Origin of the sequence: Allokutzneria oryzae, assembly GCF_042429765.1 — a bacterium.
Taxonomy (GTDB): Bacteria; Actinomycetota; Actinomycetes; order Mycobacteriales; family Pseudonocardiaceae; genus Allokutzneria; species Allokutzneria oryzae.
Map to the genome: position 1 here is coordinate 1 of NZ_JBHLZU010000030.1, position 56705 is coordinate 56705.

Consider the following 56705-nt stretch of genomic DNA (forward strand, 5'->3'; position numbering starts at 1 on the left):
CAACCAGCGCTTCGAAGCCGCCCGCGCGGGCAAGAACGGCCTGCTGCTCCAACCCTGATCGTCACCAAGACCTGGCAGTGGATGCTCCGACAGGCGAAGCTGCACAGGAAGAACCCCGGTCGCCACGGCGACCGGGGTTCTCTTACTTACACCTGACGTAACTTGCGCCGGACGTAACTTACGTCCGATGCATGTGCGGTGACCTGGGAAAACGAAAAGCCCCTAGCTCCCGGTCGGAAGCTAGGGACTCTTCATGTTCCCGAACTGACTGCCGCTCCCACCACGAAGCGGACAAGAATTAGGTTAGCCTAACTTCACTGACCCGGCAAGCCTCTGCTCACTTCCGGGTGAGAACCCGGAGCCGGACCAGCCGCCGCACCGGCAGCTCGATCCCCCCTCTTCGCATCAGCACAGCCCCGCAGACCAGCGCGAACAGCAGCGAGATCGCGCCGCCCAGCAGCACCGGCGAGCGCGGTCCCCACTGTTCGGCGACCCAGCCGAGCACCGGGCTGCCGATCGGGTTCCCGCCCAGGAACACCAGCATGTACAGGCCCATCACCCGGCCCCGCATCTCCGGCGCCACCGAGAGCTGGACGATCGCGTTGGCCACCGTCGTGAAGGTCAGCGCCGCGGCGCCGGTGAGCACGAGCAGCACGCCCATCGACCACGGGTCGGGCATGAAGCCGGTGACGATCTCCAGAGCGCCGAAGGCCGCCGCGCCGCCGATCAGCAGCCGTTGCCTCGGACGCCCCTTGGCGCTGCGCCGCGCCGCCATGACCGCCCCGGAGAGCGTGCCGAGCGCGAGCAGCGTGGACAGCGTGCCGTAGAGGGAGGCGTCGCCGTGGAACTCGTTGCGCGAGATGACCGCCAGCGTCGAGTGGAAGTTCAGGCCGAAGGTGCTGACCCCGAAGGCCAGCACCATGACCACCATCAGGTCGGCTCGTTCCCGCACGTAGCGAAGGCCCTCACGGAGCTGGCCCCGGCCGCGCGGCACCGGCTTGGAGCGGTGCAGCTCCGCCGCGTTCATCAGCGCGATACCGGTGATCACGCCCGCGAAGCTGGCCCCGTTGACCAGGAACACCCAGCCCGTGCCGATCCAGTTGATCATCACGCCGGCGATGGCGGGGCCGACGATGCGGGCCGTGTTGAAGGTCATCGAGTTCAGCGCGACGGCATTGGTGACCTGCGCCTTGCCGACCATCTCCACCGCGAAGGACTGCCGGACGGGCGTCTCCACCGCGGAGAACGCGCCCAGGACCAGGCAGAGCAGGTAGACGTGCCACAGCTGCACGACCCCGGTGACGTCGAGCAGGCCGAGGGTGATCCCGCACAGTCCGAGCGCGCCCTGGAGCACCATGAGGAACTTGCGCTTGTCGAGCCGGTCCGCGAGCACACCCGCCCACAGCGAGAGCAGCAGCGTCGGCAGGAACTGGAGCGCGACCGCGACACCGAGCGCGACCGGGCTGCCGTCGGAGAGCTGGAGCACCAGCCAGTCCTGGGCGACGCGCTGCATCCACACGCCGATCAGCGAGACGACCTGGCCGGAGGCGTAGAGGCGGTAGTTCCGGATCCTCAGCGAGGAGAACATGCCCCGGACGCGCGGTTTCTCCTCCGGCTGCCCCGAGGGCAATCGTTTGTCCACTGTGGATGAACAACGTCTGGCACCGGAGCTGGTGGGTGTGCCGACCGGCGGGGAGTGGTTGTTGTCGAGCGACTTCTGAGCTCTGGTGTTCCCCGCGTATGTCGGCACTTCGTTACTGCCCCGCCATTCTGTCTATGATCTCCGCCGCGCGGGAGAGGACCTCCCGCTCCGACTCGTCCAGCTCCGCGAGCCGCTTGTCCAGCCACCGTTCCCGCGCGCAGACCTCGGCCTTGATGAAGGTCCTGCCCGCCTCGGTCAGGTCGACGATCGCCTGTCTGCCGTCGGTGGGGTGCGGCGTGCGCGTCGCGTACCCGTGTTCCTCCAGCGCCGCGATGACCCTCGTCATGGACGGGGGCTGGACCCCCTCCTTGGCCGCGAGCTCACCCGGTGTCAACGGCCCGCCCTTGTGCAGGCTGGACAGCGCGGAGAGCTGGGTCAGCGACACCGAGGAGTCGCTGCGCTGGGCGCGGAGCCTGCGGTTGAGCCGGACTACGGACAGCCGCAAGCGGCTGGCCAGGTTGGGCTCACCCGGTTCAGACTCCGACATGTCCTTAGCATACCTCACTATTTCGCGACCACGGTCGCGACAGGCCGTCTACCCGATCACACGGGGCAGGTCCCGCCCACGTAGCAGCGCAGCGGCGGCTCCGTCTCGGTCGCCGGGGCGCCGACGACCCCGAAGAGCTCGCTCGGCCGGGCCAGCGGCAGGCTGGTGGCCATCGCGACGAGATCGGCGCCGGGCAGCGCGCGCTCCGCGCAGAGGAACGGCGACACCCGGCGCGGGTCGGCGGGACCCATGTGTTCGAGTGCGTCCACGGTGAGCGCGTACCCGACCGCGTCGGCCAGCAGCGTGAGGTGGCCGGTGTGGCGGAGCGGGCAGAAGACCTGGGTCGCGATGTTGCTGGACTCCGTCAGCAGGCTCGCGGTCGGCTGCGGTGTGACGACCTCGTCGAAGAGCGTGTGGATCGAGGTGTAGGACGGCCCGGGTGGCAACTGGCCGAGGTTCGCCGCGCGGACCAGCTGGGACTCCGGGCTGAGCTGGCGGACCGCCGGCTGGCACAGCGGACTGCGGACGCAGTGCTCCGCCGCCGCCCGCGAACCCCGGAACGGCACGCCCAGCCCGACCACGTCGTCCACTGTGGACCGGATGTCCGGCCAGAAGCGCAACGCCCACAGGGTGAGCACGCCGCCCTGGTCGTATGCGACGACGGAGACCTTGTTGCCGCTGCGCTTGGCGACCGAACGGATCGAGTGCACCACGTACTCCGCGGCGTCCTGCATGTCGTCCATGCCCTTGCCCGGCAGGTCGATCGAGCAGACCGGGCGGTTCAACGAGGCCAGCGCCCGGCGGTAGCCCCAGTCCCAGGTCTCCGCCGCGCTCAGCCCGGTGCCGTGCACGAGCAGGACCGGCTTGGCCGTCCCGGAGTCGTCCACGTCGCTGGTGCACGACAGCGCGCTGTCCATGGCCGAGACCGGGGCGTGCAGCACTGGGCCGGTGGGCGGCGGCTGCGGCACGGCCTCCGCGGGCAGGGAGAACGTCGCGATCACCGCGGCACAGGGCAGGAGCCGCCAGAGCTTGTTGATCCCCACGGCTTCCGAGGCTAAGCGAGTCACCGGGAGGCGGCTCTGCACGAACCGGTGGTTCTCCCCGCCCGGTGACTGCGCTACGTGGTCAGATCCCCAGCGCCTCGCGCAGCGGGCCCACCGCGAAGTACGCGATGAAGGCGACCGAGACCACCCACATCAGCGGGTGCACCTTGCGCGCCTTGCCGGTCACCGTCTGGAGCAGCACGTAGCTGATGAAGCCCGCGCCGATGCCGTTGGCGATCGAGTACGTGAACGGCATGACCACGATCGTCAGGAACGCGGGAAGCGCGACCGTGAAGTCGGAGAAGTCGATCTCCCTGACCTGGCCGACCATCAACGCCCCGACGATCACCAGCGCGGGCGCTGCGGCCTCGACCGGAACGACCTCGTAGAGCGGGGTGAAGAACATGGCGGCCAGGAACAGCAGGCCGCTGACAACGTTTGCCAGGCCGGTGCGCGCGCCCTCCGCGATGCCCGCGGCCGACTCGATGAAGACGGTGTTCGACGAGGAGGAGGCCACGCCACCGGCGACCGCGCTCACGCCGTCGATGAACAGCGCCTTGCCGGTGTTGGGCAGCTGACCGTCCTTGTCGAGCAGGTCGCCCTCCTTGGCCAGGCCGGTCATCGTGCCGATGGTGTCGAAGAAGTCGGTCAGCACCAGGGTGAAGACCAGCAGTGCCACGGTGATCGCGGGCAGCCGCCACCACGCGCCGAAGGAGAAGTCGCCGACCAGCGACAGGTCCGGCAGGCCGAAGACGTGCTCGGGAAGGCCCGGGTAGCCGAGGCTCCAGCCCTTCGGGTCGGTGCCCTTCGACGGACCGGCTTTGAAGACCGCCTCGACGACCATCGCCACCGCGGTGCTGCCGAGCACGCCGATCAGGATCGCCCCGCGCACCTTGCGCGCCACGAGAACACCGGTGAGCAGCAAGCCGAACACGAAGACGAAGGTCGGCCACGAGGCGATCGAGCCGTTGATGCCGAGTCCGACCGGGACGGTGGTCTTCGCGTCATCCGGGATGCGGCGCACGAACCCGGCGTCGACGAACCCGATCAGGCAGATGAACAGGCCGATGCCCACGGCGATCGCCGCCTTGAGCTCCGGCGGGACCGAGTTGAACACCGCGGTGCGGAAGCCCGTCGCGACCAGGACCAGCACCACGATGCCGTTGACCACGACCAGGCCCATCGCCTCCGGCCAGGTCATCTGCGGCGCGAGGGTGACCGCGACCAGGCTGTTGATGCCCAGCCCGGTGGCGATGGCGAACGGGTAGTTCGCGATCAGTCCGAAGAGGATGGTCATCACACCGGCGACGAGCGCGGTCACCGCGGCGACCTGCGGCACGGGCAGGATGTCGCCGAGCAGGTCGCGCTTGGCGCCCGGGTCGTCCGGGTCGAAGCTGCCCAGGATCAGCGGGTTCAGCACCACGATGTAGGCCATGGTCACGAAGGTGACCAGCCCGCCTCGGACCTCCCTGCCCACGGTCGAGCCACGCTCGGTGATCTTGAAGTAGCGGTCCAGCGCCGAAGGCCGCGTGCTCGTGCTCATCTGTTCTCCCTGCCCTGCCCGGCCACGATGTTTCTGGCCGCGGTGTTTCGGCCGGTAGCCTCCCTGATGTGGCGGAGATGAGCGAACGCGGCCCGGTTACGAGTGCGGAAACTCCCGCACCCGCTCCCCCGCCGCTGCCCCGAGCCCTTGCCGACCCGGTCCCGCTGATCGCGACGGGCACGGCCCTGTGGTTCGTGGCCTTCGCGGTGCTGCTGGTGCTGCGCACGGCCTTCGACACCGGCGACTGGGTGTGGGTCTGGACCACCCTGTGCGGCGGCCTGCTCGGACTGATCGGCTGGTCGATCATCATGTGGCAGCGCCGCGCCGCCCGCCGAGGCGCCCGAGGCGCCCAGCGGGGCGACGGCCTCTGACCCGATCCCGTTCGGGGCGTTCCGCTACGCCAGGTGGGTGGTGGCGGCGGGGGCGGCCAGCAGTGCGGAGAGCTCGTGGCGCCGCGACCAGTGGCCGAGGACGTGGGCCAACGCCCTTGCCAGGCCGGACGGGTCGTGGGTGGTGTGCAGGCGGCCCGCGTCGTCGCGCCACCACGTGGTCTCGTGCTCCTCGCCGCGCACCCGGACCACCAGGGTGTCGTGCACGAGCACCTCGCCGTCCGGGAACGGGACGCCGATCAGGTCGCACGCCTCCACCAGGCCGTCCAGGTCCGCCCACGCCGTCGCTGTGCCCGTGCTGACGACCTCCGCCTGCGCGTACTCCGAGGCCAGCGGGAGGTCGAGCAGGTCCGCGAGCACCTCCGGGGCGCCGCCGCCGACCAGGGTGCCCTCGTCCAGCACCGGCAGCAGCCAGGCTCCGTCGAGCACCACCGCGTCCTCGGTCGAGACCACCTCGCCGGTGAGCGCGCGCACGAAATCCGGAACGTCCACATCGGACGGTTCGAGCAGCCCGTCCGCCACCGCGTCCGCCAGAACCGCGTGCGCGCGCAGCATCGTGCCGTCGCGGACGAAGCGGTCCTCATCGCCCAGGCGGGCCAACAGGTCCTCGGCGTCGAAGGCGTCGTCGACCGAGAGGCCCGAGCGCACGCCGAGCATGACAAGCAGCTCCTCGGACAGCTCCTCGGTGGGCACGACCTCGTACAGCCCCGCGAGGTCGTCGGCGTCCGGGAGCCGCCAGTGCGTCGGCGGCAGACCGTCGAGCAGGGCGTAGCGGGCCAGCCACCAGCCGGTGTAGCCGTCGCGCTGGTTGAGCGCGCGCCAGGTCTCCGGATCGGCCGCGAGCAGCTTCAGCGCCGCGGGCCAGGCGTCGTCGGCGACCAGGTCGAGATCGCGGACCGCGCGCAGCTCGGCGGGCGGGTTGGCGTCGCCGTCGATCTCCTCCCACCACGCCGACTCGTCGGCAAGGCGGTGGTTCGGCCCCGTCGGGGCGGAGTCGACCAGCACGGTGAAGCCGTCGAGCACGCCGACCGCGCTGAGCGTGTCGGCCGACCACGCCCGCGCCAGGTCCTCGGCGAGCACGCCGAGCGGCGCGTCCTCCTCGAAGATGTCCAGCAGCGGGGAGGTCGGCAGCAGCAGCTCGTCGGCGCGGCGGACCTCGCCGTCGGAGTCGCGCAGCGCCAGGGCGCCCAGCCAGTCGCGGGGACCGGCCCGGTCGACCAGCCGCAGCACGGCGTCGGCGAGCTCGGTGACGTCGAGCCCGGCCTCCGCGTCGGCGACGCTGCGTTCCACCGACGCCTGGAGCTCCGGCGCGTCCAGCAGCTCCTCCGCCCCTGCCCTGCCCGCGCCGAGGCGTTCCAGCAGCGGGTGCACGGCGTCGGGGTGCACGAGGCGGAGCCCAAGCGCGTCCACTGTAGACAGATCGGTGTCCAGCACGAGGGTGCCGCGCGGGCCGATCGAGGTGCGGCCGTCGGTCAGCGGGACGGGCAGCGCGCCGAGCTCCTCGCTCGCCCTCGGGTCGGCCTCCAGCAACGCGTGGACCGCGTCGTAGAGCCGACGCCACCAGCCAGGGGCGCGGTCGAGCCCGGTGACCGCCTCGACCAGCTCGGTGAGCCGGACGCGCGGGACACCGAGGGCCTGCAACGCCTTGGCGTGCGCGGACTCCGCGAACTCCGCCGGGAGCAGGTCGGGAAGGACGTCGGCGAGCAGCTCGGCCAGCTCGGCGGAGGGCCGGTCCAGCACTCGTGCCCGCGACGGCGCGATCTCGTCCTCGCCGACCGTGGTCAGCCAGCGCACCGAGCCGAGCGCGTCGAGCACCGCCTCGCGCAGCTTTCCGTCCACATCGGACAGAGGGAACTCCGGGAGCGGCACCAGGGCGGTGCGGTGCTCCAGCGGCAGCGTCAGAACCAGGTCCGGGTAGCACCGCGCGGCGGCGGCGAGCACGGCGTCGGTCGCCGGTCCCGCCATCAGCCTGCGGCGCGAGGGCTCCACCGGCAGCGTCGCCAGCAGCCGGGCGGGCAGCGACAGCCGCTCGTCGGTCGGCGTCGGGGTGTGCAGGACGTCCTGGGCGAGCGGGGCGGGAACGCCGTCCGCGTCGAGCTGGACCGCCCAGCAGACCGTCCACTCAGGACGGAGGCGGGCCTCGGCGCCGAGGCCGTGCAGGTCGTCCTCGCCCAGCCTGCCGTCGGTGCGGTGGACGTGCCAGGCCGTGCTGCCGCTGTCGCCGTGCACGCGGAGGTTGCCGTCCGGCAGGTCCTCGCGGCGCCACGTCCTGCCGTCGATCTCCACCTCGGTCAGCCCTGGCAGCGCGAGCAGCAGGTCCTCGGCCTCGGCGGCGAAGCCCTTGATCAGGTCGTCGGCGTCGATGTCGGCGCGCAGGGGCAGCCGGACCTCGGTGGCGAAGCCGTCGGGGACTCCCGGCTCGTCGGCGGCGACCGGCCAGACCAGGCGCAGCACCGGGACCGCGCCGCCGCGCTCGGCGAGGGCCTCGACCACCGTGGGCAGGTCGGCACTCGCCTCGCGGGTGTGGTCGGCGGAGAACGCGATGCCGCCGGTGGTCGAGACGACCCTGGGCTCGTCGGTCACCGCGAGCACGGCGGAGAAGCCCACGCCGAACCGGCCGACCCGGCTGGCGTCGCGCTTGGGTGAGGCGCGCAGCGAGGCCAGCGCCGCGACACCGGAGGCGCTCAATGGCTCCCCGGTGTTCGCCGCGCGCAGCTCGTTGTCCACGACGGACAGCCGGAGCCTGCCACCGGCGCCCGCGGCGTCCGCCGCGTTCTGCGCCAGCTCGACGAGCAGCCGATCGCGGTAGCCGCCGAAGCGCAGGTCCTCCTCGGCGTTGGCGTCCTCACGGAACCGCGTCGGCGAGGCGCGCCAGGCATCCAGCACCGCCTGCCGCAGCGCGGCGGTGCCGAACGGGTCGGTGCTCACGAGCCCGCTGCGGGCGAGGTCTCGGCCGCGTCCTCGGCGGCCGGAGTCTCGGGAGTCCCAGCGGCTGCCTCAGCGACCGGTTCGGTGTCGGCGTCGGCCGCCGCTCCGGGTGTCTCGGATGCTTCGGCGGTGACCTCGGCAGGGGCGTCGGCGGGTGCCTCGGTCGAGGGCTGGGAACCGCCGCGCGGGGTGTGGTCGATCTCCAGCACGGCGTCGTCGTAGACGACCTCGGAGATCGGCACGATCGAGCTGGTGTCGACCTCGGCCTCGGAGTGCGCGCCGCAGCCGTACTCCACGTGCACGACGCGGCCGTCCGCCGGGGCCAGCTCGTTGGCGCAGACGCCGAACGCCGCGCGCAGCGAACCCGCGATCTGCAGGAAGAAGCCGCAGTTGCCGCAGTTGCCCGGGGCGGCCTTGGCCATGTCGCTGCGCGGGCCGAAGTCGCTGTGGTGCCAGCGCTCGGCGGCGTCGAGCCTGCCCTCGCGGGAGAGCACGCGCGGGCGGCCGAGGCCGATCTCGTAGGCGACCTCCTGCTCCCCGGGGTCGTCGCTGAGCAGGTAGCCGGGGGCCAGGCGCGGGTCCTCGGGGTCCGTCGGCAGCAGGTCGCCGGGGCCGAGGTCGCCAGCGCGGACGCGCTGGCTCCACGGCACCCACTCGGGGGCGACCAGGGAGGACGGGCCGGGCAGCAGCACGACCTCGCTGACGGTGACCGGCTCGCCGGGACCGGCGACCGCGACGGTCACCGCCCAGCGCCAGCCGCCGTAGCCGGGGTGCGCCGCCTCGAACAGGTGGGTCGCGGTGACGTCGTCCTCGGCCTCGACACCGACGTGCTGGCCGATGTCGCCGCCGGCCTCCTCGATGGCCGCGCTCCTGGCCAGTTCGAGCGCTTCGACCAGGACGGCGGCGGGCTGCGTGGCCGCCGCGTCGTCGGTGTCCGCCGAATGCTGGCTGGCAGGAGAGGAGGTGGGCGTCACGGTTGACGATTGTGCCGCATGTCCGCAGAGCCCTCTTCAGGCATGCCAGGCTGACCGGATGGGACGCGGAGCTTGGCGCGCCTGCGCGGCCGTCGCGGTGGTGGTCGTCGCGGTCGGCGCGGTGTGGCTGACCGAGGGTGACGCCCCGGGTGACGGTGTCGAACCGCAACGCATGCGGGTGGAGGTGCTCGGCACGATCCCGCACGACACGGCGGCCTGGACACAGGGCCTTGAGCTGCGGGAAGGCGTGCTCTACGAGGGCACCGGCCTTGCTGGGCAGTCCAGCGTGCGCGAGCTCGACCCGGCGACCGGCGAGGTCCGGCGCCAGGTGCCGGTGGCGGGCGAGCTCTTCGGCGAGGGCGTGACGGTCAGCGGCGAGCGGCTGTGGCAGCTCACCTGGAAGGACGGCGTCGCGATCGAGCGCGACCGCGGCGACCTGCGGGAGCTGCGGCGGGTCGGCTACTCCGGCGAGGGCTGGGGGCTGTGCCTGGACGGCACGCGGCTGGTGATGAGCGACGGCAGCTCCGAGCTGACGCTGCGCGACCCCGCCACCTTCGCCGAGCTGGGCCGGGTCCAGGTCCGGCGGGCGGGGCTGGCCGTCCGGGAGATCAACGAGCTGGAGTGCGCCGGTGGCGCGGTCTGGGCGAACCTGTGGAAACGGGACGAGATCGTGCGGATCGACCTGGCCACCGGTGCGGTCACCGCTACCGTGGACGCGTCCGGCCTGCTCAGCCAGGGTGAGCGGGCGACGGCGGACGTGCTCAACGGCATCGCCGCCGTTCCGGGCACCGACGAGTTCCTGATCACCGGGAAGCTCTGGCCGAAGATCTTCCGAGTGCGCTTCGTGCCGGTGGGATAACACGAGGTCAGGACTGAGACACAATGAACGTGATGTGCGGCAGGATGAAGACGTGACTGGTACCGGTGCAGGCCGTGGCCGCCCGGGATGGGGCGGCGGCAACCGCAAGCGGCGCAAGGAGGCGCAGGAGCTGCACGCCTCCGGCGATGGACGCCCCGAGCGGCCGACGCGGAAGCAGCCGCGCGAGGACGAGCGCCGGGCCTACCCGTGGGACGAGGACCCGGACTACCAGCCCCGCCCGCGCCGCCAGCGCACCGAGCCGGACACGCAGTACGAGTCGATCTACTACCCGCCGGACAGCTACCCGCAGCAGCCGCCACGGGTGCGCGAGCGCTACAACTCCGACGGCTACCCCGAGCCGGTCCGCGACTCCGAGCGGTACCCGGAGCAGCACTCCCGGCTGGCCCCGCCGCCGGAGCACGGTCCAGGCGGGCCGAAGCTGCCGAAGAAGATCACCGTCAGCCGCGTCGCGGTCTACCGCACCCGTCAGCTCGGCCAGCAGGCCGTGCAGGCGTTTCGGCGCGGGGTGCACGCCGACGGCGCCGACAAGTCCGGGCTGGCCGCGCTGACCTACGCGGTGATGATGAACTTCGCGCTGGACGCGGCGATCGCGGTCGCGCTGGCCAACACGCTGTTCTTCTCCGCGGCCAAGGGCGAGAGCCAGGGCAAGGTCGCGCTCTACCTGCTGATCACCGTCGCCCCGTTCGCGCTGGTCGCACCGGTCGTAGGACCGCTGCTGGACAAGCTGCAGCGGGGGCGGCGGCTGGCGCTGGCCACCTCCTTCGCCGGTCGCGCCGTGCTGGTCATGGTGATGGCCACGAACTTCGACACCTGGGGGCTGTACCCGGCGGCGCTCGGCGCGATGGTGCTGTCCCAGTCCTTCGGTGTGCTCAAGGCCGCGGTCACCCCGCGCGTGCTGCCACCGGAGATCTCGCTGGTGAAGTCCAACTCGCGGATGGCCGTGTTCGGCCTGGGCGCGAGCGTGGTCTTCGGCGGCGTCGCCGGCGCGTTGGGCCAGCTCATCCACGAGTCGGCCGCGCTGTGGTTCGCCGCGGTGATCTGCGTGATCGGCGTGTGGCGCTGCCTGCGCATCCCGTCCTGGGTGGAGGTCACCGAGGGCGAGGTGCCCGCGTCGCTGAGCGCCAAGGCGGACAGGCGCGAGGGCAAGCCGAAGCGCGCGCCCATGGGCCGCAACCTGCTCGTCGGCCTGTGGGGCGCGGGCTCCATCCGCGTGCTGACCGGCTTCCTGACCCTGTTCGCGGCGTTCGTGATCAAGGCGCAGACCGAGGGCGAGCCGATGCTCCAGCTGATGCTGCTGGGCGTGATCGGCGCGGCGGCCGGCGTCGGCACCTTCCTCGGCAACGCCATCGGCGCCCGCCTGCAGCTGGACAAGCCGGACATGGTGGTGATCGGCTGCCTGAGCAGCGCGCTCGCCTCCGTGGTGTTCGCGGCGCTGATGGAGGGCCTGGTCACCGCGGCCATCGTCGGCCTGATGGGCTCGACCGCATCCGCGCTGGCCAAGGCGTGCCTGGACGGGGCGATCCAGACCGACATGCCGGACGAGTCCCGGGCGTCGGCGTTCGGCCGCTCGGAGACCATCCTCCAGCTGGCGTGGGTCTTCGGCGGCGTGCTCGGCCTGCTGCTGCCGCCGGTCTACTGGCTCGGCTTCACGGTGGTCGCGGGCGTGCTGGCCCTCGGGCTGGTGCAGACCGTGCTGACCCACCGGGGCACCTCGCTGATCCCCGGCTTCGGCGGCGACCGCCCGCTGCGGGCCAACAGCGAGGACCCGACCAAGCCAACCACCGCCCCGGTGACCAGGCAGGACGGCTGGTCTCCCGGCTGGCCGGGCTCGCAGGCACCTGCCGCGTCGACGCCCATGGATCCACCACCGCCGCGCTCCCCGTAGGTTTGACGCGTGCGTCGAGGACTCGCCCTACTGCTCGCTGCCGCCGGTGCCACGCTCGCCGGTTGCGCCGCGCCCACCCCGCCGAACGTGACCTTCTACGCGGCGGGCAAGACCGCGGTGACCGGTCCCGCCCAGCACTGCGACGTGCTGGTGGAGAACTGCACGGCCGACACCGAGGCGCACGCGGTCCTGCGCGTGCCACCCGGCAAGCCGCTGCAGATCTCGGTGGACAGCCACATCGGCGAGACCCCGTGGCAGGTCGTCTTCCGCTACCGCGACGCGGCGGGCACGCCGATCGAGGGCCGCAGCGCGGTGTTCTTCGGGGAGTCCCAGCGACTGGCGTACACGCTGCGCCTGCCCACCGACACCGCACAGCTGGAGACCGTGGAGATCCAGCAGTTCGGCGGCGTCCTGGCCGCGCGCCAGGACGGCGGCGTCGACTTCGTCACCCGGGGGACCTGGGTGCTCTCCGTCGACGACCGCCGCTGAGGACCGGGGCCTAGTTCGGGTCGAGCTCGCGGGCGACCGCCCGGACGACCTCGGCGACCACCTTGCTGATCTTGCGGTCCGGGTAGCGGTTGCGCTGCAGCTCCGGCTGGACCTTCATCTCCAGCAGCTTGATCATGTCCTCGACCAGGCCGTGCAGCTCCTCGGCCGGGCGGCGCTGCGCCTCGGCCACCGAGGGCGAGGGGTCGACGAGGCGGACCGACAACGCCTGCGGGCCACGGCGGCCGTCGGCGACGCCGAACTCCACCCGCTGGCCCGACTTGAGGGCGTCGATCCCCGCGGGCAGCGCGGAAGCGCGGACGTAGACGTCCTCACCACCGTCCTGGGTGACGAAGCCGAAGCCCTTCTCCGCGTCGTACCACTTGACCCTGCCGGTCGGCACTATGCTCACCGTTCCCTTAGCTTCCGGTTGCGCCCCGCGCGGCTGCCACGACGTGGTCCCTGCGGCGTCCTCGCACGACGAACGCGCCCCAGGCGGGCCCAGGACGCGCGAATCCTCAGCGTACCGAGAACCACGGGCTCAGCGAAGCGCGGAGTCCAGGCTACGGCGCATTCTGACGATCGAGACTGCGCCGTTCGTAGTGAAGATCAAGGCCATGCCGGTTTGTTTCCCACTCGCGCAGCCACGCGGGGAACTCGGTGAGGTCCACGAGCACCGCGTCGGCGCCCGCCTCGGCCAGCTGAGCCGCGTCACAGGCACCGCTGGGCACCGTGACCGCGACCGCGTCGGCCGCCCGGGCCCCGACCACGTCACCGATGTGGTCGCCGACGTAGACCTGCGCGCCGAACTCCCGCAACGCCTCGGCCTTGGCGACCGACCACAGCTCGCCGACCAGGTCGTCGACCTCGATGCCGAGCGCGGACAGGTGCAGCGCGGCGTTGGGCGCGTACTTGCCGGTGACCACGACGACCCTGCCGCCGAGCTCGCGCACGGCCGCGACCGACTCGACGGCTCCTGGCAACGCGACGGTCCGCGGGATCACGATCTCCGGGTAGAGCGCGCGGAACTCGGTGACCAGGTAGGTCACCTGGTCCTCGTCGGTGACGTAGCGGCGGAACTCGTCCTGCAACGGCGGGCCGAGGTTGTTGGCGAAGCTCTCGCCGTCCAGGGGAATGCCGGTCCGCGCACCGAGCACCTCGAACGCCCGCACCATGCCCGGCCTGGGGTCGATCAGCGTCATGTCCAGGTCGAAACCCACGGTCAGCATGGTCACGCCAGCGACACTACGTGTTGACACAAGCCGATTACGAGTCCACCTCTTTTACAAAAGCGGAACTTGTGTAAAGCTGAGCTCGTGGGCCACGTCACACCTTTCTCCGACAGAGTCAAGGCGTCGCTGCGGGAGAACCTGCTCGACGCGGCGGCTCGCCTGCTCTCCGAACGCGGCTTCCAAGGTCTGCGGATGGCCGACGTGGCCGCCGCGACCGGGGTGAGCAGGCAGACCGTCTACAACGAGTTCGGCAACAAGGAGGCACTGGTCCAGGCCGTCGCGCTCCGGGTGACCTCGGAGTTCCTCGACGGCACGGCCTCCGCGCTCGAAGACGCCCCCGACTTCATGGCCGGGGCGCACCGCGCGGTGCGGCACATCCTCGACCTCTCCCGGCGCGACCCGCTGGTCAGCTCGATCCTGACCGGGACGGGCGCCGAGGACATGCTGCCGTTCCTGACCACCAAGGGCGAACCCGTGCTGAGCTCGGCGACCGAGCTGGTCAGCCAGCACCTGCGCGGGCGCCTGCCGGACGTGCCCGCCGACGCCGCCGACCTCTACGCCGAGACCACGGTCCGGCTGACCCTGAGCCACCTGCTGCTGCCCACCGGGACCGACGCGGAGGCGGCCGACGCCGTCACGGCGATCGCGCGGGTGCTGCTCGCCCCGTACCTGTCCACCGCGAAGGAGCGGTCATGACCACTCAGGCCCCGCACCGTCAGGACTTCCACTCACTGCGCCAGGGCGGGCTCAACTGGGACTCGTTCCCGTTGCGCCTGTTCGTCAAGGGCAACGGCAAGCACTGGAACCCCGCGGACATCGACTTCAGCCAGGACGCCGAGGACTGGGCCACGATGACCGACGAGCAGCGGCGCGGCGCGGCCTACCTGTGCGCCATGTTCATCGCGGGCGAGGAGGCGGTGACCGAGGACATCCAGCCGTTCCTGCGCGCGATGTCCGCCGAGGGCCGCTTCGGCGACGAGATGTACCTGACGCAGTTCGCCTACGAGGAGGCCAAGCACACCGAGGTCTTCCGGCGGTGGCTGGACGCGGTGGGGCTGACCGAGGACCTGCACTCCTACGTCGCCGACAACCCCGGCTACCGCACGATCTTCTACGAGGAGCTGCCGTCTGCGCTGCGGCTGCTGGAGACGGATCCCAGTCCCTCCAACCAGATCCGCGCCAGCGTCACCTACAACCACGTCGTGGAGGGCACGCTCGCGCTGACGGGCTACTTCGCGTGGAACCAGGTGTGCGTGACGAACGGGATCATGCCGGGGATGCAGGAGCTGGTGAAGCGCATCGGCGACGACGAGCGCAGGCACATGGCGTGGGGCACCTTCACCTGCCGCAGGCACGTGGCGGCCGACGACCGGAACTGGCAGATCGTGCAGGACCGCATGGGCGAACTGCTCCCGCACGCGCTCAGCGCGATCCAGTGGGTCTACGACCAGTTCGAGGTCCCGCCGTTCGAGCTCGACGTGCAGCAGTTCGTGGAGTACGCGGCCAACCGCGCGCAGCGGCGGCTCGGCGCCATCGAGTCGGCCCGTGGCGTGCCGGTCGAGCAGATCGACCTGGACTACTCGCCGGAGCAGCTGGAGGAGCGCTTCGGCGAGGAGGACGCCGCCGCGCTCGCCAGGTGACCGCGAGCCCCCTGCCCCGGTGGGCAGGGGGCGTTCCGGCTCAGTCCAGACCGAGGATGCCCACGGCGCGCTCCCGCATCTCGACCTTGCGGATCTTGCCGGTGACCGTCATCGGGAACTCGTCGACCACGTGCACGTAACGCGGGATCTTGTAGTGCGCGAGCTTGCCGGTGCAGAACTCGCGCACCAGCTCGGCGGTGAGCGGGTCGGCGCCGGGGCGCATCCGCACCCACGCCATGAGCTCCTCGCCGTACTTCGCGTCGGGAACGCCGATCACCTGCGCGTCGAGGATGTCCGGGTGCCCGTAGAGGAACTCCTCGATCTCGCGCGGGTAGATGTTCTCGCCACCGCGGATGACCATGTCCTTGATGCGGCCGGTGATGCCGACGTAGCCCTGTTCGTCCATGACCGCGAGGTCGCCGGTGTGCATCCAGCGCGCCCGGTCGATCGCCTCGGCGGTCTTGTCCGGCTGTTCCCAGTACCCGAGCATCACCGAGTAGCCACGGGTGCACAGCTCCCCCTGCGACCCGCGCGGCACGGTCAGCCCGGTGACCGGGTCGACGATCTTGACCTCGATGTGCGGGTGCGCCCTGCCCACAGTGGACACCCGGAGGTCGAGCGAGTCGTCCGCCCTGGTCTGGGTGGAGACGGGCGAGGTTTCGGTCATGCCGTAGCAGATGGTCACCTCGTGCATGCCCATCCGCTCGATGACCTGCTTCATCACCTCGACCGGGCAGGGCGAGCCCGCCATGATCCCGGTGCGCAGCGTGGACAGGTCGTAGGAGTCGAAGTCGTCCTCGGCCAGCTCCGCGATGAACATGGTCGGCACGCCGTAGAGCGAGGTGCATCCCTCCGCCTGGACCGCGGCGAGGGTGGCCTTCGGCTCGAACGCGGGCGCGGGGATCACCATGCAGGCGCCGTGGCTCGTCGCCGCGAGGTTGCCCATGACCATGCCGAAGCAGTGGTAGAAGGGCACCGGGATGCAGATCCGGTCCTGTTCGGTGTAGCCGCAGAGCTCGCCGACGAAGAACCCGTTGTTGAGGATGTTGTGGTGCGAGAGGGTCGCGCCCTTGGGGAAGCCGGTCGTGCCCGAGGTGTACTGGATGTTGATCGGGTCGTCGGCGGAGAGCTCGGCCTGTGCCACGGCGAGCCGCTCGGGCGCGACACCCCCTCCGCCGGCCAGCAGATCAGTCCACTGTGGAGTGTCGAGCAGCACGACCCGGCGCAGCGCACCGCAGTTCGGCCGCACCTCCTCGACCATCGCCGCGTAGTCGGAGGTCTTGAACGCCTTGGCGGCGACGAGCAGGCGCACCCCGGCCTGGTTGAGCACGTACTCCAGCTCGTGCACCCGGTAGGCGGGGTTGATGTTGACCAGGATGGCGCCGATCTTCGCGGTCGCGTACTGCACGAACGTCCACTCGGCGCGGTTCGGCGACCAGATGCCCACCCTGTCGCCTTTGCCGATCCCCGCGGCCAGCAGCCCGCGCGCGAGCAGGTCCACCTCGGCGGCCAGCTCGCGGTAAGTCCACCGGCGCCCACTGGCGCGCTCGACCAGGGCGTCGCGGTCGCCGAACGCCGCGACGGTGCGGTCGAGGTTGTCGCCGATGGTGTCGCCGAGCAGCGGGACGTCGGAGGTGCCCGACGCGTAGCTCGGCAGTGCGGTGACGGTGGAGCCGCTGGACTCAGCCACGGTGAACAACCTCCTGCGCGTGGTCGTGACGGCCGCGTGCTGTGACGGCCGCCACTCATCCTCGACGGCAGGTCAAGCCCGGTCGAGGGACCCCGCTCGTCGGTGCCACGCGGGCCCACCCGGTTCGGGCACCATGGACTGCGTGCTCCGCTTCCTCCTCAACGTGATCTGGCTGGTGTTCGGCGGGTTCTGGTTGGCGGTGGGCTACGCCGTCGCCGGGCTGGTCTGCTGCGTCCTCATCGTGACGATCCCGTTCGGGATCGCCGCGTTCCGCAACGCCAACTTCTGCCTGTGGCCCTTCGGCCGGACGCTGGTCAAGCGCGGTGGCGCCGGCATCGGCTCTGCGCTGGGCAACGTGCTGTGGCTGGTGCTCGCGGGCTGGTGGCTGGCGCTGCTGCACGTGGTCACCGGCGTGGTCCAGTGCGTGACGATCGTCGGCATCCCGCTCGGGCTCGCCAACATCAAGATGTTCCGCGTCGCGCTGTGGCCGCTCGGCCGCGAGGTCGCCTGGATTGACGACAGGCTGGGCTTCACCAGGTGAACCGCCCGCGTGTCCCCCGGACGAGGAAGCGCACGGTGAGCTAGAACACAGTCGCGTGTGATCCTCCTCCTCTGCCGGATCTCTGTCGTGACAAGTTCGGACTTCGATCGGGGGTGCCCGATGACCGTGGACCGCGAACTGGGGCAGATCGCCGAAGCGATCGATCGCGCCATGCACCGGATCTCCACCGCACAGACCGACCCGAGCTGGGAGCACGTGGAGTGGCTCCGGCTCAAGGCGGACCTGCTAGACCGGCTGGCCGCCGCCCAGCGCGGCACCGGCCAGATCGCCCGCCGCGCCGAGCTGATCCGGGACCGCGCCGAGCGGATGGCCGACGAGCTGACCAGGATCATCCCGGCCGCCCCGCCCGGTCAGCACCGTGCCGAGGTGGTCCAGCTCTGGGCGGACGGCTCCCGCGCGGCCGCGGAACGCTGACTTCCGCACTCCCCGGCGAGCGTCTTCCCGTACCGTCCGGTATGTGATCGGATCGGCGACGAGGGGGAGCCGTGTCGGAGGACCGTCACTTCAGCGGTGGGGACAACTACGAGTCCAAGTCCCTTGAGGAACTCAGGACTCTGTTGAACTACGACCAGGCCGCGCTCGCGGCCCAGCTCGCCGACGAGATCGGTAAGCGCGGCGCGGCGGCGAAGCGGCTCGCCGACGGCATGAACGAACTGGCGACGAAGCTCGCGGGCCGCTGGCAGTCGACCTCGGTGGACAAGGCCAAGGCCGCGGGTGACCTGCTTCGCGGCTACGGCGACGAACAGGAGCTGATCGCACAGCAGATCGGAACGCCGTTCGCGTCCATGGTTCACGTCCTCAAGCAGGTGTCGGAGCAGGCCAAGGAACTCACGATGTCCGGGCCGGAGATCCCGAAGAAGCTGCCGTCCGGGCTGACGCCGGACCAGATCGTGGTCCTCAACGAACACATCGCTCGTCGTGAACAGGCCAAGGAGGCGCTGCGCCAGGAAGCGATCGAGCTGGGGCGCGCCGTGGACAGCGAGGCACATCGCACTGATCAGGTGGCTCCCCGCTTCAACGACGTCCCTGCCGTTTTCAACGCCGACCCCCCACCGACACCGCGCCCCCCTGGTGGTGGAGGAGGCGGTGGCGGGGGCGGGTGGACTCCTCCCGGGACCTTGCCAGGAGAGCGAGGCAGCACCCCACCGCCCGTGGAACAACCTCACCCCAGGCCGACCCCGCTCCCCACGCCCAACGAGAACCCGGGGTGGCGTCCAGGCGAGATTGAGCAGGTGAGGTGGGAACGCCCAGGTAACGGCCCAGTCGATGGCGGGATGTCCGGGGGCGGCGGGCTCGGCGGACTCGACTCCGGCCGCGGCGCGACCGGTTCTGGCGGCTCACTGGGCGCCTTCGGCGGCGGAGTCCTCGGCGGCGGCCCAGGCGCTGACACCGGACGAGGCTCTTCGCCCGGCCGCGCTCCAGCCGTGCCCGGCCGTGGCCCCAGCGCACCTCCCGGTGGCGGCGTTCCCGGCACAGCCGGGCGCAGTGGCTCCGGCGGCGGCTTCATGCAGCCCGCGGTGCAGGGCACCGGTCAGCGGGCGGAGGACGAGGAGCACCAGCGCCGGTACCCGTACGTGGAGGATCTGATCGGCGAGCTGCCCAAGGTGGCGCCACCAGTGATTGGGGAGTGACGTGTCCCGGGACGACCAGGGCAGAACGGATGGCCTCGCCCAGGTGGGCTACATGGTGTCCAGCGGCGAGATCCGCATGGACGCCGGCACCAAGGACTGGGTCACGAAGCACATGGACGAGCTGATCCTCATCGCCGAATCCGAACTTAGATCAGCACAGCAGTTCGCATTTAGGGCAAAGGCTGCCAACTTCGGAACCACGCAAGCCGGCCAGGCGATGAAGGCCAAGTTCATCCATCGCTGCTCGGACCAGCAGGGAGGACTGGTGTGGTTCTGGCAGCGATACCATGACGCCCTGGTCGAATTCAGAAAACGCATCACCGGAATGGCCGCAGCACTCGAAGCCAACGACAAGAAGGGCGCGGACCTACAGTGGAAGGCCGGCTCGTGAACAGCATTCAACAAAAGCTTGCCTGGCTGCCGGTTGTGGCCCTGAGTGCGTTGATGACCACTACCGGCTGTTCGCAAACCATCTCAGGCGAGGCAGTCGGCAACTCCGCTTCGAAGACTCAGCTCAACCCGGGCAAGACCCCCACCGCAGCCGAATTGTGCCGGCTGATGACCCCCGGCGACTTCCCGGTTCAAGGCCAACTGGCACCAGGATCCCCCAAGCTGGAGGAAAAGTTCTCTCCCTCCTGCATGTATCAGGTGAAGATCGGCAACATCGGCGAAGTTTTCACAGCAAGCCTAACCCTGATTCCGGGCACAAAGCTTGGAGCAGAATACTTCGAAAATCGAATCGAAACGTCAGTAGCGGGGAAGCGAGCAGCTATCGGACAAGGAGAAATCCGAGGCGAATCGGGAGAATGCGGGGTAGTTTTCGAATCCAACGCGGGACTATGGGAGATCGGGGTCATCGACAACTCTGCCCCGAACCGGGACGGGTGCGCGGCGGTGCGGCATGTGGGGGAACGCGTCATTCCCCGGGTGCCGTGATGCGGGGACAGCGGACGCTGCGGGTCCCGGCCGTGGTGTACGAGGTGTGCTGGGAACGCCTCGGGCTCGGCGTGATGCCGTATCCGCTCGTCGTGTTCCAGCACGGGGACGACGTCGAGCAGCGGGCGCACGCGCGGGCGTGGGCGGCCGACTGGTTGGCACGGCATGGGCTTGGCGAGGACCTGGCCGCGGCGCTGCACGTTGTCGCGGACCACGAGATCGAGCTGGCGTTGGTGCACATCGACCGGGATGGCCAGAGCAGGGTCGGGTGCTTCCGGCGGGGCGGGGTTGCGCTCCGCGTCGTTCTCCGCGATGACACCGTCGAGCTGACGTGGCTGGGCGATGTCTCGCTACCCTCTGCGGCGGTCGCGGCGCTTCCCGTGCGCGGCGCGGGGCGAGGGCAGTCGGTGCAGGTTCCCGCCGAGGCCCTGGCCAAGAGCGGCGTGGGGTGGCAGCGCTCCGGGATGATCAGCGACGGTGTGGGGCCGCTGATGGCAGCCGGGGCGGACCGCCTTCAGGCACAACGGTTCCTGACCATCTACTCCGCCGCGGCCGAGATGGGGCAGGCGTCCGCGATCCGCCCAGTGCCCGGCCGGTCCGCTTCGGTGTCGCTCGCCCAGGTCAGTTGGCTGGACACGCCGGAGGGGCGGTATGTGTCCAGCGTTCGGAGCGGGTACCTCACGGTCGCCCCGGTGACGCCTTCGGCACTGGCCACCCGGTTCGCCGAGTTGATGACCGGGTCCTTCGCCTGATCAGTCCAGGCCGGTCCAGCTCACCAACGAGTCCACCACCCCCACTTCTCCGTCGACGGTCAGCTCGTCCACCGGCACTCGTCGCCACAGCAGCAGGTCGAGCTGCTCCGCCGTGCCGCTGACCACCACGGACGCCGGTACTTCGCGGTAGACCGGCACCCGCCGCGGTTGGGGGGCCGCCAACGCGATGTCCCACTCGTCGCCGGTGTCGGTGGCACGCAGCCGCACCAGGCCCTCCGGGCCGGCCCACGGCTTGCCCCACATGCACCGCTGGAGGAACTCGCGCACGCCGTCCGCGGCCAGGGCCGGGGTGAACGGAGTGGTCGCACCGAGCGCGTTCTCGGCGTCCCACCGGTGGATCAGCGCCTCGTGTGCCTGGCGGTCGGCGACCTCGGCCGCCGTGGCCAGCTTGTCCTCGGACCACCAGCACCACGAGAGCGCGTCGGGCGGGGTCTCGCGCAGTGCGGCGAGGAAGGACTCCGACCGTTCCCGCCACCACGCCAGCAGGTCGGGTCCCGGCTTGGCCTGCTCCGCCACCGCGTCCTCGTCCGGAATGGCGCCCGCGCCGCGCACAGCGTGCTCCCACCACGTCTGCACCTCGCCCAGGTGCGCGACGAGGTCGGCGACCGTCCACTCAGGACAAGACGGGACACGGCGCCGCAGCGCGTCCGGTGTGCTGACGGCCGCCGTGAACGCCGCTGTCTGCTCGACCGTGGCGGCGAGATGGTCGATGTGGTCGGTGCCCATGGTCGGAGAAGCTAGACCGGGGCACCGACAATCTCAGCTCTCCTCGCCGAACGGCCGGTCAGCCGTGCCGATGAGCTCGGCGACCGAGCTGATCGTGCGGGTCGGCCGGTAGGGGAAGCGGTCGGCCGTCTCGATGGTGGAGATGCCCGAGAGGACCAGGATCGTGGCCAGCCCCGCTTCGAGTCCGGAGCGCACGTCGGTGTCCATCCGGTCGCCGATCATCAGCGTGCTCTCCGAGTGGGCGCCGAGCGCGCGCAGGGCCGAGCGCATCATCAGCGGGTTGGGCTTGCCCACGAAGTACGGGGCGCGGCCGGTGGCCCGCTCGATCAGCGCGGCGACAGAGCCCGTCGCGGGCAGCACACCCTCGCGGCTGGGCCCCGTCTCGTCCGGGTTGGTGGCGATGAACCGCGCGCCTGCCTCGACCAGGCGGATGGCCTTCGTGATCGCCTCGAAACTGTAGGTCCTGGTCTCGCCGAGCACCACGTAGTCGGGGTCGCGGTCGGTGAGCACGTAGCCGATGGAGTGCAGCGCGGTGGTCAGCCCGGCCTCGCCGATGACGTAGGCGGAGCCGTTGGGGCGCTGCGAGTCGAGGAACTTCGCGGTCGCCAGCGCCGAGGTCCAGATCGCCTCCTCCGGCACGTCCAGGCCCGTCCGCTGGAGCCTGGCGCGCAGGTCACGCGGGGTGTAGATGGAGTTGTTGGTGAGCACCATGAACGGGATGCGCTTGTCGCGCAGCTCCGCGAGCAGCTCGTCCGCGCCGGGGATCAGGTGCTCCTCGTGCACCAGAACCCCGTCCATGTCCATCAGGTAGTTCCAGGTCACCGGCTCAGTCACGCGGCCATGATCCCCCTTGGGAGCGGCCGAGCGCAGCATGGACGCCCACCTCTGTCGCCTTCACCACGAACCAGACATCCTGACCGGGCTCCAGCCCCAGCTCGGCGACGGCTGCGGGGGTGATGTCGGCGGCCGTGCCGTCCGCGGCGCGCAGCCGGACCAGGTCACCGCGCGGCTCCATGCCGGCGAGCCGGACGCGGAGGGCGTTGCGAGGGCTGCCGTGCGGGTTGTCCCGGTGCACCGCGACCGCCGAAGGCGAGAACACCGCGACCCCGTTCTCCCCCGGCGCGGCTGTGCTCCGACCGGCGATGACGACGCCGCTGTCGCTGTGCAGGCCGCCCTCGACCGTCGTGCCCGCTATCAGGTTCAGCCCGGCGATCCGGGCCGCGAACGCGCTGCGCGGGCGGGTCAGCACCTCGCGACTCGGCCCCTGCTCGACGATCCGTCCGGCGTCGAGCACGACCACCCGGTCGGCGAGCACCAAGGCGTCCAACGCGTCGTGGGTGACCACGATCGCCGGGCGGCTCTGCGCACGGAGCACCCGGCGCAGCAGCCCGCGCATGGCCGGGGCGGCGTCGATGTCGAGCGCGTTCAGCGGCTCGTCGAGCAACAGGAGGTCGGGTTCGGCGGCCAGCGCCCTGGCGAGCGCGACGCGTTGTGCCTGGCCTCCGGAGAGCTGGCGTGGTCTGCGGTCGGCGAACTCGGCGGCGTCGACCTCGGCGAGCCACCGGAGCGCGGTCTCACGGGATCCGGCACGGCGTTGTGCTCGCGGCCCGAACTCCACGTTGGCCAGGGCCGTCAGGTGCGGGAACAACAGCGGCTCCTGGGCGAGCAGCCCGATCCCGCGTTGATGCGGTTGTGCGTCGACCAGATCACGACCGCCCAGGGTGAGATGACCGGAATCGGGGCGCAGGAGCCCGGCGAGCAGGTTCATCAGCGTGGACTTGCCGGAACCGTTGGGACCGAGCACCGCGACGACCTCACCGGCCTCAAGGTCGAGCTGGACGTCCAAGGTGAACGCGCCCCTGGTGACCCGGAACCGGGACGAGAGCGCGCTCATCGCAGCCCCTCCACGGCACGGGGGCGAGCCACCGCGATCACCACGACCGCGATCACCACCAGCAGCAGGGAAAGAGCGACGGCCGCGTCCACATCGGACTCACGTTGGAGGTAGATCTCCAGCGGGAGGGTGCGCGTGGTTCCCTCCAGGCTGCCCGCGAACGCGATGGTCGCGCCGAACTCCCCGAGAGCACGCGCGAAGGACAACACGACGCCGGAACCGATTCCCGGCAGCAGCAAGGGAATCGTGACTCGCCGCAGCACGGTCCACCGACCGGCTCCCAGGGTCGCGGCCACCGCTTCGTAGCGCTGACCGGCTGTGCGCAGCGCGCCTTCGAGACTCACCACCAGGAACGGCATCGCAACGAAGGTCTGGGCCAGCACCACCGCCGCAGTCGTGTACGGAAGCCGGACACCGAACGCGATGTCCAGCCATTGGCCAGCAAAGCCGTTGCGCCCCAACAAATACAGCAGCGCCAAGCCACCGACCACCGGTGGCAGCACCAAGGGCAGCAGTACCAACGCCCTCAGCAGCCGCAGACCGCGAAAGTCCGCCCGCGCCAGCACCAACGCGAGCGGACCACCGAGCAGCAGGCACAGCAGGGTCGAGAAAGCCGCCGTCCGCAACGACAAGCCGAGCGCGGACAACGCGGAGCCGCTGGTGACCAGCGCGGGCAACCCGGCCCAGTCGACCCTGCCGAGCAACCCTGCCACCGGCAGCACGATCACGGCGAAGCCGAGGAACGCGGGCGCCAACAACAGCCGGGGCAGCCCGATGCGGGTCACGGCGGCCCGAAGCCCGCACGGGCGAGCACGTCACGACCGGCTTGGCCGCGCACCAGCTCGGCGAACTCGCGGGCGAGCTGCGCCTGCTTGCTCTTCTTCAGCAATGCCAACGGGTACTCGTTCACCGCGTCGGCGGACTCGGGGAAGTCAACGCCCTCCACCTTGCCGGGCGCGGAGAGCACGTCGGTGACGTAGACCAGACCCGCGTCGGCCTCACCCGCACCGACCTTGCCGAGCACCGACCGCACATCGGGCTCCTCGCTGACCGGTGTGAACGTCAGCTTGGCAGCGGCAGCGACCTGCTTGGTGGCGGCGCCGCACGGCACCTGCGGCGCGCATAGCACGAGCGCGGTTCCCGGTTTCGTGAGGTCAGCGAGGGACTTGACGCCCTTGGGGTTTCCCTTCGGCACCACGATCCGCAGGGTGTTGACCGCGAAGATCTCCGAGCGGCCGTCGATCAGGTCGCTCTTCGCCACGGTGTCCATGGTGGAGGTGTTGGCGGCGGCGAACACGTCGGCGGGCGCGCCGTTGACGATCTGCTGGGCGAGGTCCGAGGAGCCGCCGAAGCTGATCCGCACGTCGACGCCGGGGTGCGAGCCCTCGAAGGACTTCTCCAGCTCCGTGAACGACTCCTTCAGCGACGCGGCCGCGAACACGGTGACGGTTCGCTGTTCCGGAGCGCTGGTGCAGGCGGCGAGCGTCAGCCCGGCGCCGAGCAGCGACAGCAGGACGGTGATGCGCTTCATGGGGTCTCCACCACGACTTGGGTCGACTTGATCACGGCGACGGCGAGCACGCCCGGCCGCAGGCCGAGCTCCTCGGCGGCCTCGGAGCTCATCAGCGAGACCACGCGGTGCGGCCCGCACTGGATCTCCACCTTGGCCATGACGCGGTCGGCGACCACGTCGGTGACCAGGCCGACGAACCGGTTGCGCGCGGAGCTGCCGATGCCGGTCGGGTCGGTCGCGGCCTTCGCGCTGTCCCTGGCGTGGGCGGCCAGCTCCGCCCCGTCCACGGCGAGGCGGCCCGCGGGGTCGCGCTGCCCGGTCAGGGTCCCGGAGTCGACGAGGCGCCGAACGGTGTCATCGCTGACGCCGAGCAGCCCGGCAGCCTCACTAATACGAAAATGCGGCACGCACGAGACAGTAGTTCCGCATTTGCGGAAAGTCAGCCGCCTTCTCTTTCCTGCAACCGCTTCGTTTCGGTGTGCAGCGTCTCGGTCATCCGCACGACGTAGCCGATGATCAGCTCGATCTCCTCGGGGGTGTGCTCCTGGACGGCCTTCTCGCAGGCGTCCCGCAGCCCCTGGAACATCCACGAGTACTTGTCGTGGTCCTGCGGCAGCACCTCGACCAGCACCTTGCGCCGGTCGTGCGGGTCGCGCACCCGGCGCACGTAGTTCGCCCGCTCCAGCCGGTCGATCACCCCGGTGACCGCGCCGGTCGACAGCCCGGACAGCTCGGCGATGCGCCCGGCCGTGACCGGCCCGGGGGCGCGTCTGGCAAGGTCAAGGCACTTGTGGTCGGTGACGGAGAGCCCCATCCGGTCGGCGACGGCGGTGTGGAACATCACCGTGGCCGCACCGAGGTCGCGCCCCGACATCGCCAGCCGCATCCCGCCCTCGGTCATGTCCAGACCGAACCCGGGCTCCTGGTGCCTCTTCCCGCTGGCCATGCGTCTCCTGCCTCCACCGGCGAAACTATCTTCAGGACAAGAAGCTTGGCGGCTCAGCCACTCGTCCCCCGAAGGATCGTACCTGGTGGACGGCGTGGCCACCGATTCCGCGAACCCGCTCACGGAGAATTGTCAGCGGGCAGGGCTACGCTCGGAAAGGTGAATCCAGTCCCCCTGGGTATGCCATCGGTTCCGCGCGCGGAGGCGCTACCCGCGCGACCGGATGATTCCGCCCTGATCGACCGGTTCGGCCGAAAAGCGACCGATCTCCGGGTCTCGGTCACCGACCGGTGCAACCTGCGCTGCTCCTACTGCATGCCCGCGGAGGGACTGGACTGGCTGCCGGGCAGCGACCTGCTCACCAGCGAGGAGCTGACCAGGCTGATCAGCGTCGCCGTCCGCGACCTCGGGGTCGACGAGATCCGGTTCACCGGCGGAGAGCCGCTGCTGCGCAAGGACATCCTCGACGTCATCGCCGGGGCCGCGCGGCTCACCCCGCGCCCGAGGATGTCGCTGACCACCAACGGCCTGCGACTGCCTGAGCTCGCCGCCGGGCTGAAGGCGGCGGGGCTGGACCGGGTCAACGTCTCGCTGGACACGCTGCGCGCGGACCGGTTCTTCACACTCACCCGCCGGGACCGGCTGACCAAGGTCCTCGACGGCATGGCCGCCGCGGCCGAAGCGGGCCTGACCCCGGTGAAGGTCAACGCGGTGCTGATGCGCGGCGTCAACGACGACGAGGCCGTGCCCCTGCTGGAGTACTGCCTGGACCGGGGCTACGAGCTGCGTTTCATCGAGCAGATGCCGCTCGACCCGCAGCACGGCTGGGACCGGGACCGGATGGTCACCGCCTCGGAGATCCTCGACATGCTGCGCGGGGCGTTCGTGCTGACCCCGCACCCCGCACCCCGTGGCGGAGCGCCCGCGGAGCGCTGGGTGGTCGACGGCGGGCGCGGCTCGGTCGGCGTGATCGCGTCGGTGACCCAGCCGTTCTGCTCCGACTGCGACCGGACCAGGCTCACCGCGGACGGTCAGGTCAGGTCCTGCCTGTTCGCCACCACCGAGACGGACCTGCGCGGCCCGATGCGGGACGGCGCCAGTGACGAGGAGATCGCCGCGCTGTGGCGCGCGGCGATGTGGGGCAAGGCAGCGGGGCACGGCATCGACGAGGCCGGATTCGCCCAGCCGCGGCGCCCGATGAGCGCGATCGGAGGATGAGCGTGCAGTCGATGACCGTGCGGTACTTCGCCGGGGCCAAGGCCGCGGCCGGTGTGCAGACCGAGTCGGTCGAGCTCGCCGCCGAGTCCACTGTGGACGAAGTGATCGCGGTGCTGCGCGAGCGCCACGGCGTCCGGCTGGCGACCGTCCTGCCCGCGTGCAGCTTCCTGCTGGACGGTATCGCGGTGCGGGACCGGGCCGTGGCGGTCCGCCCAGGAGCCGAGCTCGACGTGCTCCCCCCGTTCGCGGGCGGATGACCGGAGCTCGTTCAGGTCGCGGGCGGCACGCCGAGGTCGGCGAGGATGCGGGCGGCCTCCGCCGCGGCCTGCTCATCGCCGAGGACGCCCAGCAGCACCAGTGAGCGGGCGGCGCCGAGCCGGTGACCGGTCTCGGTGTGCACGGCGACCGCACGACGGGCGTGGGTGGCCGCCGTGTCCAGCTCACCGAGGTCGTGGTTGATGCGGGCGCGGGCACTGATCGCCTTGCCCTCACAGAGCCGGAACGCGACGCGGCGAGCGTGCGACTCCGCCAGCTGCACTAGCCCCAACGCGTCGGTCGGCTGTCCCAGCACCCTGCTCGTCTCGGCGAGGCCGGTCAGCGCCGAGATCTCGCCGTAGGTGAAGTTGGCTTCGCGAGCCAGCTCCAGTCCTTCGCGGTACCAGTCGAGCGCGTGCTCCGGGCGCCCCCTGCCGAGCTCGATGCCACCGGCGACGTTCACCGCGTCGGCCACGGTCTTGCGCCGCTGCGTCGCCCTGGCCGTGGTGATCGCCTCCAGGCACAGCTCGTACGCGCGCTCGTGCTCGTCGAGGTCGCGGTAGACCTCGGCCAGGCTGCTGAGAACTGCCGCCTCGCCGGAGCGCAGCCCCAGCTCACGACTGCGTTGCAGCGCGTGGTCCAGGCTGTCGACGGCCTTCGCGTACTCACCGAGCTCGCGATACCCGATGCCGAGGTTGTTGGAGGTCAGCACCTCGATCGTGCTGAAGCCGAGCCGCGCGCTCATCTCCACCGCATCGGACTGCACCCGCACGGCGTCGGCCAGCAACCCGCGATAGATGTAGATCGCACCGAGGTTGAGCATTCCCAGCGCCTCCACGTGCGGCGGGCCGCTGACCTGGCTGCGGGCCAGGCTCCGTTCGAAGCAGCCTTGAGCGCGCATCGTGTCGCCCAGCTCGGCGTAGACGGTGCCGAGGTTGTTCAGGAAGCTCACCTCGACTTTCGGCGGCAGTCCCTCGTCGCACAGCGCCAGCCCCTGGCGACACTGCTCCGCCGCGGCCTCGTACTCGGCGAGGTCGCTGTACAACCGCGCGAAACTGTTGTGCACAGCGGCTTCTCCGCGCCGGTCGCCGAGTTTCCTCGCTGTGACAAGGCCTGCGTCGGCGATCGTCCGCCATTCCGCTATGTGGCCGCCGGAGCTGAAGTACAACCGCGCGGTGTCGGCCAGGTGCACGGACAACGGGTGCGTCCGGCACCGGGCAGCGGCGACGAGGTTCAGCCGTTCGGAGTCAAGCCACTCGATCGCCGAGTCCCGGTTGGCGAAGGAGGGCAGCCACGGCCGTTGTTCCGTCTGTGGCAGGCCGATCCTGCTGATGTCCGGATGTGCCACGCGTGCGGCCCGATCCGCCGCACGGAGGTAGTGGTCGAGCAGTCGTTCCACAGTGGACTCACGTTCGCCGTGGCTCTCCTCAACCCCGCACAGCTGCTCCGCGTAGAGCCGCAGGAGGTCGTGCAGGTAGTAGCGGTTCGGGCCGCACATCGCGAGCACGTTCACCGCAGCGAGCTGCTCAAGCAGCACCGAAGCCCGCATCGGTGTCTCCTCAAGCAACGCGGCGGCGACGTGCGGACCGAAGTCCGGGCCGGGCACCAGGCCGAGCCGTCGGAACAGGCGACGCGCTTCGGGCTTGAGTGCGCTGTAGGACAACCCGAAGACCGCGTGCACGGCAGCTGCCGATTCGTCGGAGACCGCAAGCGCGGCAAGGCGGTTGCCATGCCTGAGCTCCTCGACGTAGGCGGCAGGACTCGGGTTCACCCGGCCTGCGAGGTTGACTCCGGCGATCCGCAGTGCGAGGGGCAGATGCCCGCACAGCTCGGCGAGCTCGGCCGCCGCGGGGTCCTTTGCGACCTCCGGTCCCAGCATCCCGGCGAGCAGCGCTGTGGAGTCTTCGACGCCAAGTGGTTCGAGGCGAAGTGTCCGTGCACCATGCCCGACAACGAGACCGCGCAGCTCGTTGCGGCCGGTCACCAGCACCGAACAACCCGGATCACCCGGGAGCAACGCGCGAATCTGGTCGGCGGCACTGGCGTTGTCGAGCACCACGAGCACACGCTTGCCGGAGAGCGCAGAACGGTAGAGCGCCGACTGCTCGTCGACGTCCATCGGGATCTGCTCGGGCCGAACGCCAAGTGCGCGAAGAAATCGGGACAACACCTCAACGGTCGTCACCGGCGGCCCGGAGGCATACCCGCGCAGATCGACGTAGAGCTGGCCATCCGGGAAACCGCGCTTGAGCCGATGCGCGACGCGGACCGCGAGCGCGGTCTTGCCGACACCGGGAGAACCGGAGATCACGGTTACCGGAACCGATCGCTGTCCCTCGGCGGGCAGCAGTGAGTGCTCGACGAACTCGACCCGGTCGGCGCGGCCGACGAAGTCCGCCAGGTCCGGAGGAAGTTGCGCTGGAACCACCCTGGGCGCCGCACGGGTCGGTGTCTCCGCGAGGTCGTGGCTGCCGGACAGGATCGCCTGGTGCAGCTCGCGCAGGCTCGTTCCTGGGCCGACACCGAGCTCGGCGCGCAGCAACGCGGTGATCCTGCGGTAGGCGGAAAGCGCTTCAGCCTGCTGCCCCGACCGGTACAGGGCGAGCATCAGCTGCGCCCAGAACCGCTCGCGCAGCGGATGATCCGCGGTCAACGTGGTCAGCTCGCCGATCAGCTCCTGGTGTCGGCCGGCCGCGAGGTCGAGCTCGACACGTCGTTCGAGCGCACCGAGCAGCATCTCCAGCAGCGAAGTGATCTCGTTGCGGCGCAGGGGCTCCGAGTCCACCTCGGCGAGAATCGGCCCACGCCACAACCGCAGCGCCTCCTCAAGCAGGGCGTGCTCGGCCTCTTCCGAACCGTCTTCACGGCAACGCGCGGCGCGTTCCACCAAGTCGCGCAGGCGAAGCAGGTCGAGCTGCTCGGGCGCGAGAAGCATCGTGTACCCGCCGCGCACCGTGCGCAGCAGGTCCCCGCCGATGACCCGGCGCAGGCGCATGACGTGCACCTGGAGCGCGTTGCGGGCCTCCGCGGGCGGATCGTCGCCCCACAAGGCCTCGATCAGGTCGCCGACCGGGACAGCCCTGCCCGAGCGCAGCAGCAGCATCGCGAGAACGACGCGCTGCTTGGCCGCCTGGACGGGAACCGGGACGCCGTCGACCGCGAGCTCCAGCGGCCCCAGCACCCGGAACCTCACATCAGGCGGCATCACGGTCCTCAACCACTACTCAGGCGACTCGTCGGCCTCCGGCATTCCCATGTCCACGAACATCTCATGCGCCACACGCAGGTGTCGCGTGGCATCAACTTTGTTTCCAAGTGCGCGACACGCCGACCCGAGTACCTGTACGGTCCACGCCTCCCACACACGTTGGCGGGTATCGCGATGGAGCGGAAGCGCGCGATCGGCGCACTCGATGGCTTTTTCCGCAGCGCCGACGTACAGGTGGCTCTGCGCGAGCGAGGTCAACGCCCGCGGCTCGCACAGCCGGAGACCGTTTTCCACCGCACTGGCGAGTGCCTTCTCGCTGGCCTCCACCGCGGCCACGCCGTCGCCGAGCGCGCGCCGCACTGCGGCGAGGCCGATCAGCGCGTCCACATTGCCGTGCTCGTAGCCGATCTCCCCGACGATGCGCACCGCCTCCAGCTGCACCGGCAGGGCCCGTTCCGGTTGGCCGAGCATCACGTGCGCGGACGCGATCGTGTTGAGCGCTTCGACCTCCTTGACCCGGTTCCCCGTCGCCGCGGCCACCCGCAGAGCGGCGTTCGCGTTCGTGAGTGCGTTGGCGAAGCGCCCGAGCAGCATCTCCGTGACCGCGATCTCGTCGAGAACGGCCGCCTCGTCATGGCTGGAGGAGATCCTCCTCCAGACCGCGAGGGTGCGCTCGAAACCTTCTAGCGCCTTGACGAACCGGCCCGCCTCCCGGTCGAGGATGGCGAGGTTGTGCCCGGCGACGCCCTCGACGTGCCGTGCCCGCAGCTCGCCTGCCAGCTTCCGCGACTTGGTGAAGGTCTCCACAGCGAGATCCACCTGTCCGATGTAGGCGTAGACCGTGCCGAGGTTGAGCATGCAGTTCGCCAGCCCGCGCGACGCGCCGCGCTCGCCCTCGATGGCCATGGCCTGCGTCAGCTTCGACACGGCAGCCTCCTGGTTGCCAGCCATCGCGTGCGAGACACCCATGTTGCTGAGCACCTGTGCCTGGCCGCGCCGGTCACCGACCTCCTGGTAGAGCGAGAGCGCCCGGCCGGAGAACTCCAACGACTTCTCGATCTCCCCCATGCACCAGTGCAGCATCGACCGGCTGCGCATCTGGGCAGCCTGGCCGCGGACGTCGCCGGCCTCGATCGCGGCGCGCAACCCGAACTCGGACACCAACCGCCAGTCCGCGTCATCACGGCTGTGCCGGAAGTAGGTGGTCAACGAGCTGGCGAGGTACCAGGCAACAGGCAGAGGACCGTTGTCGGCCGCGAAGACGATCGAGGCGATGATGTTGGGCCGCTCGGCCTCCATCCACGCGTGTGCGTCGATCAGCTCGGAGAACTCCAGCGACACGGTGCCCGGCGACACGTCGCGCTCCGGCAGGTAGTACAGCTCCGGAGAGATCACCTCCCCGGCTCTGTAGGCGTTCGTGGAGTAGTAGTCGAACAGGCGTCCGCGCGCGGCGACGCGCTCCGCCGACGCATCCTCCACTGTGGACTGTTCTTGCGCGAAGAGCCGCACCAGGTCGTGGAACTGGTACCTGCCGGACACGTACTCCTGCACAAGGCTCACCGAGGCAAGGCGGCCGAGCAGCTCCGCGGCGCGATCGACCGGCATGTCGGCCAACGCCGCCGCGGCGTGAGCGGTGAAGTCCGGCCCAGTTTGCAGCCCCAGCAGGCGGAACAGCCTGCGAAGCTCCGTGTCGAGCGAGGTGTAGGACAACGCGAACGTCGCGCGGACAGCGGCCTGTTCGTCCTCGTCCACCGCGAGCGCGGCAAGCCGGTCACCGTCACGGAGCTGCCGTACGTACTGACCGAGCGCAGTGCGACCTTGGCTGGCCAGGTTCGCACCGGCGATCCGCAACGCGAGCGGAAGGTTGCCGCACAGGCTCGCCAGCTCCGCGCCCGCCGCACGGTCACGATCCAACCTCTGCGCGCCAAGGAGATCACCGAGCAGCTCCTGCGCCTCATCAACGGCGAGCACGCCGAGAGACTCGAACAGGGAGCCAACGGGGGCGAGTTCCCGCAACGTGTCGCGGCTGGTGACCAGGACCGAAGACGAGCCACCCTCCGGCAGGAACGTCAGAACCTGGTCGGCGTTGGCCACGTTGTCCAGCAGCAGCAACACTTTCCGCTCAGCGAGCTGGGCTCGTAGCATCGCTGCCTGCTCGTCGACCTCCAGCGGCACCTGCTCCGGCGCGACACCGAGGGCGCGGAGGAAGCGCGCCAGAACCTGTCCGATCGACGGCGCTGTTCCCGCCGAGTAGCCGTGCATGTTGGCGAAGAGCTGGCCGTCCGGGAAATGCGCCTTGAGCCGATGAGCGACCCGCACGGCCAGTGCCGTCTTGCCGACTCCTGGTGGACCGGACACGACAGCGAGCTTCGGGCGCTGCTCCACCAGACGCGCGACCAGCTCCTGACGGCCGACGAAGTCCGAGATGTCACCGGGAAGCTGTTGCGGCACGACCTTGGCCACCGCCGCTGCCGGTGTGACCGGAGCGGCCAAGACAGCACTGCCGGTCAGAATTCCCTGGTGCAGCTCACGAAGCTCACTTCCCGGCGAGATCCCCAGCTCAGCCCGCAGCGTCGCGGAAGCGGAACGGAACGCCTCCAGCGCCTCCGCCTGCCGCTCACACCGGTAGAGCGCGACCATCAACTGGCCCCAGAACCTTTCCCGCAAAGGGTTCTCCGCCGTCAACGCGCGGAGCTCGGCGATCACCTCACGGTGCCGCCCCAAACGGAGGTCGGCGTCCACCCTGCGTTCAAGCGCCATGAGCAGCTCGTCATTGATGGACGCGATCTCGTTGTCGTGCAAGGAGTTGGACGAAGCGTCAGCGAGCACCTGGCCGCGCCACAGCGCCAGCGCCTCGCGCAGGAGCCGAGCCTCCTCCTCGGGCTCGGTCGCGACACGGGCGCTTTCGACCAGTTGCCGGAAGCGGTCGAGGTCCATGCTGCTGGGATGAATCACGTACCCGCCGGAAACGGTGTCGATCACACCGTCACCGAGCAGCCGCCGCAACCGTCCGATGTGGATCTGCAAGGCGTTGCGCGCGGTGGCGGGTGGCTGCTCGCCCCACATGATGTCGATCAGCTCGGTCGCGGAAACCGGCATCGGCGTGTTCAACAACAACGCCGCGAGCAGAGTGCGCAGCTTGGCGGCGTGGACCGGACGGACCTCGCCGTCCACGACGACCTCAAGCGGCCCCAGCACGCGGAACTCGGTCGTCATCGCGTGCTCTCCAGCAACGCACAAACCTTGACCGCCGCCCGCGCACCCATCTCGGTGAACATCTTCTCGGCGCGTTCCCAATGCCCACGCGCGGCGGCGACGTCCCCGGCGTCGTGGAGAAGGAGCCCCAGCACGTGCAGCGCCTCCGCTTCCCTGCTCCGATTCCCGTGCTCCCGTGCCTGCTCAAGCGCGGAGTTCGCGTAGTCGACCGCCTGACCGGCAGGCTGAATGCGCAACCCCGTCTTGGCAAGGCCGATCGCGGCATCGATCTCATGCCGGACAAAACCCGCCTGTCGCGCCGCGTTCATCGCTTCGCGATAACTCGCACGAGCCTCCGTCCATTCCCCCAGCGCGAAATGAGCGACGCCAAGAGCACAGGAAACGGCCACATCCCCCCACTTGTCCGAATCACTGACCAGTTCGCGAGCGGCCTGCGCCTCCCTCAGCGCTCCCGCTCCATCCCCTTCACCGGCAAGGATCTCGGCGAAGCCGACCCGCGCGATGGCCCCGGCCTGATGCAGCCCCAGCTCGTCACACCGCGCGATGGCTTCCCGCATTCCATTCACCGCGCCCTCGATATCACCGAGCACGTAACGCACGCTCGACAGGTTCGCCAGCGCATTGGCATAGCTGTCCCACGCACCGAGCCGTTCCGCGAGGACAGTTGCGTCCTCCTGGTGCCGCGCGGCCTCTCGGAACTGACCGAGTTCCTGATAGGCCAGGCCGAGGTTGCCCCGAGCGTTCGCCTCCTGGTGCCGAGCTTCGACCTCCTGGTAGATCCGTGCGGCACGCCACAGGTACTCGATGGCCTTCTCAGTGGCGCCGAGCTCCCAATGCACGCCCGCGCAGTTGTTGAGGATGTTGCCCAACTCCAGCGAAGAAGCGCCCTGGTCAGCGGCAGCGAGAGCCTTGTCGTACTCCACGAGCGCACCGTGTGGATCACCGCTGATCCAGGTCAGATGCGCGAGGTGCGAGTGCATGGTGGCGATCGCCCCGCTGTTGTCCACGGCGACAGCCGCGGCCAGACCACGTTCGGCGATCTCGCGGCAGTCCACGTTGTGTCCCTTCGCAAGCAGATAGACCCACAACACATCGACGAACCGCCACAGGTGCTCGTTCCGCCCGCGTTGTGCGGCCAACGCCACAGCGGCTCGCAGGTTCGCGCGCTCATCCTCCATCCACGTATCAGCACCGGCGCGGTCGATGAACGGAACACCGATCCGCACGCTTTCCGGCAACTTCGCGGTATAGGCACGCAGGGGCAGCAGTCCCCGCGCCGAACCCGCTGCGAAGAGATGCCAGTCCAACAAGCGCGCCACCGCGGAGTCGATGCCCTCGGCAGACTCCTCCGCCACCGCCCGCTGCCCCGCATAAGCACGAAGCAGGTCGTGGAGCTGATAGCGACCGTTCTCCTGCTCCTGCACCAAGTTCGCGGTCGCCAGCTCGTCCAACAACGAGGACGCAGTTTCCATGGTGCAGTCGGCCAATGACGCCGCCACCCACTGCGTGAAGTCCGGCCCAGGTACAAGCCCCAACAGCCGGAACAACCGCTGCGCGTCGACCGAGAGCGTGCTGTAAGACATAGCGAAGGCGGCGCGAACAGCAGCTTGCTCGTCACCGTCAACGGTCAACGCGTCCAGCAGGTCACCACTACGAAGCTCAGCCACATAAGTGCTGACAGAGCAGCCCTGTTGAGCGATGTTCGCGCCCGCGATACGCAGAGCCAATGGCAGGTTGTCGCACAGCCGCACCAGATCCGCACCGGCATCGGGCTCGCTGTGGAGCGCGTCGCCGACGAACTCACCAAGCAAAGCGAACGAGTCAGCCTCCGGCAGTACGGAGAGCGTGATTGTCCGAGCACCTTCGTAGTCGGCAAGCTCGTGCAACACACCTCGGCTGGTGACGACAACGGCACACCCACCGGAGTCAGGCAACAACGGCCGCACTTGCTCCCCGTCGATGGCGTTGTCCAACAACAACAAGACACGCCGATCGGCCAGCTCGGACCGCAGCATCGTGGCCTGCTCGTCAACCTCGGTGGGCACGCGGTCAGTCGGAACCCCAAGAGCACGAAGGAACCGCGCCAACACCTGCTCCGTCGTGGGCGCTACTCCGCCTGAATACCCGTGCAGGTTCACATGCAGCTGACCGTCCGGGAACCGGTGCTTCATCTGATGGGCGACGCGGACCGCGAGCGCGGTCTTGCCCACCCCAGGCGGCCCGGACACCACGACGATCTGGGTCCCGGAGTCGAGCAGCCCGGTGATCCGGTCGATCAGGTCCTCCCGCCCGACGAAGTCGTTGATATCGCCGGGCAACTGCTGCGGCACGAGGACACCGCTGCTCTCAACGACGTTCACCGGGGGGACATCACCGGTCAGGATCGCCTGGTGGAGCTCGCGAAGCTCGGCACCAAGAGCAACACCGAGCTCGGCGTTCACGATGGTGGAGACACTGCGGAAAACCAGCAGCGCCTCCGCCTGCCGCTCGGAGCGGTAGAGCGCCAGCATCAACTGGCCCCAGAAGCGTTCCCGGAACGGATGGTCTCCGGTGAGCGCCCGCAGTTCACCGACGAGCTCCCGGTGCCTGCCAAGCTCAAGATCGGCGTCGATCCGCTGTTCCACCGCGTCGAGCAACTCGGCGTTCACCCGGGTGATCTCGTTGGCCCGCAGCGAGGCCGACGGAACATCGGCGAGCACAGGGCCACGCCACAACGACAACGCCTCGCCCAGCAAACGGGACCGGGTCCCCCGCGAAGTCGACTTCGCTCGCCGCACAAGCTCCCGGAACCGCAGCAGATCAACCCGCCCGCCGCCGATCACGTACCCGCTGCCGACCGTGCGGATCACGTCATCCCCGAGCAGCCGCCGCAGCCGAGCGACATGGGTCTGCACCGCGTTCCGCGCGGTGAGCGGCGGGTCCTCACCCCACAACGCGTCAACGAGTTCTATCGCGCTCACGGTCCGCCCCGGCTGCAACAACAATGCGGCGAGCACGACCCGCTGCTTCCCGGCCCGCACCGGCACGACCCGCCCGTCCACGACCACCTCGAGCGACCCGAGCAGCCTGAACTCAACGGTCATCGCACCCGTTCCAGCAACTCCCGCACACCGTCGGCCTCCGGCATGCCCATCCCGGCGAACATCTCCACCGCCCGCTCCCAGTGCTCCCGCGCCCCGACCACGTCACCGGCCGCACGCAGAGCTTCCCCCACAACCCGCAACGTCCGCGCCTCCCACACCTGGTGATGAAGCTTTCGGTGCTGCTCAAGTGCTCGCTCGCCGTATTCCACCGCCACGGCGGGCTCTCCGGCACGGGCGTAGCACTCGGCCAGAGCGGTCCGAGCCATCGGCTCACACAGCCTGATGTCGTTTTCCAAAGAGATCCTCAAAGCCTCAGAGGCGGCCTCCTCCGCTTCCGAAACCCTGTCATGGGCTAGCAGCATCTTCGACAAGTCGACGAGCGACATGGCGAGTCCGGGCAGGAACTTGATCCGGCGCATCACGTGGACACTCTTCTGCTGCAAGAGCAGGGCCTCTTCGAGATCACCTCGTCGGCGACAGATCTCGGCTAGTGTTCCCGAAGCCTCTGCCTCCTTGAGCTTGTTTCCCGTTTCGATGGCAATCTCCAGGGACCTCCCCACATGGATGGACGCCTGGTCGACATCGCCGGCAAAGAGATGGGTCAGCGCCAGTTCATCCAGTGCCGCCGCCTCACCATGACGCGCGGCAAGCCGGTGCCACACATCGAGAGCCTGTTCAAGCAGCGCCCGCGCTTCGCGAACTCGACCACCTTCCCTCGCCATCAACCCGAGGTTGCTCAGTGAGATCCCTTGGATGTGAAGCACCTCGAGCTCCTTGGCCAACGCCAATGCACGCTCAAGACAACCTCTGGCCAGGTCGATATCACCGGAATGCGCATATGCCGCCCCCAAGTTCATCAGAACATTGGTCAGTGCATGACTCTCGCCGAGCTCGCGAAAAATCAGCTCAGCCTCGAGCAAGTAGTCGACAGACTCAACCTGATTTCCCAGAAGAGCGTGCGCAACACCGAGGCACGTGTAGCTCTGCGCCTCTCCGACCCGGTCACCCAATAGGCGATACATTGCCAGCGCACGCCCGTGCAGTTCCACACTTTGCTCAGACTCGTAAATCGCCTGCTTGAACACCCCCAACCCGGTGCACATGAGAGCCCGACCGTGCCCATCATTCGCCTCATCGGCGGCGGCGCGCCCATATTCGAGCAACTCGAGCCAGTCGGATCCATATCTCCGATGGCGGAGATAACTAGCCATGGAGAAAACGAGCTCCCATGAATATCTCAAAGGCCCCAGCTCGCTCGAGCTGCGCACCATGGCAATAAGATTGGCTCGCTCATCATCGAACCAGGAAAGCGCTTCTGTCGCACCTTCAAAGGCGACTTCAAGACCGGCCGGGACTTCGAGGTCAGCAGGAGCACACCGCATCTCCGGATTCAACACTTTCGCAGCATTATTCACTGCCGAGAGGTAGGACTCAAAGAGCGCGCGACGAGCCCGCGAATCTCCGAATGACTTCCCAGCTAGGGAATACTTCTTGTGCGAGTAAAGACGGATGAGATCGTGAAACTGGTATCGGCCCGGCCGATGTTCACGAATGAGATTAGCGGCGGAGAGCTTGTCCAGGATGACACCTGCCCACCCGAGGTCTCGATCAGTCAGCGCAGCGGCGACCCAGCTCGTGAAATCAACCCCAGGAACCAGAGCCAGCGCGGCGAACAATTTCTTGCCGTCAGGGTCGAGTGTCGCGTAGGACAGCTCAAATGCGGCCCGTACCGCAGCGTGGTCGTCACCCTCGATCGTCAGCGAGTCGAGAAGGTCACCAGATTTCATCCTGTCGATATAGGCACGGACGTCAATGGCCTGGAAAGCCAGGTTGGCGCCGGCGATCCGCAACGCAAGCGGAAGGTTCCCACAGAGCGTGGCGAGCTCCCGTCTGGCGTCCACATCAGCTTCACCCCATCGGCCACCGACAAGCTCGCCAAGCAGTTCCCCCGAATCCTTGACACTCAGCGTAGGCAGCGACAGTGGATGCGCCGAACCCTCGCCCGCCAGAGCGCGGAGCTCGTTCCTACTGGTGATCAACACTGAGCAACCGGGCAGCGCCCGAAGCAAAGGACGCACCTGTTCCGCATCTGCCGCGTTGTCGAGGACCACCAGCACACGCCTGGTCGCCATCGTCGCCCGGAGTTTCTTCGCTTGCTCCTCCAGCTCGGTGGGAACCTCCTGTGGCCTCGTCCCGAGCGCTCGGAGAAATCGGGCCAGCACCTGTTCGGCCGTCGGGGTAACACCCCTCGAATACCCATGCAGGTTCACATGCAGCTGGCCATCCGGGAAGCGGTCTTTGACCCGGTGCCCCACACGAACAGCAAACGCCGACTTACCGACCCCCGGCGGCCCCGACACGACAACAAGTCGAGCACCCTCGGCTTCAGGATCGAGCAGGCTCACCACATGCTCGATCATCTCCGCCCTTCCCACGAAGTCACCGAGATCGGCAGGTAGCTGTTGCGGAACAACCCGAGCCTCGACGTCAGGCTCCGCGGCCTGCTCAACCTCGCCCGTGAGCATCTTCTGGTGGAGCTCGCGAAGCTCGGCTCCAACCTCGGACGACAGGTCCAGCCCCGTCCGCTGCACGACATCACGGAACGCCGCCAACGCCTCGGCCTGCTGCCCCGAGCGGTACAACGCCAGCATCAGCTGTCCCCAGAACCGCTCACGAAACGGGTACTCCGCCGTCAGCGCACGCAACTCTCCAATGACCGAGCCATGCCTCCCCTGGCTCAGATCGACATCGATACGCCACTCAAGCGCCTGTAGAAGCTCGGCTTCCAGAGCCGGGCACTCGGCGTCCCTCAGCTCATCGGACGGCACATCCAGAAGAGGACGGCCGCGCCACAGTCCAACTGCCTCACGCAACGTCTCCGCTTTCAGCTCGCCTGATTCGCCAGAAGCACGGGCGACAAGGCTGCGGAAGCGAAGCAAGTCCACGCGGTCCGGGTCCACATCTACGAAGTAGCCACCCTCGACGGTTCGGATCAGCTCCGCAACACTGAGCGCTCGCCGAAGGCGGGTCACATGGGTCTGGACGGCGTTGTGTGAGTCCTTCGGCGCGTTGTCTCCCCATAGGTACTCGACCAGTTGACTCGTCCGAACCGGTCGCCCGGCATGAAGCAGCAAGGCGGCAAGGACAACTCTCTGCTTGGGCGCGTTGATCGGAACAATGTGACCGTCAACCCAGACCTCCAGAGATCCGAGGACCTTGAACTCGACTGCCAACGTGGCAGCCCCCCGCTCGCGCGCGCTCCTACCCACGAAACATCCCCCGTTCTCCCGGCTACACACCGGTCGTGTCAGGTCTCCCCAGACCTGTGACGGTGCCGACTCGACTCGTCAGCGCCTACCTCTATTACATGGCGGCCTTCACAGCATCGCTGCTGGTGAGGCGCGGCGACACGGAGTACGCGTTCTCTGGGGCATTGACCGGAACGAGATGGCCGTCCGGGGTCCGTTCAGCGGTGCCTGACGGACGGTTGGCGACCCCCCGTTATCGGGCCGTCACCAACTGCCACTAACGTGTTGTGCGCCACGTGAGCAACCCGCCCACAGTGACGAACGTCCCTCAAGCGGTCGTCCCGCGCTCGACGACCGGCCTTTCGGCGTTCACCGCAGGTCCATCCCGAGCGCTTAGCGTCCGAGCCGTCGACGCCGTTCGAGGAGGTGGCCGTGCAGGCATTCCGTCGCATCGCGGTACTACTGCTGACGATCTTCGGAGTGCTCGCGAGCGCCACCGCGCCGGGCATCGCGGCGCCTTCCCGCGTGAAGCCGCTTCCGCAGGCACACGCACACAACGACTACGAGCACACGCGTCCGTTGCTCGACGCCCTCGCCAACGGCTTCACCAGCGTCGAGGCCGACATCTACCTGGTGGACGGCGCCCTGCTCGTCGGGCACGACCCGGACGACCTGCGGCCGGACCGCACTCTTCAGTCCCTGTACCTGGAGCCGCTGCGCCAGCAGGTCATCGCCAACCACGGCCGTGTGCACCCCGGCCGCCCCGGACTGTTCCAGCTGCTCATCGACCTGAAGAACACCGGCGCCGCCACCTACGCAGAGCTGGACCGGGTGCTTCGCTCGCCGAGGTACTCCTGGATGTTCAGCCAGTACGTGTCCGGCAAGGTCGTTCGCGGTGCCGTTGACGTGGTTGTTTCCGGCGACCGGCCACGTCAGCTGATGAGCGGTCAGCGGCACCGCCTGGCGTTCTACGACGGCCGGATGACCGACGCGGCGGACCTCGGGCCCGGTTCGGACGCCAAGCTCGCCGCCCTGGTCTCGGACAACTGGACGAAGCTGTTCACGTGGAACGGCGTCGGTCCGATGCCTGCTGCTGAGAGGGCGAAGCTTCGCGAGATCGTGGCCACCGCGCACCGGGCCGGCCAGCGGGTTCGGTTCTGGGCGACGCCCGACTCGCCGGGACCCGAACGCGAAGCGATTTGGCGAGAACTCGTCACCTCTGGGGTGGATCACCTCAACACCGACGATCTGTCCGGACTGCGAGCGTTCCTCACAAGGGGCTGAAGGGTTGTACTTCTACGCCACTTGGTGGCGTCACCCACGTGACCCAGACCTCACATACGGTAATTGATCCTGGGTTGGAAACGACCCGGTAACGGTGCCTCCAGCTGCCTAAACCTCCTCGATCGTAAAACACCCCCTTCGCGTTACTGTGACGACGGCCACACTCTGAGACGTTTGGGTTCCCCGCCGCGGTTACGTACGGTCGCTTCTCGGTTGGCCCCGAAACCCAACCGACGCAGTGCCGGAGAGCTGACGCGCCAAATCCTGTCCAGCAGGTCTCCGGTCAACGACCCCGAGCGGAAAGACAACTTCTGGACAGGAGCGGGGGAACCACTTCCCGGGCGTCCCGAGCGCCCTAGGGGTGAAGCCGGTCCCGACCGGCCGGGCCCTCCCCGACAGAGCCCGAACCCGACAGCTCACCTCGCAGGCGCGGTAGGAGAGAGAGAAATGACTTCTTACCGAGGCAAGCACCGCAAGCAGTCCACCACCGGTCGCAACGTGGCCCGCCTGGCAGTCGCCGGCGCCGTGGCCGCAGCGCCATTCGTTGTGACCGCAGGCACCGCCTCGGCCGCCACCCCCAACTGGGATGCCCTCGCCAAGTGCGAGAGCGGCGGCAACGCAAGCATCAACACGGGCAACGGCTACTCCGGTCTGTACCAGTTCAAGCAGTCGACCTGGCTGGCCTACGGTGGCGGCGCCTACGGTCAGAACGCCCACCAGGCAACGGCTGCCCAGCAGACCGAGATTGCCCAGCGGCTCTACAACGCCAGGGGCGCGAACCAGTGGCCTGGCTGCACCAAGAAGACCGGCTGGGCGAACGGCGGTGGCGGCGGTGGCAGCACCAAGGCCAAGCCCGTGTCCAAGAAGCAGGTCACCAAGAAGGCCGCTCCGGTGAAGAAGGCCGCGACCCCCGCGCCGGCCGCCACCGCTCCGGTCAAGATCGAGAAGAACGGTGCCGACTACACCGTTGTTGCCGGTGACACGCTGTCCAAGATCGCCGCGGCGAACAACGTCGAGGGCGGCTGGAAGGCGCTGTTCGAGCGCAACAAGGACGTCGTCAAGGACGCCAACCTGATCATCGTCGGTCAGCAGCTCGACCTGAAGTGACGATGTGCTGAGCACGTCCTGGTGAAAGGCCCTGGCCAGCAATGGCCGGGGCCTTTCGCTCGTCTCCGGCGAGCTACGGGCAGTTGACCCACTCTTCGGTCCCGTCCGCGAAGAGCTGGCGCTTCCAGATGGGGAGCCGTAGCTTGACCTCATCGACAAGATCAGCGCACGCGACGAAGGCCTCGCGGCGGTGCGACGCGGAGACCGCGCACGCCAGGGCGGAGTCACCGATCCCGAGGTCACCGATGCGGTGGCTGACCGCGAGCGCGAAGACCTTCGGGTGCCGGGCGGCCACGTCGGCGGCGACCTCGGCGATCACCTTCTCCGCGCTCGGATGGCCGGAGTACTCCAGCTCGCGCACCTCGCGGCCGCCGTCGTGGTCGCGGACCACGCCGGAGAACGTGACAACGGCGCCCGCGGTGCGGCTCGACACCAGGTCGGCGTGCTCGGCGACGTCGAGCGGGGACTCGGTCACCACTGCCCGCAGCACCTGGGCCGGAGAGTCGGCTCGTGTCACGTGGTCACCTCCGCTCAGCTGGTCGACCGCGTGGTCGAGCACCCCGTCGAGCACGGTGAGCCCGTCCCGCACTCCGCCGGTCGAGCCGGGCAGGTTCACCACGAGGGTCCGGCCCGCGACTCCGGCGACTCCGCGCGAGAGCACCGCGGTCGGGACCTTCGGCAGGCCTTGGGCGCGGATCGCGTCGGCGAGGCCCGGAATCTCGTAGTCCAGCACCGAGCGGGTCGCTTCCGGCGTGCCGTCGGTCGGTGAGATGCCGGTCCCGCCCGTCGTGACCACCACGTCCACGCCGTCCGCGATCGCGGCGCGCAGCTCCGTGGCGACCGGGTCCCCATCAGGGACGACCACGGGCGCGGGCACCTCGTAGCCCTTCGCGCTCAGCCAGGACTCGATCACCGGACCGGTGCGGTCGGTGTAGACGCCGGCTGCCGCGCGGTTCGAGGCCACGACCACGCGGGCCGTGCGCGCGCTCACCGGTCCTCCGGACGGGTCCACAGGCCGGTCTTGCCGCCTTCCTTGCGCTCGACGCGCACGGCGTCCAGTGTCGCGGCGGGGTCCACGGCCTTGACCATGTCGTGCAGCGTGAGCCCGGCGACCGTGACCGCGGTCAGAGCCTCCATCTCCACACCGGTGCGGTCCGTGGTGCGGACGGTCGCGGTGATCCGGACGTCGGAGCCCTCCGCCGCCAGGTCCACGACCACACCGGCGAGCGCGATCGGGTGGCACAGCGGGACGAGGTCAGGCGTGCGCTTGGCACCCATGATCCCCGCGATCCTGGCGGTGGCCAGGGCGTCGCCCTTCGGCAGTCCGTCCCTGCGCAGCAGCGATACGACCTCTTCGGTGGTGCGCAGCACACCGGTGGCGACGGCGAGCCGGGCGCCCGGCCGCTTGTCGGACACATCGACCATCCTGGCCGCTCCGGCCTCGTCGACGTGGGTCAGCTCCTCCGCCACGCCGTTCTAGCCCTTCGCCTGCACAGCGGCCGCGCGGACGGCCTCGGCGACGGCGGGCGCGACCGCCGCGTCGAAGACGCTCGGCACGATGAACGAGGCGTTGAGACGGTCGCCGTCGACCACGTCCGCGATGGCGTTGGCGGCCGCGACCAGCATGTCGTCGGTGATCGTGTGCGCGTGCGCGTCGAGCAGGCCGCGGAAGACACCCGGGAAGGCCAGCACGTTGTTGATCTGGTTCGGGTAGTCGCTGCGACCGGTGGCGACGACGGCCGCGTGCTTCTGCGCCTCCAGCGGGTCGACCTCCGGGTCCGGGTTGGCCAGCGCGAAGACGATCGGGTTCTCGGCCATCGTGGCGACCTGGTCGGCACCGAAGAGGTTGGGCGCCGAGACGCCGATGAAGACGTCCGCGCCGACCAGCGCCTCGTGCAGGGTGCCGCTCATCTTGGTGGAGTTGGTGTTCTCGGCGATCCAGCGCAGGTTCTCGTCGACGAGGCCGTCGCGCTCGGTGTGCACGATGCCGTCGATGTCCACCGCGACGATGTCACCGGGCTTCTGCTTCAGCAGCAGGCGGATGATGGCCGAGCCCGCCGCGCCGACGCCGCAGACCGCGATGCGGCAGTCCTCGATGTTCTTGCCGACAACGCGCAGGGCGTTGCGCAGAGCGGCGAGCACCACGATCGCGGTGCCGTGCTGGTCGTCGTGGAAGACCGGGATGTCCAGCTTCTCCCGCAGCCTGGCCTCGATCTCGAAGCAGCGCGGGGCGGCGATGTCCTCCAGGTTGATACCGCCGTAGACCGGGGCGATCAGCTCGACCGTGCGGATGATCTCCTCGGTGTCCTGGGTGTCCAGGCAGATCGGCCAGGCGTCGACACCGGCGAACTTCTTGAACAGCACCGCCTTGCCCTCCATCACGGGCAGCGCGGCGGCCGGGCCGAGGTTGCCGAGGCCGAGCACCGCGGAGCCGTCGGTGACCACGGCGACGGTGTTGCGCTTGATCGTCAGCCTGCGCGCGTCCTCGGGGTTGGCCGCGATCGCCTGGCAGACCCTGGCGACGCCGGGCGTGTAGGCCCTGGAGAGGTCGTCGCGGTTGCGGAGGGCGACCTTGGAGGCGATCTCCAGCTTGCCGCCGAGGTGCATCAGGAAGGTGCGGTCGGAGATCTTGCGGACCGTCACGCCCGGCAGCAGCGACAACGCGTCGGTGATCACGGTGGCGTGGTCGCCGGAGAGCGTGTTGCAGGTGATGTCGACGACGACGCGGTCGGAGTGCGACTCGACGACGTCGAAGGCCGTGATCACGCCACCGACCTTGCCGATGGAGCTCGTGAGGTCGCCGGCGGCGCTCGCCGACGGCGGCGCCTCGACACGCACGGTGATCGAATAACCCGGCCCCGGTACCGGCATTGCACCCTCCCCGGTCAGTGCTGCTCAGCGGTGCGCACAGCCTAGACCTCGGAGGATTCCGGCACTCGCACGGCTCGGAAAGCCGTGGCGGCGCGCCCGCCGTGACGGGCGCGCGTCGCCGCTACTTGTTGATGACCGTGACCGGGTGCTCGTAGTGCACGTCCTCGGCGGGGAAGGTGATCTCGCCGAAGGGGGACTGCGCGCCCTGCAGGTGGCTGGCGAGTTCGCTGACCGGGTGATGACCGTCGGCGGTCTCCCCAGGCCAGGTCGGGTCGATGCGCTCGGGGCGACGGGCGGCCTTGGCCACGGCTCCTCCTCAACTCGGGAAATACCCGCTCAGTGTGCCTGATGCGGCCCCGGCCCGGCGCGCGCCCATAGGCAGCGAAATCGTCGGCATATAACGTGGTACCGATGTCCGGTCACTCTCTCGTCGACTGGCTGCGCGCGCAGGAGGAACAGGCTCTCGTCGAGCTGTTGCGGGCGCGCCCGGACCTGGCGACCCCGCCCCCGCCAGACACCACCGTCCTGGCCACCAGAGCAGGCATGCGCGCCTCCGTGGTCCGCGCGTGCGAGGACCTGGACTCCTTCACCCGCACCGTGCTGGACGCGTTGGTCGTCGCAGGCGCTGACACCGACCCGCAACCGCTCACCAGGATCAACCGGTTGATGGGCAAGGGCGTGCCCGCGGCGCGCACCAAGCAGGCCGTGCGCGCGCTGCGCGAGATCGCCGTCGCCTGGGGGCCGGACACCGCGATCAGCGTGCTGCCCTCCGCCGTGGAGGTCACCTCCCAGTTCCCGGGGAACCTGGGTCGCTCGGCCCCGCAGCTCGACGAGCTCGACCTGCCCAAGGTCGTCGACGAGCTCGACGCGGGTGAGCGCAGGCTGCTGGAAACCCTCGCGGCGGGCCCGCCGATCGGCCGCACCAAGGACGCCTCCCGCGTGGTGCCGCTGGAGCGCGCGGAGAACCCGGTGCAGAGCCTGATGGCGCGCGGCCTGCTGCTGCGCAGGGACCCCGAGACGGTGGAGCTGCCGCGCCAGCTCGGGCTGCTGCTGCGGGGCGACCGGCCGATGGGCCAGGTCCAGGTCGAGCAACCCGCGCTGGCCACCACCGAGCGCGGTTCCTCCACTGTGGACTCCACTGCCGCAGGTGCCGCGCTCGAACTGCTGCGGCATGTGGAAGGCCTGCTGAAGCTCTGGTCGATCGAACCACCGGGTGTGTTGCGCTCCGGCGGGCTCGGCGTGCGCGACCTGCGCCGCCTGGCCAAGGAGCTCGACGTCGACGAGCCCCGCGCGACGCTGCTGGCCGAGCTCGCCCTCGCCGCCGCGCTCGTCGGTCACAGCGAGGGCACCGAGCCGGAATGGGTTCCGACGACGCACGCCGACACGTGGCTGGCCGCCCCTGCGGAGCAGCAGTGGGCCACGCTCGCGAGTGCTTGGCTGGAGCTGCCGAGGCTGCCCGCGCTCGCCGGGCGCAGGGACGAGAAGGACAAGCTGCTCAGCGCGCTCTCGGACGACTTGCGCAGGCCGGTCGCGGAGAGAGAGCGCAAGCGGGTGCTCGGCGTGCTGGCGGACCTGCCGCAGGGCGCGTGCGTCAGCGATGTCGGCGAGCTCGTCGCCGTGCTGGCCTGGCGGGCCCCGGCGCGTGGCGGACGGCTGCGCGACGAGCTCGTGCGCTGGGCGGTGGACGAGGCGACCGCTGTGGGCGTCGTCGCGCTCGGCGGCCTGTCCACTGCGGGTGCGGCTCTGCTCAACGAAGGTCCGGCCGAAGCGGCCAAGCGCATGCTGGACGCGCTTCCCGAGCCGATCGACCACGTGCTGGTGCAGGCGGACCTGACCGTGGTCGCGCCCGGCAGGCTCGAACCGGAGCTCGCCTCGGACATCGCCCTGGTCGCGGACGTGGAGTCGGCGGGCGGCGCGACGGTCTACCGGATCACCGAGGGCACCGTGCGGCGCGCGCTCGACGCCGGGCGCTCCGCCGCGGAGCTGCACGAGCTGTTCAAGGTGCGGTCACGCACGCCGGTGCCGCAGTCACTGAGCTACCTGATCGACGACATCGCCAGGAAGCACGGACAGCTGCGGGGAGGAGCGGCCGGGTCGTTCCTGCGCTGCGACGATCCCGCGCTGATCGCCGAGGTCCTCGCCAACCCGGACATCACCCGGCTGGAGCTGCGTCGGATCGCGCCGACCGTGCTGGTCAGCCCGCTGGCGCTGGCCGAGGTGCTCGACGGCCTGCGCGGCTGCGGCTACGCGCCGGCCGCGGAGGGGCCGGACGGCGGCGTGGTGGACCTGCGCCCCAGCGGGCACCGCATCCCGGGCAGGTCGCGGGGGACCCGGCGGCCGTTCCTGCCGACGCGGCCGAGCGCCGAGCAGCTCACGTCGGTGGTGCGGCAGATCCGGGCGGGTGACCGGGCCGCCGACGCCCCGCGCGGCGAGGCGGTCTCCACCTCGACCATCGGCACCGCCGCGACCATGGCTCTGCTCCAGGAGGCGGCCGCGGCCAACCGCAGCGTGTGGATCGGGGTCGTGGACTCCCACGGCACGGCGAGCCAGCGGATCGTGCAGCCGGTCAGCGTGGCCGGGGGCGTGCTGGAGGGCTTCGACCACGGGCACGGCGTGGTGCGCCGGTTCCCCCTGCACCGGATCACCTCGGCGGCGGTCGTCGAGGAGCAGTAGGCGCCTCCGTAGCGACTGTCCACTTCGGAGCGACCCGATGCGGTGATCAATTTATCTAGTTAAGCACTCTCCGGAAGTGTCCACAGTGGACATATAACACGTAATCCCACGCCGGAGCTGGCACAACCGGAAAGTTGCCCACTGTCCCTCCATTGTGGTCGCTCTGTACCCGTTGTAGTGCACCGTTGCGCCCTAACGTCGTGGGTAGCTGCGCTCACTCGCCCCACACGGGTGGCGCGTGCAGGAATCGGACAGTGCCTGGCGGTCGACGACCGCCACATCTAGGAGGAACCCCGAATGCCCATCAGCAGGTTGGCGCGGAGATTCGCAACGGTGACCGCGGCGGTAGCCATGTCGGTCTTCTTCATGTCCGCGGGTTACGCCGGCGCCGCCACGGTGGACGCTGACGTCGACGCGAAGGTCGGCGCGAACGTCGGCGTCGGGGTCAAGCTCCCGGTCAAGGTCGGTATCGGCGCGGACATCGACGGCGACGTCAATGTCGGCGTGGGCGTGAAGGCGCCCATCAAGGCCGGTGTCGGCGTCAAGGTCGGCGGCGACGTGAAGGTCGGCGTCGGGGTCAAGGCGCCCATCAAGGTCGGTGTCGGCGTCAAGGCTCCGATCAGGGTCGGTGTCGGCGCTGGTGTCGGCGTCGGCGCGGGTGTCGGCGTGGACGCGGGCGTCAAGGTCAAGCTCCCGGTCAAGGTCGGCGTGCGGCTGCCGATCAAGGTCGGTATCGGTGCGGACGTCGACGCGGGTGTGGACGCCGGTGTCGGCGTGGGCGCCGGTCGCTCCGCCGCTCCCAAGACGGGCGTGAAGGCTGACGTCGACGCGGACGTGAAGGCCGGCGTGCGGGTCTCCGCGGCCGACCTGAAGGTCAAGGTGGCCGCCAAGGTCGACGCGAAGGTCGACCTGGCCGCGAGCGCCAAGCTCGACAAGATCGGTGCCTGCGTGAGCGCCCCGAGCATCGGCGCGTCCGCCAGCGCCAAGCCGGGCGTCCAGGTCGGCAACGCCGGTGTCCTCGGCGCCCTGACCGTCAAGCCGGTCATCAAGGGTCTGAACGTCTGCGCGGGCATCGGCTGATCCAGCCGCTCACAGCGCAAAGCGGGAGCCCCGGTCACATGACCGGGGCTCCCGCTTGTGCAGCCCTTCGTGGACGGGTCACCTTCAGCAGGCGTTGAGCCGGGCGGCCTGGCGCGTCAGGTGATCGCGCTCGGCGAGGTTGGGTGCCTTGTGGGCCGCCTCGGCGTACAGCCGTGCCGCCGTCGCCAGGTCGCCGTCGCGCTCGTGGAGGTACGCCGCCACCGCGACGTGGCGGGGCAGTGAGGCGTCCAGCGCCGCGAGCGCCGCCAGCCCGGCGCGCGCTCCGTCGGCCTCGCCGACGGCCACCGCGCGGTTGAGCCGGACGACCGGGCTGTCGGTCAGGCGCGTGAGCTCGTCGTACCACTCGACGATCTGCGCCCAGTCAGTCTCCTCGGCGGTAGGCGCGTCAGCGTGGAGTGCCGCGATGGCGGCCTGGGCCTGGAACTCGCCCAGCCGGTCGCGGGCGAGGGCCGCCTGCAGGATCTCGACGCCCTCGGCGATCGACTCGGTGTCCCACCGCCCGCGGTCCTGCTCGGCGAGCGGCACCAGGCTGCCGTCGGGCGCGGTCCGGGTGGCGCGCCGGGCGTGGTGGAGCAGCATGAGGGCGAGCAGCCCCGCCACCTCGGGGTGGTCGATCGCGGCCGCGAGCTGCCGGGTGAGCCGGATGGCCTCGGCTGCGAGGTCGACGTCGCCGGAATAGCCCTCGTTGAAGACCAGGTAGAGGACGCGCAGCACGGTGGCGACGTCGCCTGGCTGGTCGAACCGCACACCGGAGACGGTGCGCTTGGCCCGGCTGATGCGCTGCGCCATGGTCGCCTCGGGCACCAGGTAGGCCTGGGCGATCTGGCGGGTGGTGAGGCCGCCGACAGCGCGCAGGGTGAGGGCGACGGCGGACGACGGGGTCAGAGAGGGGTGAGCGCAGAGGAAGTAGAGCTGGAGGGTGTCGTCCACCGCGGGTGCGGGGCCGGGCGCGGGTTCGGCGTCGATGAGGTCCTCGCGGCGGTGGCGGGAGGTGTCCGACCTCGTGGCGTCGAGGAACTTGCGCCAGGCCGCCGTGACCAGCCAGCCCATGGGATCGCGGGGCGGGTCAGCCGGCCAGACGCGGACGGCCTCGACCAGGGCGTCCTGCACGGCGTCCTCGGCCGCCGCGAAGTCGGCTCCGCGGCGGACGAGGATTCCGAGCACACTCGGCGTGAGGCTCCGGAGCAGGGCCTCGTCCAGCTGAGCGGTCACTCCGTGATGGTCGGCGGCTCGGCCAGGAACGGGCGCACCTCGAGCCACTCGTGGATCGGCTCCCCGCCCGCCCCGGGGGCGGCTGACAGCTCACCGGCCAGCTCGACAGCGCGCTCGTGGCTGTCGACGTCGATCACCATCCAGCCGGCGATGAGGTCCTTGGTCTCGGCGAACGGGCCGTCGGTGACCGGCGGGCGCCCCTCACCGTCGTACCGGACGAACATCCCCTCGGGGGCGAGCGCCTGACCGTCGACGAACTCGCCGGTCCCCTCCAGCCGGGTCGCGAAGTCGCGCATGTACTGCACGTGCGCCGAGATCTCCTCCGGCGTCCACTGGTCCATCGGCACGTCGTTGGCCGGAGCCGGAGCGCCGCGGTAGTGCTTGAGCAGCAGGTACTTGGCCATCGTGGTTCTCCTCGGTTCTGGTGCGACCCGTTTCGGTCGCCTTCACCGCAGGGACGGAGCCAGTCACGCGTTCTCGACATCGCCGCCCGAACTTTTTTTGGCTCTCGCGACCGCGGGCCCCAGGGAGCCGTTGCGTGCTCATAACGGGAGGGAACGCTCCCGAATCCCGGTACGGGTACGAAACGGAACCACCCGGCCCGCGCCGCTCGCGGCCAACCGGCTAGGCGCCGACCGTCATCCACTGGCGCATGGCGTGCTCGACCAGGGTGATCAGCGCCTGCTTGGTCGACTCCTTCGTCCGCGCGTCACAGGTGACGATCGGGACGGAGTCGTCGATGGTCAGCGCGTCGCGAACGTCCTCGACGCGGTGGTGCAGCATGCCGTCGAAGCAGTTGAGCGCCACAATGTAGGGCAGCTGCCGGTCGTCGAAGAAGTCGATGGAGGCGAAGGCGTCGGCCAGTCTGCGGGTGTCGACCAGCACGACCGCGCCGATGGCGCCGCGCACCAGGTCGTCCCACATGAACCAGAACCGGTGCTGACCGGGGGTGCCGAACAGGTACAGGATCAGGTCCTGGTCCAGCGACACGCGGCCGAAGTCCATCGCCACCGTGGTGGTGACCTTGCCCGGCGTCGCGGACAGGTCGTCCACGCCGACGCTGGCCTCGGTCATCACGGCTTCGGTCGTCAGCGGAACGATCTCCGAGACCGAACCGACAAAAGTCGTCTTCCCCACACCGAAGCCACCGGCCACGACGATCTTCGCCGAGGTCGTGGCCTGTCGGGTATCCGGTGTGTGGGGGTTAGAGCCTGCGGAGGCCACTGAGCACCCTTTCGAGGAACGCAAGGGACGGCCGGTCCCCCATGACCAAGCCGCTCTGGTGGATCATGACAAGGCCGAGGCCAGCCATGTCACCGATCAATACGCGTACCACTCCGAGTGGCAAACGCAAGTGTGCGGCGACTTCTGCGACCGATCGGGTCTCCAGGCAGAGACCGCAGATCGAACGGTGCTCCGGCAGCACGGCCGCGTCCCGCTCCCTGCCGCGGTCGCTGGTGGAGATCAGCGCCTCGATGGCGAGATCGTAGTCGGGCCGGGTGCGCCCGCCGGTGCGGGTGTAGGGCCGGACCAGCGAACCGGACTCGGTGAACGGGTCGGGCTCGTGCACGACCGGGACGTGCTGTGCGGGGACCGAGGAGATCGGGGACTCGTCGACCATGCCCCCGCCGAAGAGGTCGGCGCCCGGCCCGCCGAACAGGCCGGTGCCGCCGAGACCGTCGCGCGGCGACAGCAGGGGGTTCTCCTGCGGCCCGTCGCCGGGGTTGTCGCGCTCGTCCTCAGGTTCGTCGTAGCGGAATCCACCCAGCGCCCACTCCCGGTAGTCGAAGCGGTCGCTGGAGAATCCGGGTCCCGTCGTCATCGCGACCTCACCCCACCTGGCTCTTCACTTATCTGCGCACGACGCCCTGCAGCTGCGCACGCAGCTCCGGCGTGAGCTGCTGACCGACGCGGTCCACGAGCAGGGTCATCTCGTAGGCGACCAGGCCGATGTCGCAGTTCGGCGCCGCCAGGACGGACAGGCAGGCGCCGTTGCTGATCGACATCAGGAACAGGTAACCCCGCTCCATCTCCACGACGGTCTGGGCGACGTTGCCTGCTTCGAAACACCGTGCCGCTCCCTGGGTAAGGCTGACCAGACCGGAAGACACCGCGGCAAGCTGTTCTCCGCGATCGCGCGGCAGGCCCTGGGACCCGGCGAGCAGCAGGCCGTCCGCCGACACCACCACGGCGTGGGCGACACCGGGAACCCTGCGCACGAAGTCAGTGATCAACCAACCGAAGGTGCCAGGCTGCTGGACCGACTCGTTCACTCCTGCTCCTCGTCCTGACGGCCGTGACCGGGGCCGGACTGCTCGGACTGGCCGCGATCGGCGGCCAGCGTGTCAATCCTGGCATGCCGCCCGCGACGCAGACCCTGCTGGAAACTCGACATCCTGCCACGGACGTTGTCCGGGGTGCGAGAGCTCTGTGGGGCCTTGGTCGCCGGAGCCTGCGGACGGGGTGCCGCCGAACCCGGGACGAGCTGGGCCTTCGGAACCCTCTTGGGCAGACCGGCCGAGGTGACGCCCTGGCTGACGGGGTTGTTCAGCAGCGCGTTCGCCGCCTCCCAACCCTCGTCACCGGGAGACTGCCACACCGACCTCGCGTCCCGCTGCGGGGTGGGTACCGGTGTCGGCTCCGGGGCGGCGGTCGCGCGGATCTCCGTCGGCTGCTCGTCCTGGCCCTGGACCGACCGCTGCCGCTTGGGCAGCGGTGCGTCGAGCTGCTGGCGCGCCGGCTGTTGGGCTGCGGGCTGCTGGACTGCGGGCTGCTCGGCTGCGGGCTGCTCGGCGGGCGGGGCCGGAGTGGCCAGGGGCTCGTCGACGGTGGCGCTGAGCGCGGGCTCGCCGAGCGGCATCTCCCTGGGGTGCGCGGCGGGCTTGGGGTCCGCCGCCTGGAACCACTGGGAGAGGATCTCCTCGTAGATGGGCAGCCGCTCGGTCGGCGCGTCCATTTCCCGCTGGCCCCCCTTCGGCCCGGTCCCGTTGAACTCGGGCGCGGGCTGCTGCTGGTTGGCCGGGGCGTCGATCGGCAGGGCCCCGCACGAGCCGTCGAACTCGCCGTTCGGGTCCGGCCGCTCGTCCTCGTAGGACACCGGAGCGGGCTGCTCGTCGACCGGCAGCGTCGGCGGCTTGGCCGGGTCCAGCTCCCCGTCGGCCGCGACGACCTGGATGTCCAGGTCCATCGGCTGCGCGGGCTCGGCCGAGCTCGCCGGCTCCGCGGAGGCGGCAGGCTCTGCCCGATCGCCCTGGGCGAGGGCCCTGGTCACGTCGCCGACGGTCAGCGGCGGTGTGCCGGAGACGCCGGGGTAGCTCGACGCCTGGCTCGTCTCCGCCGGGGTGTGCACGAACAGGGAGTTGGTCTGGAACTCCGGCGCGGGCTGGCTGGGCGTGCTCGGCTGGCTGGGCGTGCTCGGCTGGCTCGGGGAGCTCGGCTGGCTGGGCATGCTGGTGCTGGGCTGGGCTCCGACGGCGGGAAAGCCACCGGTGACCGGTCCGCCGAGGGTGGTGGTGCGCGGCGGCACCGGCTGCACGATGTCGGCGGGGATGACCACCAGCGCGGTGGTGCCGCCCTCGATGTCCTCGTTGGACCGCAGCTTGACCTGGACCTGGTGCCGCTTGGCCAGCCTGCCGACCACGAACAGGCCCATCCGGCGGGAGACCGCGACGTCGACGTCCGGCGGCTCGGCGAGGCGCTGGTTGGCCTCGCGGATCTCGGCGTCGGGCATGCCGACCCCGCGGTCGGAGATCTCCACCGCGAGCTCGCCCTTGCGCGTGCGCGCCGTGCGCACCACGACCTTGGTCTGCGGGTCGGAGAACGCGGTCGCGTTGTCCAGCAGCTCGGCGACCAGGTGCACCAGGTCGTTGACCGCGCGCCCCTGGATCGCCAGGTCGGGCGCCGCGCCGACCTGGACCCTGGCGTACTGCTCGACCTCGGAGACCGCGGCGCCGACGACGTCGGAGACCGGGACCGGGCGGGTGAGCCTGCGGGTGAGGTCGTTGCCGGAGAGCACCAGCAGGTTCTCGCTGTTGCGCCGCATCCGGGTGGCGAGGTGGTCCAGCTCGAAGAGGTTGGACAGCTGGTCGGGGTCCTGCTCGTCCTGCTCCAGCCGGTCGATCAGGTTCAGCTGGCGTTCGACCAGCGCCTGGCTGCGGCGGGAGAGGTTGACGAACATCGCGTTGACGTTGTCGCGCAGGATCGCCTGCTCCGCGGCCAGCCGGACGGCCTCGCCGTGCACCGCGTCGAAGGACCGCGCCACCTGGCCGATCTCCTCGGTGGTGTGCACCGGCACCGGCGCGACGGCGATCTTGGACGCCTCCGTCGGGTTCGGCGCGGCGAGGATCTTCTCCACCGCGTCGGGCAGCTGGTGGTCGGCAACGGCGAGCGCGGTCTTGCGGAGCACGCGCAGCGGGCGCAGCAGCGAGCGGGCCACGAACAGCGCCAGGATCACCGCGAGGGCCAGTGCGCCGAGCACCAGCGCGGAGTCGCGGATCGCGTTGGTGCTGGCCGTGCTGGCCAGCGTGGAGCTGTCGTTGCGGAGCTGTTCGAGCAGCTTGGACTCGACGTCGTAGATCAGGTTCACGGTCAGCGTCGACGCGACGTCCCACTGCTCGGGGGTCGCGGTGAGCTGCTGGTTGGTCTCGGCGTTCTGCAGCGCCGATTCCTCGATGTTGTTGGCGACGTCGACGATGAAGCCGGTCACCATGTCGTCGAAGAGCCTGCGCTGCTCCGAGGTGGCCGACTTGCGGAAGTCGTTGCGCGCGGCCTGCAGCTCGGCGTCGACGGCGAGCAGCTGGCGGAGCTGGCCGGGCGCGAACTTCTTCTGCTGCAGCGCGTCGAGCAGGATCGCCCGCTTGCGCGAGGTCTGCTCCTTGGCCCTGGCCACCGACAGCACGCTGGCCTGGAGGTTCATCAGCGCCGGGTTGTCGGTCTGGGCGAGACCGAGCTCGGTGAGCGAGAGCAGCTCGTCGATGGACTCGCTGTAGGAGCGCAGCACCGCGTCCTCGGGGTAGCGCGAGGGCTCCTGGACCGCCTGGCGGATCTTGGTGAGCCGGTCCAGCTGCTGCGCGGCGGTGTCGTAGATCGCGGCGTGGCCGGGGGCCAGCCGCGGGCTCAGCTCCTTGACCTGCTTGCGGAACTCGTCGACCGAGTCGAGCACGCGTTTGCGCTGGCGCTCCATGACGACCTGGTCGCCGTTGCGGCCGCTGGAGACGTACCGGACGGTCAGGTCGCGCTCGCGTTGCAGGTTGTGCACCAGCGTGGAGACGGTGCTGCTGAGCCGGACCTGGTTGGCCAGGCGCTCCAGCTTGCTGGCCGCGGCGAGGTCGGAGGTCACCCGCAGTCCGCCGAGCGCGAGGGCCGCGACGGTGGGGATCAGCAGGACGGCGAGCAGCTTGGTCCGCAGCCGCCAGTTCCGCAGCCGCCACCGCGAGGCGGGCAGGTCCTGCTCGGTGTCGGTCACCGGCGCTCCGGGGGACGCGGCGACGGTGGTGCCCGCCTCATCTCCGTCACGCTTCGCAGCCGTCCCGTCACCCTTTTCGGGGTTTTCGGCAGGAAGGGCTTCCCCTTCTCCGGTCCGGCTGGGACCTCTCTCTCGACGCGCCACCCTGGGCTTCCTCTTCCGGCAGCAGTGACTCGATCCCTCCCCGGACCGAGGTCGGACTCGCGAATGCGGGCCGCATTGCAGCACAGTCCCAGCTACCAGCGCCAGCCTCACCAGCGCTGAACAGCGGACTTCCCCTGCGTGGGGCCACGGGTCGCTAGCCCGGAGAGCGTAGTGGTACGGACCAGCGAACGGGAAGATGAGACAGCGGACAGTGTCTGAAGTTGTGACTCTATTCCCTCATGTGGGTGGATAGCATCGCCACGCCTTTCCGGGCATGTCACCGTGAGTTGATCAACGAACGAGGAGTCGGCATGACCATCCGAGCCTTCAGGCGCGCGACCGCGCTGCTGGCCAGCGCGGTCACCCTGACCGCGGTCGGTGGCTGCGGCCTGATCTCCGGCTCCGACGAGGCCGCCGCGCCGAAGCCCGAACGGAGCACGCTGCGCATCGGTGTGCTGCCCAGCGTCGACGTCGCGCCGCTCTACCTGGCCCGCAACGAGAAGCTGTTCTCCGCGGCGGGGCTGCAGGTCGAGTTGATCGTCGTCGACGACGACAGCTCCGCGGTGCAGCAGCTGGACAGCGGGACGCTGGACGTCGCCTTCGCCAGCCACGTGACGCTGTTCCGCGCGGTGCACTCCGGCAAGGAGCTGCAGCTCCAGGGCGAGGCCTACCAGGCGGCGGAGAACACCATGGCCCTGGTGACGCTGCCCGACTCCGACTACGACACCCCGGGCGAGATCCAGAAGCCGAAGATCGCGGTG

50 protein-coding genes and 1 riboswitch (1 of these 51 running past the window's edge) are annotated in these 56705 nt (G+C 69.8%); of the genes, 20 read left to right on the forward strand and 30 right to left on the reverse strand.

Features of this window, described 5'->3' with window-relative positions:
- Nucleotides 1-337 precede the first annotated feature (337 nt).
- Nucleotides 338-1588, reverse strand: a complete 1251-nt coding sequence (locus ACFFQA_RS33435; protein WP_377861000.1) for an MFS transporter — start codon at nt 1586-1588, stop codon at nt 338-340.
- Here ACFFQA_RS33435 and ACFFQA_RS33440 point away from each other — a divergent pair.
- Nucleotides 1587-1721 (forward strand): hypothetical protein, encoded by a 135-nt coding sequence (locus ACFFQA_RS33440; RefSeq protein WP_377861002.1) that lies wholly within the window; start codon nt 1587-1589, stop codon nt 1719-1721. The genes ACFFQA_RS33435 and ACFFQA_RS33440 overlap by 2 nt on opposite strands.
- Before the next feature lie 33 nt (nt 1722-1754).
- Here the strand turns inward: ACFFQA_RS33440 and ACFFQA_RS33445 are convergent, their stop codons facing one another.
- The 3 genes from ACFFQA_RS33445 to ACFFQA_RS33455 all read right to left on the reverse strand — a co-directional run bounded on the left by ACFFQA_RS33445 (nt 1755) and on the right by ACFFQA_RS33455 (nt 4775).
- A complete protein-coding gene (locus tag ACFFQA_RS33445; RefSeq protein WP_377861004.1) occupies nt 1755-2189 on the reverse strand; it encodes a MarR family winged helix-turn-helix transcriptional regulator in 435 nt (144 codons plus the stop codon).
- A gap of 56 nt (nt 2190-2245) precedes the next feature.
- Nucleotides 2246-3232 (reverse strand): esterase/lipase family protein, encoded by a 987-nt coding sequence (locus ACFFQA_RS33450; RefSeq protein ID WP_377861006.1) that lies wholly within the window; start codon nt 3230-3232, stop codon nt 2246-2248.
- Between the two features lie 82 nt (nt 3233-3314).
- Nucleotides 3315-4775, reverse strand: a complete 1461-nt coding sequence (locus tag ACFFQA_RS33455; protein ID WP_377861008.1) for an NCS2 family permease — start codon at nt 4773-4775, stop codon at nt 3315-3317.
- 77 nt (nt 4776-4852) lie between these two features.
- Between ACFFQA_RS33455 and ACFFQA_RS33460 the strand changes: the two genes are divergently transcribed.
- Nucleotides 4853-5146, forward strand: a complete 294-nt coding sequence (locus tag ACFFQA_RS33460) for a DUF2530 domain-containing protein (protein ID WP_377861116.1) — start codon at nt 4853-4855, stop codon at nt 5144-5146.
- Nucleotides 5147-5170: 24 nt separating this feature from the next.
- Here the strand turns inward: ACFFQA_RS33460 and ACFFQA_RS33465 are convergent, their stop codons facing one another.
- A complete protein-coding gene (locus ACFFQA_RS33465) occupies nt 5171-8092 on the reverse strand; it encodes a sacsin N-terminal ATP-binding-like domain-containing protein (protein ID WP_377861010.1) in 2922 nt (973 codons plus the stop codon).
- Complete coding sequence (locus ACFFQA_RS33470) at nt 8089-9066, reverse strand: DUF3027 domain-containing protein (RefSeq protein WP_377861011.1); 978 nt, start codon at nt 9064-9066, stop codon at nt 8089-8091. Before ACFFQA_RS33470 ends, ACFFQA_RS33465 begins: the two co-directional genes overlap by 4 nt.
- A 58-nt stretch (nt 9067-9124) precedes the next feature.
- Between ACFFQA_RS33470 and ACFFQA_RS33475 the strand changes: the two genes are divergently transcribed.
- Genes ACFFQA_RS33475 through ACFFQA_RS33485 form a run of 3 tightly spaced genes read left to right on the forward strand, consistent with a single transcriptional unit; the run spans nt 9125 to nt 12320 of the window.
- Complete coding sequence (locus tag ACFFQA_RS33475) at nt 9125-9925, forward strand: glutaminyl-peptide cyclotransferase (RefSeq protein ID WP_377861013.1); 801 nt, start codon at nt 9125-9127, stop codon at nt 9923-9925.
- 52 nt (nt 9926-9977) lie between these two features.
- Nucleotides 9978-11831 carry an MFS transporter gene (locus ACFFQA_RS33480; protein ID WP_377861015.1) on the forward strand — a complete coding sequence of 618 codons (1854 nt, stop codon included), beginning with the start codon at nt 9978-9980 and terminating at the stop codon, nt 11829-11831.
- Between the two features lie 9 nt (nt 11832-11840).
- Entirely contained in the window at nt 11841-12320 is a 480-nt protein-coding gene (locus ACFFQA_RS33485) for a DUF2771 family protein (RefSeq protein ID WP_377861017.1), read from the forward strand.
- A gap of 10 nt (nt 12321-12330) precedes the next feature.
- On the opposite strand, the gene ACFFQA_RS33490 is transcribed toward ACFFQA_RS33485, so the two are convergent.
- Together ACFFQA_RS33490 and ACFFQA_RS33495 are read right to left on the reverse strand one after the other, a co-directional pair.
- On the reverse strand, nt 12331-12720 hold the full coding sequence (locus tag ACFFQA_RS33490; RefSeq protein WP_377861118.1) for a cold-shock protein: 390 nt from the start codon (nt 12718-12720) through the stop codon (nt 12331-12333).
- A gap of 160 nt (nt 12721-12880) precedes the next feature.
- Nucleotides 12881-13546 (reverse strand): HAD family hydrolase, encoded by a 666-nt coding sequence (locus ACFFQA_RS33495; protein ID WP_377861120.1) that lies wholly within the window; start codon nt 13544-13546, stop codon nt 12881-12883.
- 87 nt (nt 13547-13633) lie between these two features.
- Between ACFFQA_RS33495 and ACFFQA_RS33500 the strand changes: the two genes are divergently transcribed.
- Nucleotides 13634-14245 carry a TetR/AcrR family transcriptional regulator gene (locus tag ACFFQA_RS33500; RefSeq protein ID WP_377861019.1) on the forward strand — a complete coding sequence of 204 codons (612 nt, stop codon included), beginning with the start codon at nt 13634-13636 and terminating at the stop codon, nt 14243-14245.
- Nucleotides 14242-15189 carry a R2-like ligand-binding oxidase gene (locus ACFFQA_RS33505; RefSeq protein ID WP_377861021.1) on the forward strand — a complete coding sequence of 316 codons (948 nt, stop codon included), beginning with the start codon at nt 14242-14244 and terminating at the stop codon, nt 15187-15189. Before ACFFQA_RS33500 ends, ACFFQA_RS33505 begins: the two co-directional genes overlap by 4 nt.
- A gap of 40 nt (nt 15190-15229) precedes the next feature.
- Here ACFFQA_RS33505 and ACFFQA_RS33510 read toward each other — a convergent pair whose 3' ends face one another.
- Nucleotides 15230-16879: an AMP-binding protein gene (locus tag ACFFQA_RS33510; protein WP_377861023.1), complete on the reverse strand. Its 1650-nt coding sequence runs from the start codon at nt 16877-16879 to the stop codon at nt 15230-15232.
- Nucleotides 16880-17021: 142 nt separating this feature from the next.
- Between ACFFQA_RS33510 and ACFFQA_RS33515 the strand changes: the two genes are divergently transcribed.
- The 6 genes from ACFFQA_RS33515 (at nt 17022) to ACFFQA_RS33540 (ending at nt 20760) form a co-directional block, all read left to right on the forward strand.
- Nucleotides 17022-17420 (forward strand): YccF domain-containing protein, encoded by a 399-nt coding sequence (locus ACFFQA_RS33515; protein WP_377861025.1) that lies wholly within the window; start codon nt 17022-17024, stop codon nt 17418-17420.
- Nucleotides 17421-17540: 120 nt separating this feature from the next.
- The gene (locus ACFFQA_RS33520) at nt 17541-17855 is read left to right on the forward strand and encodes a hypothetical protein (protein ID WP_377861027.1); all 315 of its coding nucleotides are present in this window, start codon (nt 17541-17543) and stop codon (nt 17853-17855) included.
- Nucleotides 17856-17926: 71 nt separating this feature from the next.
- Nucleotides 17927-19072: a hypothetical protein gene (locus ACFFQA_RS33525; RefSeq protein ID WP_377861029.1), complete on the forward strand. Its 1146-nt coding sequence runs from the start codon at nt 17927-17929 to the stop codon at nt 19070-19072.
- A gap of 1 nt (nt 19073) precedes the next feature.
- On the forward strand, nt 19074-19463 hold the full coding sequence (locus ACFFQA_RS33530; RefSeq protein WP_377861031.1) for a hypothetical protein: 390 nt from the start codon (nt 19074-19076) through the stop codon (nt 19461-19463).
- Nucleotides 19460-20008, forward strand: a complete 549-nt coding sequence (locus ACFFQA_RS33535; RefSeq protein WP_377861033.1) for a DUF3558 family protein — start codon at nt 19460-19462, stop codon at nt 20006-20008. Before ACFFQA_RS33530 ends, ACFFQA_RS33535 begins: the two co-directional genes overlap by 4 nt.
- Entirely contained in the window at nt 20008-20760 is a 753-nt protein-coding gene (locus ACFFQA_RS33540; protein ID WP_377861035.1) for an ESX secretion-associated protein EspG, read from the forward strand. Before ACFFQA_RS33535 ends, ACFFQA_RS33540 begins: the two co-directional genes overlap by 1 nt.
- Here ACFFQA_RS33540 and ACFFQA_RS33545 read toward each other — a convergent pair whose 3' ends face one another.
- Genes ACFFQA_RS33545 through ACFFQA_RS33575 form a run of 7 tightly spaced genes read right to left on the reverse strand, consistent with a single transcriptional unit; the run spans nt 20761 to nt 25788 of the window.
- Nucleotides 20761-21507, reverse strand: coding sequence for a maleylpyruvate isomerase family mycothiol-dependent enzyme (locus ACFFQA_RS33545; protein ID WP_377861037.1), 747 nt, complete (start codon nt 21505-21507; stop codon nt 20761-20763).
- A gap of 33 nt (nt 21508-21540) precedes the next feature.
- Nucleotides 21541-22380 carry an HAD-IIA family hydrolase gene (locus ACFFQA_RS33550; protein WP_377861039.1) on the reverse strand — a complete coding sequence of 280 codons (840 nt, stop codon included), beginning with the start codon at nt 22378-22380 and terminating at the stop codon, nt 21541-21543.
- A complete protein-coding gene (locus ACFFQA_RS33555; RefSeq protein WP_377861041.1) occupies nt 22334-23401 on the reverse strand; it encodes a sulfate/molybdate ABC transporter ATP-binding protein in 1068 nt (355 codons plus the stop codon). The genes ACFFQA_RS33550 and ACFFQA_RS33555 overlap by 47 nt, the downstream gene beginning before the upstream one ends.
- Complete coding sequence (locus ACFFQA_RS33560) at nt 23398-24186, reverse strand: ABC transporter permease (RefSeq protein WP_377861043.1); 789 nt, start codon at nt 24184-24186, stop codon at nt 23398-23400. The genes ACFFQA_RS33555 and ACFFQA_RS33560 overlap by 4 nt, the downstream gene beginning before the upstream one ends.
- Nucleotides 24183-24932 (reverse strand): molybdate ABC transporter substrate-binding protein, encoded by a 750-nt coding sequence (gene modA / locus ACFFQA_RS33565; RefSeq protein WP_377861045.1) that lies wholly within the window; start codon nt 24930-24932, stop codon nt 24183-24185. Before modA ends, ACFFQA_RS33560 begins: the two co-directional genes overlap by 4 nt.
- Nucleotides 24929-25321: a TOBE domain-containing protein gene (locus ACFFQA_RS33570; RefSeq protein ID WP_377861047.1), complete on the reverse strand. Its 393-nt coding sequence runs from the start codon at nt 25319-25321 to the stop codon at nt 24929-24931. Before ACFFQA_RS33570 ends, modA begins: the two co-directional genes overlap by 4 nt.
- A gap of 32 nt (nt 25322-25353) precedes the next feature.
- Nucleotides 25354-25788, reverse strand: coding sequence for a MarR family winged helix-turn-helix transcriptional regulator (locus ACFFQA_RS33575; protein WP_377861122.1), 435 nt, complete (start codon nt 25786-25788; stop codon nt 25354-25356).
- 252 nt (nt 25789-26040) lie between these two features.
- Here ACFFQA_RS33575 and moaA point away from each other — a divergent pair, with 252 nt between their 5' ends.
- Complete coding sequence (gene moaA, locus ACFFQA_RS33580) at nt 26041-27078, forward strand: GTP 3',8-cyclase MoaA (RefSeq protein ID WP_377861124.1); 1038 nt, start codon at nt 26041-26043, stop codon at nt 27076-27078.
- Nucleotides 27075-27335, forward strand: a complete 261-nt coding sequence (locus ACFFQA_RS33585; RefSeq protein ID WP_377861049.1) for a MoaD/ThiS family protein — start codon at nt 27075-27077, stop codon at nt 27333-27335. Before moaA ends, ACFFQA_RS33585 begins: the two co-directional genes overlap by 4 nt.
- A gap of 11 nt (nt 27336-27346) precedes the next feature.
- Here ACFFQA_RS33585 and ACFFQA_RS33590 read toward each other — a convergent pair whose 3' ends face one another.
- The 4 genes from ACFFQA_RS33590 to ACFFQA_RS33605 are packed head-to-tail and all read right to left on the reverse strand — an operon-like array spanning nt 27347 to nt 40073.
- Complete coding sequence (locus ACFFQA_RS33590) at nt 27347-30538, reverse strand: AfsR/SARP family transcriptional regulator (RefSeq protein ID WP_377861053.1); 3192 nt, start codon at nt 30536-30538, stop codon at nt 27347-27349.
- A 15-nt stretch (nt 30539-30553) separates the two neighbouring features.
- Nucleotides 30554-33757 carry an AfsR/SARP family transcriptional regulator gene (locus tag ACFFQA_RS33595; protein ID WP_377861055.1) on the reverse strand — a complete coding sequence of 1068 codons (3204 nt, stop codon included), beginning with the start codon at nt 33755-33757 and terminating at the stop codon, nt 30554-30556.
- Nucleotides 33754-36840, reverse strand: a complete 3087-nt coding sequence (locus tag ACFFQA_RS33600; RefSeq protein WP_377861057.1) for an AfsR/SARP family transcriptional regulator — start codon at nt 36838-36840, stop codon at nt 33754-33756. Before ACFFQA_RS33600 ends, ACFFQA_RS33595 begins: the two co-directional genes overlap by 4 nt.
- Entirely contained in the window at nt 36837-40073 is a 3237-nt protein-coding gene (locus tag ACFFQA_RS33605; protein WP_377861059.1) for an AfsR/SARP family transcriptional regulator, read from the reverse strand. Before ACFFQA_RS33605 ends, ACFFQA_RS33600 begins: the two co-directional genes overlap by 4 nt.
- Before the next feature lie 447 nt (nt 40074-40520).
- On the opposite strand from ACFFQA_RS33605, the gene ACFFQA_RS33610 reads away from it, so the two are divergent.
- Together ACFFQA_RS33610 and ACFFQA_RS33615 are read left to right on the forward strand one after the other, a co-directional pair.
- Complete coding sequence (locus ACFFQA_RS33610; protein ID WP_377861061.1) at nt 40521-41372, forward strand: phosphatidylinositol-specific phospholipase C/glycerophosphodiester phosphodiesterase family protein; 852 nt, start codon at nt 40521-40523, stop codon at nt 41370-41372.
- 292 nt (nt 41373-41664) lie between these two features.
- Nucleotides 41665-41818, forward strand: a riboswitch (cyclic di-AMP (ydaO/yuaA leader).
- Nucleotide 41819: 1 nt separating this feature from the next.
- Nucleotides 41820-42479: a transglycosylase family protein gene (locus tag ACFFQA_RS33615; protein WP_377861063.1), complete on the forward strand. Its 660-nt coding sequence runs from the start codon at nt 41820-41822 to the stop codon at nt 42477-42479.
- A 73-nt stretch (nt 42480-42552) separates the two neighbouring features.
- On the opposite strand, the gene ACFFQA_RS33620 is transcribed toward ACFFQA_RS33615, so the two are convergent.
- From ACFFQA_RS33620 to ACFFQA_RS33635, 4 genes are all read right to left on the reverse strand, one after another.
- A complete protein-coding gene (locus ACFFQA_RS33620; protein WP_377861065.1) occupies nt 42553-43470 on the reverse strand; it encodes a molybdenum cofactor biosynthesis protein MoaE in 918 nt (305 codons plus the stop codon).
- Entirely contained in the window at nt 43467-43949 is a 483-nt protein-coding gene (gene moaC, locus ACFFQA_RS33625) for a cyclic pyranopterin monophosphate synthase MoaC (RefSeq protein ID WP_377861067.1), read from the reverse strand. Before moaC ends, ACFFQA_RS33620 begins: the two co-directional genes overlap by 4 nt.
- Before the next feature lie 6 nt (nt 43950-43955).
- On the reverse strand, nt 43956-45350 hold the full coding sequence (locus ACFFQA_RS33630) for an NAD-dependent malic enzyme (protein WP_377861068.1): 1395 nt from the start codon (nt 45348-45350) through the stop codon (nt 43956-43958).
- Nucleotides 45351-45471: 121 nt separating this feature from the next.
- On the reverse strand, nt 45472-45657 hold the full coding sequence (locus tag ACFFQA_RS33635; RefSeq protein WP_377861070.1) for a hypothetical protein: 186 nt from the start codon (nt 45655-45657) through the stop codon (nt 45472-45474).
- A gap of 104 nt (nt 45658-45761) precedes the next feature.
- Here ACFFQA_RS33635 and ACFFQA_RS33640 point away from each other — a divergent pair, with 104 nt between their 5' ends.
- Both ACFFQA_RS33640 and ACFFQA_RS33645 read left to right on the forward strand, forming a co-directional pair.
- Nucleotides 45762-48023: a helicase-associated domain-containing protein gene (locus ACFFQA_RS33640; RefSeq protein WP_377861072.1), complete on the forward strand. Its 2262-nt coding sequence runs from the start codon at nt 45762-45764 to the stop codon at nt 48021-48023.
- A 333-nt stretch (nt 48024-48356) separates the two neighbouring features.
- Nucleotides 48357-49103 (forward strand): hypothetical protein, encoded by a 747-nt coding sequence (locus tag ACFFQA_RS33645; protein WP_377861074.1) that lies wholly within the window; start codon nt 48357-48359, stop codon nt 49101-49103.
- A gap of 84 nt (nt 49104-49187) precedes the next feature.
- Here ACFFQA_RS33645 and ACFFQA_RS33650 read toward each other — a convergent pair whose 3' ends face one another.
- From ACFFQA_RS33650 to ACFFQA_RS33675, 6 genes are all read right to left on the reverse strand, one after another.
- Nucleotides 49188-50324: an RNA polymerase sigma factor gene (locus ACFFQA_RS33650; protein WP_377861126.1), complete on the reverse strand. Its 1137-nt coding sequence runs from the start codon at nt 50322-50324 to the stop codon at nt 49188-49190.
- 8 nt (nt 50325-50332) lie between these two features.
- Nucleotides 50333-50740: a YciI family protein gene (locus tag ACFFQA_RS33655; protein ID WP_377861076.1), complete on the reverse strand. Its 408-nt coding sequence runs from the start codon at nt 50738-50740 to the stop codon at nt 50333-50335.
- Nucleotides 50741-50960: 220 nt separating this feature from the next.
- Nucleotides 50961-51560 carry a GTP-binding protein gene (locus ACFFQA_RS33660; RefSeq protein WP_377861078.1) on the reverse strand — a complete coding sequence of 200 codons (600 nt, stop codon included), beginning with the start codon at nt 51558-51560 and terminating at the stop codon, nt 50961-50963.
- Complete coding sequence (locus ACFFQA_RS33665; protein ID WP_377861080.1) at nt 51541-52158, reverse strand: DUF742 domain-containing protein; 618 nt, start codon at nt 52156-52158, stop codon at nt 51541-51543. The genes ACFFQA_RS33660 and ACFFQA_RS33665 overlap by 20 nt, the downstream gene beginning before the upstream one ends.
- Nucleotides 52159-52186: 28 nt before the next feature.
- Complete coding sequence (locus tag ACFFQA_RS33670) at nt 52187-52609, reverse strand: roadblock/LC7 domain-containing protein (RefSeq protein ID WP_377861082.1); 423 nt, start codon at nt 52607-52609, stop codon at nt 52187-52189.
- Entirely contained in the window at nt 52606-55800 is a 3195-nt protein-coding gene (locus tag ACFFQA_RS33675) for a sensor histidine kinase (RefSeq protein WP_377861083.1), read from the reverse strand. The genes ACFFQA_RS33670 and ACFFQA_RS33675 overlap by 4 nt, the downstream gene beginning before the upstream one ends.
- Before the next feature lie 455 nt (nt 55801-56255).
- Here ACFFQA_RS33675 and ACFFQA_RS33680 point away from each other — a divergent pair, with 455 nt between their 5' ends.
- On the forward strand, nt 56256-56705 hold the start of the coding sequence (locus ACFFQA_RS33680; protein ID WP_377861085.1) for an ABC transporter substrate-binding protein. 534 nt of this gene lie beyond the right edge of the window; the window shows 450 of its 984 coding nt (coding positions 1-450); it begins with the start codon at nt 56256-56258; the stop codon falls past the right edge of the window.

What these genes read in the sequence shown, in the direction of transcription:
- modA (WP_377861045.1), bottom strand. Translation starts at nt 24,932, where the DNA reads ATGAAGCGCATCACCGTCCTGCTGTCGCTGCTCGGCGCCGGGCTGACG.
- ACFFQA_RS33590 (WP_377861053.1), bottom strand. Translation starts at nt 30,538, where the DNA reads ATGCCGCCTGATGTGAGGTTCCGGGTGCTGGGGCCGCTGGAGCTCGCG.
- ACFFQA_RS33460 (WP_377861116.1), top strand. Translation starts at nt 4,853, where the DNA reads ATGAGCGAACGCGGCCCGGTTACGAGTGCGGAAACTCCCGCACCCGCT.
- ACFFQA_RS33585 (WP_377861049.1), top strand. Translation starts at nt 27,075, where the DNA reads ATGAGCGTGCAGTCGATGACCGTGCGGTACTTCGCCGGGGCCAAGGCC.
- ACFFQA_RS33520 (WP_377861027.1), top strand. Translation starts at nt 17,541, where the DNA reads ATGACCGTGGACCGCGAACTGGGGCAGATCGCCGAAGCGATCGATCGC.
- ACFFQA_RS33555 (WP_377861041.1), bottom strand. Translation starts at nt 23,401, where the DNA reads ATGAGCGCGCTCTCGTCCCGGTTCCGGGTCACCAGGGGCGCGTTCACC.
- ACFFQA_RS33575 (WP_377861122.1), bottom strand. Translation starts at nt 25,788, where the DNA reads ATGTCGGGGCGCGACCTCGGTGCGGCCACGGTGATGTTCCACACCGCC.
- ACFFQA_RS33495 (WP_377861120.1), bottom strand. Translation starts at nt 13,546, where the DNA reads ATGCTGACCGTGGGTTTCGACCTGGACATGACGCTGATCGACCCCAGG.
- ACFFQA_RS33615 (WP_377861063.1), top strand. Translation starts at nt 41,820, where the DNA reads ATGACTTCTTACCGAGGCAAGCACCGCAAGCAGTCCACCACCGGTCGC.
- ACFFQA_RS33505 (WP_377861021.1), top strand. Translation starts at nt 14,242, where the DNA reads ATGACCACTCAGGCCCCGCACCGTCAGGACTTCCACTCACTGCGCCAG.
- ACFFQA_RS33665 (WP_377861080.1), bottom strand. Translation starts at nt 52,158, where the DNA reads ATGACGACGGGACCCGGATTCTCCAGCGACCGCTTCGACTACCGGGAG.
- ACFFQA_RS33440 (WP_377861002.1), top strand. Translation starts at nt 1,587, where the DNA reads ATGCCCCGGACGCGCGGTTTCTCCTCCGGCTGCCCCGAGGGCAATCGT.
- ACFFQA_RS33540 (WP_377861035.1), top strand. Translation starts at nt 20,008, where the DNA reads ATGCGGGGACAGCGGACGCTGCGGGTCCCGGCCGTGGTGTACGAGGTG.
- ACFFQA_RS33640 (WP_377861072.1), top strand. Translation starts at nt 45,762, where the DNA reads ATGTCCGGTCACTCTCTCGTCGACTGGCTGCGCGCGCAGGAGGAACAG.
- ACFFQA_RS33595 (WP_377861055.1), bottom strand. Translation starts at nt 33,757, where the DNA reads ATGACGACCGAGTTCCGCGTGCTGGGGCCGCTTGAGGTCGTCGTGGAC.
- ACFFQA_RS33435 (WP_377861000.1), bottom strand. Translation starts at nt 1,588, where the DNA reads ATGTTCTCCTCGCTGAGGATCCGGAACTACCGCCTCTACGCCTCCGGC.
- ACFFQA_RS33630 (WP_377861068.1), bottom strand. Translation starts at nt 45,350, where the DNA reads ATGCCGGTACCGGGGCCGGGTTATTCGATCACCGTGCGTGTCGAGGCG.
- ACFFQA_RS33600 (WP_377861057.1), bottom strand. Translation starts at nt 36,840, where the DNA reads ATGACCGTTGAGTTCAGGCTGCTCGGGTCGCTCGAGGTGGTCGTGGAC.
- ACFFQA_RS33545 (WP_377861037.1), bottom strand. Translation starts at nt 21,507, where the DNA reads ATGGGCACCGACCACATCGACCATCTCGCCGCCACGGTCGAGCAGACA.
- moaA (WP_377861124.1), top strand. Translation starts at nt 26,041, where the DNA reads ATGCCATCGGTTCCGCGCGCGGAGGCGCTACCCGCGCGACCGGATGAT.
- ACFFQA_RS33655 (WP_377861076.1), bottom strand. Translation starts at nt 50,740, where the DNA reads ATGGCCAAGTACCTGCTGCTCAAGCACTACCGCGGCGCTCCGGCTCCG.
- ACFFQA_RS33550 (WP_377861039.1), bottom strand. Translation starts at nt 22,380, where the DNA reads ATGCTGCGCTCGGCCGCTCCCAAGGGGGATCATGGCCGCGTGACTGAG.
- ACFFQA_RS33455 (WP_377861008.1), bottom strand. Translation starts at nt 4,775, where the DNA reads ATGAGCACGAGCACGCGGCCTTCGGCGCTGGACCGCTACTTCAAGATC.
- ACFFQA_RS33475 (WP_377861013.1), top strand. Translation starts at nt 9,125, where the DNA reads ATGGGACGCGGAGCTTGGCGCGCCTGCGCGGCCGTCGCGGTGGTGGTC.
- ACFFQA_RS33445 (WP_377861004.1), bottom strand. Translation starts at nt 2,189, where the DNA reads ATGTCGGAGTCTGAACCGGGTGAGCCCAACCTGGCCAGCCGCTTGCGG.